66 protein-coding genes and 2 pseudogenes (2 of these 68 only partly in view) are annotated in these 55,299 nt (G+C 53.2%); 20 read left to right on the plus strand and 48 right to left on the minus strand.

The window, feature by feature from the left end; translation table 11 throughout:
- From carA to rpsJ, 34 genes and pseudogenes are all read right to left on the minus strand, one after another.
- Positions 1-209, minus strand: a pseudogene (gene carA / locus WJU22_RS26295) (glutamine-hydrolyzing carbamoyl-phosphate synthase small subunit); its annotated part reaches 838 nt to the left of the window's first position; the annotation flags it as partial.
- Positions 210-304: 95 nt separating this feature from the next.
- The gene (locus WJU22_RS26300) at positions 305-1,114 is read right to left on the minus strand and encodes a hypothetical protein (RefSeq protein ID WP_341841122.1); all 810 of its coding nucleotides are present in this window, start codon (positions 1,112-1,114) and stop codon (positions 305-307) included.
- 84 nt (positions 1,115-1,198) lie between these two features.
- On the minus strand, positions 1,199-1,492 hold the full coding sequence (locus WJU22_RS26305; protein WP_341841123.1) for a DUF6881 domain-containing protein: 294 nt from the start codon (positions 1,490-1,492) through the stop codon (positions 1,199-1,201).
- A gap of 115 nt (positions 1,493-1,607) precedes the next feature.
- A complete protein-coding gene (locus tag WJU22_RS26310; RefSeq protein ID WP_341841124.1) occupies positions 1,608-1,817 on the minus strand; it encodes a hypothetical protein in 210 nt (69 codons plus the stop codon).
- A gap of 148 nt (positions 1,818-1,965) precedes the next feature.
- Entirely contained in the window at positions 1,966-2,451 is a 486-nt protein-coding gene (gene rplQ / locus WJU22_RS26315) for a 50S ribosomal protein L17 (RefSeq protein ID WP_126246792.1), read from the minus strand.
- Between the two features lie 109 nt (positions 2,452-2,560).
- Complete coding sequence (locus WJU22_RS26320; RefSeq protein WP_341841125.1) at positions 2,561-3,556, minus strand: DNA-directed RNA polymerase subunit alpha; 996 nt, start codon at positions 3,554-3,556, stop codon at positions 2,561-2,563.
- A 77-nt stretch (positions 3,557-3,633) separates the two neighbouring features.
- Positions 3,634-4,239: a 30S ribosomal protein S4 gene (gene rpsD, locus WJU22_RS26325; RefSeq protein WP_126246790.1), complete on the minus strand. Its 606-nt coding sequence runs from the start codon at positions 4,237-4,239 to the stop codon at positions 3,634-3,636.
- A 170-nt stretch (positions 4,240-4,409) separates the two neighbouring features.
- Positions 4,410-4,808 carry a 30S ribosomal protein S11 gene (rpsK, locus tag WJU22_RS26330; protein WP_341841126.1) on the minus strand — a complete coding sequence of 133 codons (399 nt, stop codon included), beginning with the start codon at positions 4,806-4,808 and terminating at the stop codon, positions 4,410-4,412.
- Positions 4,809-4,919: 111 nt separating this feature from the next.
- Complete coding sequence (rpsM, locus tag WJU22_RS26335; protein ID WP_126246788.1) at positions 4,920-5,300, minus strand: 30S ribosomal protein S13; 381 nt, start codon at positions 5,298-5,300, stop codon at positions 4,920-4,922.
- A 46-nt stretch (positions 5,301-5,346) separates the two neighbouring features.
- On the minus strand, positions 5,347-5,463 hold the full coding sequence (gene rpmJ / locus WJU22_RS26340) for a 50S ribosomal protein L36 (protein ID WP_072360626.1): 117 nt from the start codon (positions 5,461-5,463) through the stop codon (positions 5,347-5,349).
- A 34-nt stretch (positions 5,464-5,497) separates the two neighbouring features.
- Positions 5,498-5,716 (minus strand): translation initiation factor IF-1, encoded by a 219-nt coding sequence (infA, locus tag WJU22_RS26345; RefSeq protein WP_012789309.1) that lies wholly within the window; start codon positions 5,714-5,716, stop codon positions 5,498-5,500.
- Positions 5,717-5,896: 180 nt separating this feature from the next.
- Complete coding sequence (gene map, locus WJU22_RS26350; protein ID WP_423737569.1) at positions 5,897-6,703, minus strand: type I methionyl aminopeptidase; 807 nt, start codon at positions 6,701-6,703, stop codon at positions 5,897-5,899.
- Positions 6,704-6,807: 104 nt separating this feature from the next.
- On the minus strand, positions 6,808-8,151 hold the full coding sequence (gene secY, locus WJU22_RS26355; RefSeq protein ID WP_341841128.1) for a preprotein translocase subunit SecY: 1,344 nt from the start codon (positions 8,149-8,151) through the stop codon (positions 6,808-6,810).
- A gap of 79 nt (positions 8,152-8,230) precedes the next feature.
- Positions 8,231-8,677 (minus strand): 50S ribosomal protein L15, encoded by a 447-nt coding sequence (gene rplO / locus WJU22_RS26360; protein ID WP_126246785.1) that lies wholly within the window; start codon positions 8,675-8,677, stop codon positions 8,231-8,233.
- A gap of 97 nt (positions 8,678-8,774) precedes the next feature.
- Complete coding sequence (gene rpmD / locus WJU22_RS26365) at positions 8,775-8,960, minus strand: 50S ribosomal protein L30 (protein WP_341841129.1); 186 nt, start codon at positions 8,958-8,960, stop codon at positions 8,775-8,777.
- A gap of 79 nt (positions 8,961-9,039) precedes the next feature.
- A complete protein-coding gene (rpsE, locus tag WJU22_RS26370) occupies positions 9,040-9,558 on the minus strand; it encodes a 30S ribosomal protein S5 (RefSeq protein ID WP_126246783.1) in 519 nt (172 codons plus the stop codon).
- Between the two features lie 33 nt (positions 9,559-9,591).
- A complete protein-coding gene (rplR, locus tag WJU22_RS26375; RefSeq protein WP_341841130.1) occupies positions 9,592-9,945 on the minus strand; it encodes a 50S ribosomal protein L18 in 354 nt (117 codons plus the stop codon).
- 149 nt (positions 9,946-10,094) lie between these two features.
- The gene (gene rplF, locus WJU22_RS26380) at positions 10,095-10,649 is read right to left on the minus strand and encodes a 50S ribosomal protein L6 (protein WP_341841131.1); all 555 of its coding nucleotides are present in this window, start codon (positions 10,647-10,649) and stop codon (positions 10,095-10,097) included.
- Positions 10,650-10,763: 114 nt separating this feature from the next.
- Complete coding sequence (gene rpsH, locus WJU22_RS26385) at positions 10,764-11,162, minus strand: 30S ribosomal protein S8 (protein WP_126246780.1); 399 nt, start codon at positions 11,160-11,162, stop codon at positions 10,764-10,766.
- A gap of 87 nt (positions 11,163-11,249) precedes the next feature.
- On the minus strand, positions 11,250-11,519 hold the full coding sequence (rpsN, locus tag WJU22_RS26390; RefSeq protein ID WP_126246779.1) for a 30S ribosomal protein S14: 270 nt from the start codon (positions 11,517-11,519) through the stop codon (positions 11,250-11,252).
- Between the two features lie 6 nt (positions 11,520-11,525).
- Positions 11,526-12,100, minus strand: a pseudogene (gene rplE, locus WJU22_RS26395) (50S ribosomal protein L5).
- Positions 12,100-12,444 carry a 50S ribosomal protein L24 gene (gene rplX, locus WJU22_RS26400; protein WP_126246777.1) on the minus strand — a complete coding sequence of 115 codons (345 nt, stop codon included), beginning with the start codon at positions 12,442-12,444 and terminating at the stop codon, positions 12,100-12,102. Before rplX ends, rplE begins: the two are co-directional and overlap by 1 nt.
- A gap of 196 nt (positions 12,445-12,640) precedes the next feature.
- Complete coding sequence (gene rplN, locus WJU22_RS26405; protein ID WP_109698268.1) at positions 12,641-13,009, minus strand: 50S ribosomal protein L14; 369 nt, start codon at positions 13,007-13,009, stop codon at positions 12,641-12,643.
- 76 nt (positions 13,010-13,085) lie between these two features.
- Positions 13,086-13,346 (minus strand): 30S ribosomal protein S17, encoded by a 261-nt coding sequence (gene rpsQ / locus WJU22_RS26410; RefSeq protein WP_109698267.1) that lies wholly within the window; start codon positions 13,344-13,346, stop codon positions 13,086-13,088.
- Between the two features lie 58 nt (positions 13,347-13,404).
- A complete protein-coding gene (gene rpmC, locus WJU22_RS26415) occupies positions 13,405-13,605 on the minus strand; it encodes a 50S ribosomal protein L29 (RefSeq protein WP_126246776.1) in 201 nt (66 codons plus the stop codon).
- A 59-nt stretch (positions 13,606-13,664) separates the two neighbouring features.
- Positions 13,665-14,084, minus strand: a complete 420-nt coding sequence (gene rplP / locus WJU22_RS26420) for a 50S ribosomal protein L16 (protein ID WP_126246775.1) — start codon at positions 14,082-14,084, stop codon at positions 13,665-13,667.
- 49 nt (positions 14,085-14,133) lie between these two features.
- Complete coding sequence (gene rpsC, locus WJU22_RS26425) at positions 14,134-14,919, minus strand: 30S ribosomal protein S3 (protein WP_341841132.1); 786 nt, start codon at positions 14,917-14,919, stop codon at positions 14,134-14,136.
- 51 nt (positions 14,920-14,970) lie between these two features.
- Entirely contained in the window at positions 14,971-15,327 is a 357-nt protein-coding gene (rplV, locus tag WJU22_RS26430) for a 50S ribosomal protein L22 (RefSeq protein ID WP_126246773.1), read from the minus strand.
- A 122-nt stretch (positions 15,328-15,449) separates the two neighbouring features.
- Positions 15,450-15,716, minus strand: a complete 267-nt coding sequence (gene rpsS, locus WJU22_RS26435; protein WP_126246772.1) for a 30S ribosomal protein S19 — start codon at positions 15,714-15,716, stop codon at positions 15,450-15,452.
- A gap of 63 nt (positions 15,717-15,779) precedes the next feature.
- Positions 15,780-16,613, minus strand: a complete 834-nt coding sequence (gene rplB / locus WJU22_RS26440) for a 50S ribosomal protein L2 (RefSeq protein WP_126246771.1) — start codon at positions 16,611-16,613, stop codon at positions 15,780-15,782.
- Between the two features lie 93 nt (positions 16,614-16,706).
- Positions 16,707-17,006, minus strand: a complete 300-nt coding sequence (rplW, locus tag WJU22_RS26445) for a 50S ribosomal protein L23 (RefSeq protein WP_126246770.1) — start codon at positions 17,004-17,006, stop codon at positions 16,707-16,709.
- 55 nt (positions 17,007-17,061) lie between these two features.
- Complete coding sequence (rplD, locus tag WJU22_RS26450) at positions 17,062-17,706, minus strand: 50S ribosomal protein L4 (protein WP_341841133.1); 645 nt, start codon at positions 17,704-17,706, stop codon at positions 17,062-17,064.
- Position 17,707: 1 nt separating this feature from the next.
- The gene (rplC, locus tag WJU22_RS26455) at positions 17,708-18,331 is read right to left on the minus strand and encodes a 50S ribosomal protein L3 (protein ID WP_126246768.1); all 624 of its coding nucleotides are present in this window, start codon (positions 18,329-18,331) and stop codon (positions 17,708-17,710) included.
- A gap of 169 nt (positions 18,332-18,500) precedes the next feature.
- On the minus strand, positions 18,501-18,806 hold the full coding sequence (rpsJ, locus tag WJU22_RS26460) for a 30S ribosomal protein S10 (protein ID WP_012789286.1): 306 nt from the start codon (positions 18,804-18,806) through the stop codon (positions 18,501-18,503).
- A 369-nt stretch (positions 18,807-19,175) separates the two neighbouring features.
- On the opposite strand from rpsJ, the gene WJU22_RS26465 reads away from it, so the two are divergent.
- Positions 19,176-19,778 carry a TonB family protein gene (locus WJU22_RS26465; protein WP_341841134.1) on the plus strand — a complete coding sequence of 201 codons (603 nt, stop codon included), beginning with the start codon at positions 19,176-19,178 and terminating at the stop codon, positions 19,776-19,778.
- 96 nt (positions 19,779-19,874) lie between these two features.
- Here the strand turns inward: WJU22_RS26465 and WJU22_RS26470 are convergent, their stop codons facing one another.
- A complete protein-coding gene (locus WJU22_RS26470; protein WP_341841135.1) occupies positions 19,875-20,477 on the minus strand; it encodes an outer membrane beta-barrel protein in 603 nt (200 codons plus the stop codon).
- A gap of 195 nt (positions 20,478-20,672) precedes the next feature.
- On the opposite strand from WJU22_RS26470, the gene WJU22_RS26475 reads away from it, so the two are divergent.
- A complete protein-coding gene (locus WJU22_RS26475) occupies positions 20,673-21,785 on the plus strand; it encodes a PQQ-dependent sugar dehydrogenase (RefSeq protein WP_341841136.1) in 1,113 nt (370 codons plus the stop codon).
- On the opposite strand, the gene WJU22_RS26480 is transcribed toward WJU22_RS26475, so the two are convergent.
- Together WJU22_RS26480 and fusA are read right to left on the minus strand one after the other, a co-directional pair.
- Complete coding sequence (locus WJU22_RS26480; protein ID WP_341841137.1) at positions 21,782-22,378, minus strand: hypothetical protein; 597 nt, start codon at positions 22,376-22,378, stop codon at positions 21,782-21,784. The genes WJU22_RS26475 and WJU22_RS26480 overlap by 4 nt on opposite strands.
- Before the next feature lie 224 nt (positions 22,379-22,602).
- Positions 22,603-24,747: an elongation factor G gene (fusA, locus tag WJU22_RS26485; protein WP_341841138.1), complete on the minus strand. Its 2,145-nt coding sequence runs from the start codon at positions 24,745-24,747 to the stop codon at positions 22,603-22,605.
- A 414-nt stretch (positions 24,748-25,161) separates the two neighbouring features.
- Between fusA and WJU22_RS26490 the strand changes: the two genes are divergently transcribed.
- From WJU22_RS26490 to WJU22_RS26555, 14 genes are all read left to right on the plus strand, one after another.
- A complete protein-coding gene (locus tag WJU22_RS26490; RefSeq protein ID WP_341841139.1) occupies positions 25,162-25,668 on the plus strand; it encodes a T9SS type A sorting domain-containing protein in 507 nt (168 codons plus the stop codon).
- A 16-nt stretch (positions 25,669-25,684) separates the two neighbouring features.
- Positions 25,685-26,845 carry a type IX secretion system outer membrane channel protein PorV gene (gene porV, locus WJU22_RS26495; RefSeq protein WP_341841140.1) on the plus strand — a complete coding sequence of 387 codons (1,161 nt, stop codon included), beginning with the start codon at positions 25,685-25,687 and terminating at the stop codon, positions 26,843-26,845.
- 48 nt (positions 26,846-26,893) lie between these two features.
- Positions 26,894-27,355, plus strand: a complete 462-nt coding sequence (locus tag WJU22_RS26500; protein WP_341841141.1) for a hypothetical protein — start codon at positions 26,894-26,896, stop codon at positions 27,353-27,355.
- Positions 27,356-27,360: 5 nt separating this feature from the next.
- A complete protein-coding gene (locus WJU22_RS26505; RefSeq protein WP_341841142.1) occupies positions 27,361-29,919 on the plus strand; it encodes a hypothetical protein in 2,559 nt (852 codons plus the stop codon).
- The gene (locus tag WJU22_RS26510; RefSeq protein WP_341841143.1) at positions 29,916-30,752 is read left to right on the plus strand and encodes a hypothetical protein; all 837 of its coding nucleotides are present in this window, start codon (positions 29,916-29,918) and stop codon (positions 30,750-30,752) included. The genes WJU22_RS26505 and WJU22_RS26510 overlap by 4 nt, the downstream gene beginning before the upstream one ends.
- Positions 30,753-31,261: 509 nt before the next feature.
- Entirely contained in the window at positions 31,262-31,768 is a 507-nt protein-coding gene (locus WJU22_RS26515) for a T9SS type A sorting domain-containing protein (RefSeq protein ID WP_341841144.1), read from the plus strand.
- 16 nt (positions 31,769-31,784) lie between these two features.
- Positions 31,785-32,945: a type IX secretion system outer membrane channel protein PorV gene (gene porV, locus WJU22_RS26520; protein ID WP_341841145.1), complete on the plus strand. Its 1,161-nt coding sequence runs from the start codon at positions 31,785-31,787 to the stop codon at positions 32,943-32,945.
- A 36-nt stretch (positions 32,946-32,981) separates the two neighbouring features.
- Positions 32,982-33,401 (plus strand): hypothetical protein, encoded by a 420-nt coding sequence (locus WJU22_RS26525; protein ID WP_341841146.1) that lies wholly within the window; start codon positions 32,982-32,984, stop codon positions 33,399-33,401.
- Positions 33,402-33,406: 5 nt separating this feature from the next.
- On the plus strand, positions 33,407-37,132 hold the full coding sequence (locus WJU22_RS26530) for a hypothetical protein (protein ID WP_341841147.1): 3,726 nt from the start codon (positions 33,407-33,409) through the stop codon (positions 37,130-37,132).
- Positions 37,133-37,461: 329 nt separating this feature from the next.
- Complete coding sequence (locus WJU22_RS26535) at positions 37,462-37,971, plus strand: T9SS type A sorting domain-containing protein (RefSeq protein ID WP_341841148.1); 510 nt, start codon at positions 37,462-37,464, stop codon at positions 37,969-37,971.
- Between the two features lie 15 nt (positions 37,972-37,986).
- Positions 37,987-39,144 carry a type IX secretion system outer membrane channel protein PorV gene (porV, locus tag WJU22_RS26540; protein WP_341841149.1) on the plus strand — a complete coding sequence of 386 codons (1,158 nt, stop codon included), beginning with the start codon at positions 37,987-37,989 and terminating at the stop codon, positions 39,142-39,144.
- Positions 39,145-39,182: 38 nt separating this feature from the next.
- On the plus strand, positions 39,183-39,539 hold the full coding sequence (locus WJU22_RS26545) for a hypothetical protein (RefSeq protein WP_341841150.1): 357 nt from the start codon (positions 39,183-39,185) through the stop codon (positions 39,537-39,539).
- A gap of 4 nt (positions 39,540-39,543) precedes the next feature.
- Entirely contained in the window at positions 39,544-41,070 is a 1,527-nt protein-coding gene (locus tag WJU22_RS26550) for a hypothetical protein (RefSeq protein ID WP_341841151.1), read from the plus strand.
- Entirely contained in the window at positions 41,067-43,067 is a 2,001-nt protein-coding gene (locus tag WJU22_RS26555) for a hypothetical protein (RefSeq protein ID WP_341841152.1), read from the plus strand. Before WJU22_RS26550 ends, WJU22_RS26555 begins: the two co-directional genes overlap by 4 nt.
- 434 nt (positions 43,068-43,501) lie before the next feature.
- On the opposite strand, the gene WJU22_RS26560 is transcribed toward WJU22_RS26555, so the two are convergent.
- The 6 genes from WJU22_RS26560 to WJU22_RS26585 all read right to left on the minus strand — a co-directional run bounded on the left by WJU22_RS26560 (position 43,502) and on the right by WJU22_RS26585 (position 47,270).
- Complete coding sequence (locus WJU22_RS26560; RefSeq protein ID WP_341841153.1) at positions 43,502-43,696, minus strand: hypothetical protein; 195 nt, start codon at positions 43,694-43,696, stop codon at positions 43,502-43,504.
- Between the two features lie 27 nt (positions 43,697-43,723).
- Positions 43,724-44,185 (minus strand): DUF6934 family protein, encoded by a 462-nt coding sequence (locus tag WJU22_RS26565; protein ID WP_341841154.1) that lies wholly within the window; start codon positions 44,183-44,185, stop codon positions 43,724-43,726.
- A gap of 523 nt (positions 44,186-44,708) precedes the next feature.
- Complete coding sequence (rpsG, locus tag WJU22_RS26570; RefSeq protein WP_126247361.1) at positions 44,709-45,176, minus strand: 30S ribosomal protein S7; 468 nt, start codon at positions 45,174-45,176, stop codon at positions 44,709-44,711.
- 32 nt (positions 45,177-45,208) lie between these two features.
- The gene (gene rpsL, locus WJU22_RS26575) at positions 45,209-45,589 is read right to left on the minus strand and encodes a 30S ribosomal protein S12 (protein ID WP_109698242.1); all 381 of its coding nucleotides are present in this window, start codon (positions 45,587-45,589) and stop codon (positions 45,209-45,211) included.
- Positions 45,590-45,724: 135 nt separating this feature from the next.
- Positions 45,725-46,024, minus strand: coding sequence for a hypothetical protein (locus tag WJU22_RS26580; protein WP_341841155.1), 300 nt, complete (start codon positions 46,022-46,024; stop codon positions 45,725-45,727).
- Positions 46,025-46,160: 136 nt separating this feature from the next.
- Positions 46,161-47,270 (minus strand): branched-chain amino acid aminotransferase, encoded by a 1,110-nt coding sequence (locus WJU22_RS26585; protein ID WP_341841156.1) that lies wholly within the window; start codon positions 47,268-47,270, stop codon positions 46,161-46,163.
- Positions 47,271-47,396: 126 nt separating this feature from the next.
- Between WJU22_RS26585 and WJU22_RS26590 the strand changes: the two genes are divergently transcribed.
- From WJU22_RS26590 to WJU22_RS26605, 4 genes are read left to right on the plus strand one after another with little or no spacing between them, the layout of a single operon-like run.
- Positions 47,397-47,894 carry a hypothetical protein gene (locus tag WJU22_RS26590; protein WP_341841157.1) on the plus strand — a complete coding sequence of 166 codons (498 nt, stop codon included), beginning with the start codon at positions 47,397-47,399 and terminating at the stop codon, positions 47,892-47,894.
- An 8-nt stretch (positions 47,895-47,902) separates the two neighbouring features.
- Positions 47,903-48,490 (plus strand): RdgB/HAM1 family non-canonical purine NTP pyrophosphatase, encoded by a 588-nt coding sequence (rdgB, locus tag WJU22_RS26595; protein ID WP_341841158.1) that lies wholly within the window; start codon positions 47,903-47,905, stop codon positions 48,488-48,490.
- Positions 48,477-48,917 carry a thioesterase family protein gene (locus WJU22_RS26600; protein ID WP_341841159.1) on the plus strand — a complete coding sequence of 147 codons (441 nt, stop codon included), beginning with the start codon at positions 48,477-48,479 and terminating at the stop codon, positions 48,915-48,917. The genes rdgB and WJU22_RS26600 overlap by 14 nt, the downstream gene beginning before the upstream one ends.
- Complete coding sequence (locus WJU22_RS26605) at positions 48,914-49,489, plus strand: nitroreductase (RefSeq protein WP_341841160.1); 576 nt, start codon at positions 48,914-48,916, stop codon at positions 49,487-49,489. Before WJU22_RS26600 ends, WJU22_RS26605 begins: the two co-directional genes overlap by 4 nt.
- A 10-nt stretch (positions 49,490-49,499) precedes the next feature.
- Here WJU22_RS26605 and WJU22_RS26610 read toward each other — a convergent pair whose 3' ends face one another.
- The 5 genes from WJU22_RS26610 to WJU22_RS26630 form a co-directional block, all read right to left on the minus strand.
- Positions 49,500-51,047 (minus strand): glycerol-3-phosphate dehydrogenase/oxidase, encoded by a 1,548-nt coding sequence (locus WJU22_RS26610; protein WP_341841161.1) that lies wholly within the window; start codon positions 51,045-51,047, stop codon positions 49,500-49,502.
- A 519-nt stretch (positions 51,048-51,566) separates the two neighbouring features.
- Positions 51,567-53,057 carry a glycerol kinase GlpK gene (gene glpK, locus WJU22_RS26615; RefSeq protein ID WP_341841162.1) on the minus strand — a complete coding sequence of 497 codons (1,491 nt, stop codon included), beginning with the start codon at positions 53,055-53,057 and terminating at the stop codon, positions 51,567-51,569.
- Between the two features lie 15 nt (positions 53,058-53,072).
- A complete protein-coding gene (locus WJU22_RS26620) occupies positions 53,073-53,345 on the minus strand; it encodes a PadR family transcriptional regulator (RefSeq protein WP_341841163.1) in 273 nt (90 codons plus the stop codon).
- Between the two features lie 124 nt (positions 53,346-53,469).
- Positions 53,470-54,888, minus strand: a complete 1,419-nt coding sequence (locus WJU22_RS26625; protein WP_341841164.1) for a glycoside hydrolase family 125 protein — start codon at positions 54,886-54,888, stop codon at positions 53,470-53,472.
- Between the two features lie 81 nt (positions 54,889-54,969).
- Positions 54,970-55,299: the 3' portion of a cupin domain-containing protein gene (locus WJU22_RS26630; RefSeq protein WP_341841165.1), read on the minus strand. It continues 165 nt past the right edge of the window; only the last 330 of its 495 coding nucleotides appear in the window; its start codon lies beyond the right edge, outside the window; the stop codon is at positions 54,970-54,972.

A 55,299-nucleotide genomic window follows, 5' to 3' on the forward strand; every position in this document is an offset into this window, starting at 1 on the left:
CCGTAGTTACCTACGTAGCAGTTGTTCATGATCAGCACCTGACCTTTGTAGGAAGGGTCTGTGAACACCTCCTGGTAGCCGGTCATCCCGGTATTGAAACAAAGTTCCCCGGACGCGGTACCTACTTTACCGAACGCTTTTCCGTGGAAAACGGTGCCATCTTCGAGCAACAGCATGGCAGGCTGTGTGGATCTGATAGTCTGCGGCATTTCTTCTTACCCTTACTTTTTTTATGTCCCGAAAAGGACGATTAAAACTGCGCAAAGTTAGGGCATGATTTTGAATTTCGTGCAGGTTTTTCCGATCAATTCATATGAATGGATGTCATGATTTTGTCAGCCGCCTGTTTACCGGCAGGATCGTCGGCCGAATGGGTCACCAACAGCTGTACCTGGCTGCCGCCTTTTACGAAAACGAGGCTCTGAAAAGCCACGGGCGAAGTTTCCTGTAACACATATGTCCCCTGCTGTAACAACGCCGGCTGGCCGTCCACTTGCAGTTCGCGGGAAGTATAGCTGAACCGGGATACGCCGGGTCTGGTCTCCATTTCGCGGGCCGTCAATTGCGCCGCCTCTTCCAGTACCACGCTGGCCTGGGCGAGGAATACCGATTCTTCCATCCTGATCACGATCCCTTCCGCCCTTCCTCCAGCCTGGAAGGCCTTTTTGCGCATATTGGGACGGTCGTCGGGGGATTCGGGCCGCAGGGACAAAGGTGTTTGGATCCGGATGAGGTGCCCTTTGAAAGTCCGCCATTGATCGGCATGTAGCAGCGTTGGCGACACCCTGGGTTCCCTGAAAAACGCCATCAGATAGGGCCCGTACAGGAAACTCAGTCCCAGGACCGCCACAAAACAGATGATCCCGAAAGCCAGCGTCGCCTTCTTCCGCGGTGTGAAATGGGCCTTCCGCTCTTTCCGGCGCTCCAGGGCAGCATATTCCTCCCCGGAAATGCCGTTCTCCAGCCCGAATGCGTCCAGGTTGCCATCCGGATGATGTGCCAGCCAATCTTTATAAATGACGGGAAATTTCTTGCCGCAATGGTCGCAGAACGTGAGGTATTCGGATTTCAATGCACTGTATTCGGTACAGTGCTGGCATTTCATGTAGTTCATAGGGAGGATATTAGGTGCCGGTGACGCTAAATTACGTTTTTTCTATATATATTCAAAATCTGGCGACCTTATCCCGCGAAGCGGTCAACGTTTCTTCGCCAAATAGTTGATGCATCCCGACCAAACGTCCTCAAATTCATCCCTGGTTATTTCTTTCGGCAAGAATTCGGCATCACCCGCTATCGCGTCAACGTCCGGGATCTGTTGGTCGGCCAACGCAGTGCCACCAAACTCGAATTCTTGCGAAGCCACCCCAAAACTCCTGTCTTTGTAAATTTCCACTTTCCGCAATTCATAAGCATCGTCACCAATTTCGCTATAAATGAATTGGGGCTCGTCATCGAAATTATGCATCCAAATTACCTTCAAGTATCTCATACAGCGTTGAATTTCCTACGATCGACAATCCATCATACATTGTCGATGCCCGTTATGTTATTAGTCTAAACCGACCCAGATTATCCCCTGAAAAAAGCACGAAACCCACACAGGTTTATGGGTTATTCTTACTCACTCTGCTCAAAACCGCATACGCACCACAGCCATTGCAGAAAATATATCCGTCCACTTTATCCAAACCTCTGATCAATTCGTCTTTAAATTCCAGCATTCCTACTTTGCATTCGGGGCAGCAGATCTCAGCCCCTGGCGTTTCATGTAAAACCTGGGCAACTTCCATCCAGCTTTTCCATTTTTCGTTCATGATAAAGTGGTGATTATGCGATAAAAAAACAGTGATTTTGCTGAAGCGCTCCGGGATCCTTTTTTTCAACCATCCGTTCCTCCCGTTCCTGCATAAAAAAAGGGATAAGGTACGAACCTTATCCCTTCTGTATAGCTTTCTTGAAAAACTACTCAGCAGCTTTTTCTTCAGCAGCAGGTGCTTCAGCGCCTTCAGCTTCAGCCTTTTTCTTACCGCCGGCACGACGGGTTTTCTTGGCAGGAGCTTTATCAGCAGCGGCAGTTTTACCGTAGATTTCGTTAAAGTCAACCAGTTCGATCAGCGCAGTTTCGGCGTTGTCACCGATACGTTTGCCAAGCTTGATGATACGGGTGTATCCACCGGGACGGCTGGCGATTTTCTCGCTGATGGGGCCGAACAGTTCCTGGATAGCTTCTTTGTCCTGCAGGTAGCTGAACACGATACGACGGTTGTGAGTGTCGTCGGTTTTACCACGGGTCAGCAGGGGTTCCACGTAAACGCGGAGTGCTTTGGCTTTAGCCAGGGTGGTGGTGATACGTTTGTGAGCAATGAGTTCGCAAGCCAGGTTGCTCATGAGGCTTTTGCGGTGAGCGGACGTGCGGCTCAGTTTGTTCAATTTCTTTCCGTGACGCATGACTTTTTGTTGTTTGGTTTCCCTCGCACCGTGTCAGGAATTGCAAGGTACTTGTTATAAAATGCAAATCACGCCCATCCTAACGGCGGCGTGATTTACGAAATGAATACTATTCTTCGTCGAGTTTCAGTTTGGACAGGTCCATACCGAAATGCAGGCCTCTTTCGCCCAGCACTTGTTCGATCTCGCTGAGGGATTTCTGACCGAAGTTGCGGAATTTCATCAGTTCTTCCTGTTCGTACTGTACCAGTTCGCTCAGGGAGTTGATTTTGGCCGCTTTCAGGCAGTTGAATGCGCGTACGCTCAGGTCCAGATCTTCCAGGGGAGTTTTCAGGATCTTGCGCAGCTGCAGGGTTTGTTCGTCTACCACATCTTCTTTCTCAGTGTCTTTGGTATCAAAGCTGATGTTTTCATCGGTGATGATCATCAGGTGCTGGATGAGGATACGGGAAGCTTGTTTTACCGCTTCTTCCGGATGGATGGTACCGTCTGTCACTACTTCCATGATCAGTTTCTCGTAGTCGGTCTTCTGTTCCACACGGGTGTTCTCGATGCTGTATTTCACGTTCTTGATGGGCGTGAACACGGAATCGATCGCGATATAACCAAACACTGCATCTTTGGGTCTGTTTTCCTCTGCCGGAACGTAACCGCGGCCTTTGCCGATGGTCAGCTCGATGTCCAGCTTGGCGGAAGGATCCAGGGTGCAGATCAGCAGTTCGGGGTTCATGATCTGGAAAGAGTTGGTCGCTTTCTCGATCATATCTGCCCGGAACTCGGTTTTGCCCTTGATAGAGATCTGGATTTTCTCGCTGCTTACTTCATTCTCAACGATTTTCTTGAAACGAACCTGTTTCAGGTTGAGGATGATTTCAGTAACGTCTTCCGTGATCCCTTTCAGGGTGCCAAACTCGTGATCAGCGCCTTCGATCTTGATACCCACAATGGCATAGCCCTCCAAAGACGACAACAGCACGCGGCGGAGCGCGTTACCAATTGTCACACCATAACCCGGTTCTAACGGACGGAATTCGAATTGAGCTTCAAAGTCGGTAGACTTCTGCAAAACGATCTTGTCAGGCTTTTGGAAATTAAGAATTGCCATTGATATGCTTGATTTATGTTTTTAAGGTATGTTTTACGGATATAGCCACCCCGGGTTACGGGATGGCTATAACGTTATTACTTGCTGTACAATTCCACGATCAGCTGCTCCTTAATGTTTTCGGGAACAGATTCTCTTTCGGGGTAAGCGATGAAAGTACCTCTCAGTTCTTTCTCGTTGAAGTCTACCCAGTTGTACTTGGGGTTCTTGCCGCGAACCTGGCTGGTCACCGCGGTGTTGCCTGCGGATTTAGCTTCGAGGCCTACGATGTCGCCGGGTTTCAGCTGGTAGGAAGGCACGTTCACCACCACGCCGTTAACGGTAACGTGTTTGTGGGAAACGAGCTGACGGGCAGCCGGGCGGGAAGGAGCGATGCCCATGCGGAACACGGTGTTGTCCAGACGTGCTTCCAGCAATTTGATCAATACTTCACCAGTAACGCCTTTACGACGGTTAGCTTCTTCGAAGAGGTTACGGAACTGTTTTTCCAGTACGCCGTAAGTGTACTTCGCTTTTTGTTTTTCTCTCAGCTGCAGCGCGTACTCGCCCAGTTGCTTACGCTTACGTTGTGCGCCGTGCTGACCGGGAGGGTTGCTATTCTTGCCTAAATACTTGCCATTGCCTAAGATAGGCTCTCCAAAAATCCTGGAGATCTTGGTCTTTGGTCCTGTGTACCTTGCCATGTTCTGTGTTGCAGATTTTTAGTTTCGATGCACGCTCATTTAAAAATCTTAAAATCCGATCGTGCACCCACTGGTGAATAATAAATGTAATAAAATATTAATTACGAATACGAATTAACCGGTACAAAAGTTCAATTGCACCGGATAATTCGTATCGGAATATCTCGAGACTATACCCTTCTCTTTTTCGGAGGACGGCAACCGTTGTGCGGCAGCGGAGTAACGTCTTTGATGAGGGTTACCTCGATACCGGAATTCGCGATGGCGCGGATTGCGCTTTCACGGCCGGCGCCGGGTCCTTTCACAAATACGTCAGCTCTTTTCAGGCCAGCGTCGATTGCAGTTTTGGCGGCATCGCTAGCAGCCAGCTGAGCAGCATAAGGAGTGTTCTTTTTAGAACCCTTGAAGCCCATCTTACCAGCAGAAGACCAGGAGATAACCTGACCAGCCTTGTTGGTGATGCTCACGATGATGTTGTTGAAACTTGCAGAGATATGTACATCTCCGAAGTTATCCACTTTTACTACCCTCTTTTTAGCGGCAGCTTTAGTATTTGATGCTTTTGCCATAATACGTTAAAATTCCTACTATGAAACTCCAAATCCGATTGTCTATAAAAACCCTTTATGCCGCCGCCTCCCGGATTTGGACGGAGGACCAGCAGACCAGGGAATTTATCACTATTTCTTCGGTGCCTTCTTTTTACCTGCAACCGTCTTACGCTTACCTTTACGGGTACGGCTGTTAGTACGGGTACGCTGGCCTCTAACCGGCAGACCTTTACGGTGACGCAGACCACGGTAGCAGGCGATATCCAGCAAACGCTTGATGTTCATCTGAACCTCGGAACGCAGTTGACCTTCAACTTTCAGCTCGGCGTTGATAATGTTACGAATCGCAGCTTGCTCATCGTCATTCCAATCCTTCACTTTCTTGTTCAGGTCAATTTCAGCTTTGTTCAGGATATATACTGAAGTAGAGTGACCGATTCCGAAGATGTAGGTCAGTCCAATTTCACCCCTTTTGTTCTTAGGAAGATCAATACCGGCTATACGTGCCATATTAATTGTTTAGTTTATTATTCTTTATAATGAGTAACAGATGCGATTATCCCTGACGTTGTTTAAAACGGGGATTCTTTTTGTTGATCACCAGCAATTTACCCTTGCGGCGAACGATCTTGCAGTCTGCACTTCTTTTCTTGATGGAAGCTCTTACTTTCATGAGTCAATAGTTATAAATCTACTAGTGTATTTTATTATTTATACCTGAAAATTATACGACCCCTGCTCAAATCATAAGGGCTCATCTCAACCCCAACCTTGTCGCCCGGCAGGATGCGAATATAGTGCATCCGCATTTTCCCAGAAATGGTCGCCAGAATCTCATGCCCGTTTTCCAGTTTCACCCGGAACATCGCATTTGATAAGGCTTCGAGAATAATACCATCCTGTTTAATCAGTGCCTGTTTCGCCATAAAAATTTTTAGGAATGCAAAGATACCATAAAAGTTTCTGAAAGAGAAAAATTTAGGGCAAATAATATTTTTAAATATCCGGATTGTGGATAAAGTCCCCCCACTTGTTGTGAATAATTCTGTAACTATCTACTAAACAAGATGATATGTATATAGGAATACTTATTGGCATGGAGCATTTTATTGCGCCACCGCCCCCGCCAACACCGGGTTTTGCTGCTCAGCCGCTTCAATTTCCACAAAAGTGGACAGCACGTCGGCCTTCCCTTTCTGCACCGAAACCGTATGTTCGTAGTGTACCGACACCTTCCGGTCTCTCGTCACAACCGTCCAACCATCTTCCAGGTATTCCACGTCCCGGGTACCCAGATTCACCATCGGCTCGATCGCGATCACCAATCCATCCTTCAGCACGGCACCGCTGCCCCTGCGGCCATAATTCGGCACCTGGGGGTCTTCATGGAGGTTACGTCCCAATCCGTGGCCTACCAGCTCACGTACCACGCCATATCCCCGCTCCTTCTCCAGGTAATCCTGGATGGCATAGGCAATATCGCCCACCCGGTTGCCCACAACGGCCTTTTCGATGCCCTTGTTGAGCGCCACCTTCGTAGCGGTCATCAGCTTCCGTACGTGCGCCGGAACCTCCCCTATCGCGAAGGTATAGGCACTGTCGCCATGGAATCCGTTCTTGAACACCCCCACGTCTACCGAAACGAGGTCGCCCTCCTTGATCACATATGCATTGGGAATGCCATGCACGACCGCTTCGTTCACGGAAATGCAGCAGGTATTGGGAAACCCTTTATAATTTTTGAAGGAGGGCACCGCACCATGGTCGCGGATGAATTGCTCCGCGATGGCGTCGACGTCCAGCGTGCTCATGCCAGGCTTCAGCCGGCGGGCCACCTCAGCGAGGGTGGCGCTTACCAGCTGGGCACTTTCACGCATCAGCTCAATTTCTTCTTTTGTCTTATAATGAATCATAACATGCAAAATTAACTAAAAATGCCGAGACGGCCTTGCCGTAAACAAAACAGCCATCCTGCTTATTAGTTCAGGATGGCTGCCAATATATTAGCCTGTTGCGGTTACGCGTTGGCGGGTGAAGTTCTGCCTTTGATGCGGCCGGAGCTCATGAGACCGTCATAGTGACGCATGAGCAGCTGGCTTTCGATCTGCTGCAGGGTATCGAGGATTACACCGACCATGATCAGCAGCGAGGTACCACCGAAGAAGGTAGCGAACTGGCTGTTCACGTTGAGTGCGGCAGCGATACCGGGCAGTACGCCTACGAGCGCCAGGAACACCGAGCCCGGGAGGGTGATGCGGTCCATAACTGCGCCGATGTAGTCGGCAGTAGCTTTACCGGGTTTCACACCGGGGATGAACCCGTTGTTGCGTTTCATTTCGTCCGCCATTTGGGTGGGGTTGAAAATGAGCGCGGTGTAGAAGAACGTGAAGACGATCACCAGTACGGCATAGATCACATTGTACCAGGGGTTGGTGTGATCGCTGAAGATACGGATGAAGCCGGACGCGCCTTCGCTCTGGGTGGCGAAACCGATCGCCGTGGCCGGAATGAACATGATGGCCTGGGCGAAGATGATGGGCATAACGCCTGCAGCATTCACTTTGAGGGGAATGAACTGGCGAACGCCACCGTATTGTTTATTACCTACGATTCGCTTGGCGTAATTCACCGGGATTTTGCGTGTTCCCTGAACCAGCAGGATGAGCCCGATGGTGATCACGATGAACATGGCAATTTCCACGAGGAAGATGAGGAGACCGCCGCCGGCGCCTGTTGTTTTCAGGGAGAATTCCTGCAGGAGGGATTCGGGGAGGCGGGCGAGAATGCCCATCATGATGATGATGGAGGTACCGTTACCAATGCCCTTATCCGTGATTTTTTCACCCAGCCACATAACGAACAGCGTTCCGGCGGTCAGCACCACGGTGGTGGAAAGCCAGAACATGAAGCCGCCGTATGCGGGGATGAGCGCCGCACCGGATTGCGTTCTGAGGTACGCAACGTAGGCACTGGCCTGGAAAGCCGTCACGATAACAGTGAGCAGGCGGGTGTATTGGTTGATCTTTTTCCGGCCGCTGTCACCTTCTTTCTGTAATTTCTGGAAATAGGGAACGGCGATCGTGAGGAGCTGAATGGCGATAGACGCCGAGATATAGGGCATGATGCCGAGGGCGAAAATGGATGCGCGGGAGAAAGACCCACCGGCAAACATGTTGAACAGCCCCAGGATACCTTGCTGGGAAGTCTCGGAGAATTTGGCCAGCTCGTTGGGATCGAGACCGGGAAGGGTGATATAGGAACCAACACGGTATACCAGTACCAGGAGCAGCGTTGTGAGGATGCGTTTACGCAGGTCCTCGATACTCCAGATGTTCTTTATGGTTTCGATAAATTTCTTCACAGGAAGATAAGAGTTTAATAACGCGTGTAAAATTCGAAAAGACGCACTACTCCGTAGGCGCCTTCTCTATCGTAATTTCTTAAACCAGTTCCACAGAACCACCAGCTGCTTCGATGGCTGCTTTGGCTTTCTCGCTGATCGCGTTCACTTTCAGCGTTACTTTGCTCTTCAGTTCACCGTGGCCCAGCACTTTCACCTGGTCGGTTTTGCTGATGAGGCCGTTCATGTAGAGGTTCTCGAGGCTGAATTCCTGGATACCGTATTTTTCAACGATAGTGTCCAGCTGACCAATGTTGAAGACTTTGTAGTCTACACGGCTGATCGGATGGAAACCACGTTTGGGCAGACGGCGCTGGATCGGCATCTGGCCACCTTCGTGACCACGTTTGCTGGAGTAGCCGGTGTTGGATTGGGCACCTTTGTTACCTTTCGTAGAGGTACCACCTTTACCGGAGGCCTCACCGCGACCCAGGCGTTTTTCTTTATGTACTGCGCCTTGTGCAGGACGGAGTTGATGTAAGCTCATTTGTGTAATTGTTTTACTTGCGCGGAAATCAACCGCTCGCTTTTACAATGATAATTCAAAAAAACAGAAAGCCAAATGTAAAAATGAAAATTTTACATTATGCATTCACTTGTTCCACTTTCACCAGGTGGTGAACGGTGCGAACCATGCCCAGGATCTGGGGAGTAGCTTCCACCTCAACGGTATTGTTCATCTTTTTCAGACCGAGCGCCTTCAGCGTCAGCTTCTGACGTTCAGGACGGTCGATTCCGCTCTTTACCTGGGTGATCTTGATCTTTGCCATTTTACTTTGATATATTTCCAATGAAAAATTCCGGTAACTGAAGCCTGGCCGCAGCACCGGGATTATATCGGCCCGGTGATTATCCGTTGAAGACTTTCTTCAGGGACACGTTGCGGGTTTTGGCTACCTGAATAGGTTCACGCAGCAGGCCCAGCGCCTTGAAAGTAGCTTTCACCACGTTGTGGGGGTTTGCGGAGCCGAGGGATTTGGCGAGTACGTCGGTGATACCAGCGCTTTCCAGAACGGCGCGCATGGAACCTCCGGCGATTACACCGGTACCGTGAGCAGCAGGTTTGATAAGCACTTTGGCAGCGCCTTCCTTAGCCAACTGGTCGTGAGGAATTGTACCGTGGTGAACGGGGATCTTGATCAGGTTCTTCTTCGCATCGTCGATACCTTTGGTGATCGCTTCCTGCACTTCCTTGGCTTTACCCAGACCGTGACCTACCACGCCGTTTTCGTTACCCACTACCACCAGCGCGGAGAAGGAGAAAGTACGACCGCCTTTGGTGGTCTTGGTAACCCTGTTGATAGCTACAACCTTCTCTTTCAGTTCCAGATCGCCGGCTTTTACTTTATTGAATGAATTCTTTGCCATTTTTATTTAATAAGAATTACGATATCAGTTTGATTAGAATTGCAGACCGCCTTCGCGCGCGCCATCGGCAGTTGCCTTTACGCGGCCATGGTAGAGATAACCGGAACGGTCGAACACGCAGGTAGTGATACCCAGTGCGGTCGCTTTAGCGGCCAGGGCAGCACCAACTTGCTTCGCCTTTTCGGATTTGTTGCCAGTCACACCTGCCAGCGCTTTATCGCGGGAAGATGCAGATGCCAGGGTAGTGCCGGTCGTATCGTCGATCAACTGGAGGTAAATCTCCGAGTTGCTGCGAAATACGGACAGTCTGGGCTTCTGTGCAGTTCCGCTGATCTTCTTACGGATACGAAAGCGGATATTCTGTCTTCTGTTTGCTTTTGTAATCATTACTTTAAGTATTTGATCTCCCGATGCTGCCGGGATTTTATTGGTAAAGTAAACATCGGGCACTGCTGTCCAATGTTTACTTTAATGTTTTAAAATGGTCCTGTCCCCTATCCTTACAGCCTTACGCCGCGCAGCGAAGGGACCGGAGATTATTTACCGGCGGATTTACCAGCTTTCTTACGTACCACTTCGTCGCTGTAACGCACACCTTTACCTTTGTACGGCTCGGGTTTGCGGAGGCTGCGGATTTTAGCGGCAACCTGGCCCAGGAGCTGGTTGTCGATACCTTCCAGCTGGATCAGCGGGTTTTTACCTTTTTCGGTAACGGTGTTCACCTTCAGTTCCTTCGGAATTTCGAAGATGATGTTGTGGGAGTAACCCAGGGACAGGTCGAGCAGCTGACCGTTGTGGGCAGCTTTGTAACCTACACCTACCAGTTCCAGTTGTTTCTTGAAACCTTCGGTTACGCCGGTCACCATGTTGGCGAGGAGGGCGCGGTACAGACCATGCAGGGCGCGGTGACGGATCTGATCGGTCGGACGGGTAACTACCAGTTCGCCGTCTTTCGTTTCCACTTTGATATCGCGATCGATCGCTTGTTTCAGTTCGCCTTTGGGACCTTTTACGGTCACCTCGTTAGTAGCGTTAACGGTAACCGATACGCCGCTGGCCAATTTAATCGGGCTTCTGCCTATACGTGACATGATGTGTCAGTTTATTTGTTGTGAACCGGCATTCCGGGTTCAGCCCGTATAGAAGGCTTAATAATCGAAAATGCCGTTAATCCCGCCCTGGTAAAGGACGGGATCAAAATATGATTAATATACGTAGCAAACTACTTCGCCACCTACGTTTTGCGCTTTGGCTTCCTTGTCGGTCATAACACCTTTGGAAGTGGAGATGATCGCTACACCCAGACCGTTCTTGATCCTTTTGAAATCTTCGGGTTTGGAGTATTGACGCAGACCGGGACGGGAAATCCTCTGCAGGTCGGTGATAGCCGGAACCTTGGTCTGGGGATCGTATTTCAGAGCGATCTTGATGATGCCCTGTTTGTTGTCTTCCTCGAACTTGTACTTCAGGATATAACCTTTGTCGTACAGGATCTCGGTAATGCGTTTCTTCAGTTTGGAAGCTGGAATTTCCACGATCCGGTGGTTTGCCATCTGGGCATTGCGGACGCGTGTCAGAAAATCTGCTATTGGATCAGTAACCATTGTTAGTTAAAGTTGTAAATGTGTACAATGCGATATCCAATCGATATAGATAGGAATCAAAAAACTTGTCGGAGCTACCGGTAAAAATTACCAGGAAGCTTTTCTTACGCCAGGGATTTTGCCTGCCAGTGCCATGTCGCGGAACATGTTACGGCAAATGCCGAACTGACGCATGTAACCTTTCGGACGACCGGTCAGCTGGCAACGGTTGTGCAGGCGAACGGGAGAAGCGTTTTTAGGCAGTTTGTCGAGCGCTGCGTAATCACCTTCAGCTTTCAGCTGGGCGCGTTTTTCAGCGAACTTAGCCACCATGGCTTCTCTCTTTCTTTGTCTGGCTTTTACGGATTCTTTTGCCATGTGTTATTATTGTTGATCTTTTTTGATGTTCTTGAACGGCATACCCATTTCTTTCAGGAGCTCGTAAGCTTCTTCGTTGGTTTGGGCGGTAGTAACGAACGTGATGTCCATACCGGTGATTTTGGTCACCTTGTCGATGTCGATTTCCGGGAAGATGATCTGCTCGGTAATACCCATGGTATAGTTACCGCGGCCGTCGAACGCTTTCTCGTTCACACCCTTGAAGTCGCGTACGCGGGGAGGGAAACGGCGATCAGGCGATCGAGGAATTCGTACATGTTCACACCACGCAGGGTTACACGCGCACCGATGGGCATGTGCTTACGCAGTTTGAAGTTGGAGATGTCTTTCTTGGACAGGGTAGCGATGGCTTTCTGACCTGCGATGCGGGTCATTTCATCTACCGCAACATCTACCAGTTTCTTGTCACCCACAGCACCGTTGATACCTTGGTTCAGGCAGATCTTGGTCAGGCGGGGAACCTGCATCACGCTTTTATAGTTGAATTTCTTTTGCAGGTTGGCTACCACTTCGTTGCGGTATTTGGTCTGCAGTCTGGGTTGATATGATGTGTTTGCCATTATTTGATTACCTCCCCTGATTTTTTAGCGATACGAACTACTTTACCATTTTCTCTCTGGCGGTTTACGCGCGTAGCTTTACCAGCCTTAGCATCCCACAACATTACGTTGGAAAGGGAGATGGGAGCCTCCTGCTTAACGATACCACCTTTGGTGTTCTGCGCAGTCGGTTTCGTGTGCTTGGTGATGATGTTCACGCCTTCTACCAGCACTTTAGGATTGGTGGCATCTACGATGACTTCCAACACCTTGCGCGCTTTGGTACGGTCCTTGTCCTCACCGGAAATTACCACAACCAGGTCGCCTTTCTTAATGTTGAACTTAGGCTTAAATCTAGTTTTCATCTGTTTGTTTGTTTATACGCCAAGCAAAACTTGGGTCTCGCTTGATTAAAATATATGTCGTTTTATGAAACGGGCTGCAAAGATATGCAAAGATTTCGGATACTGAATCCAGTTATTCACATAAAGCGCGTCACTATATATAACCCACTTATGCCCAACAACTTTGATCCTGTATCCGAAATCCTATGTCGACTCCTTAAAGCACTTCAGGTGCCAGGGAGATGATCTTCATGTATCCTTTATCGCGAAGCTCACGGGCAACCGGACCGAATATACGGGTACCGCGCGGCTCGTCAGAGTTGTTCAGCAATACTACGGCGTTGTCGTCGAAGCGGATGTAAGAACCGTCGCGGCGACGGAGTTTCTTCTTCGTTCTTACAATAACAGCTTTGGTTACGGTACCTTTTTTCATACCGCCACCGGGGATGGCGTCTTTCACGGTCACCACAATCTTGTCGCCCACACCTGCGTAGTCCTGGCCGGAGTTGCCGAGTACGCGGATGCAGAGCACTTCTTTGGCGCCACTGTTATCTGCTACGTTCAGCCTTGATTCTTGTTGTATCATCGTAATGCGTTTGTAATTGTTTTAGCAGCGGCTGCAGGGCCATGATCGGTTTCCGGCAGCTTGAAACAAATAATAATTATTTTACTTTTTCGATCACTTCCACCATGCGCCAGCATTTGTTTTTGGACATCGGGCGGGTTTCCATGATACGAACAGTGTCACCAATGCTGCACTCGTTTTTATCGTCGTGCGCCATGAATTTGGTGGTTTTCTTTACGAACTTACCGTAGATCGGGTGTTTTACCTTACGTTCAACGTTCACGGTAATGGTTTTATCCATTTTGTTGCTGGATACAACCCCGATCCTGGTTTTTCTTAATTTTCTTTCGGTCGTCATTGTTGAAAGTTTATTTACTTCCTTACCGCCTTCCGGCGGAAATGGTGAATGCTAATGTTTAGAATCCCAGTTGTCTTCTACGCAGTTCAGTTTGAATGCGGGCGAGCTCTCTTCTCATGAAGCGGATCTGCATGGGATTTTCGATCGGCGTTACCGCGTGGCTGAACGTGATCTTTTTCAGGCGCAGGGCTTCTTCAGACAGTTTGTCTTTCAAATCCTGATCGCTCAGGCCTTTAAGATCCAGTTTTGCTTTAGGCATCGTTATTTATTTTGTTTCTGGTTATCAGGTTTAATTATACTCGGTGGAGTCCTCTCCTATTACGCAACGTAGTCGCGACGGATAACGAATTTCACCTTGATCGGAAGCTTCTGTGCTGCCAGTTCCATCGCTTCTTTGGCTACCTGTAAGGGTACACCGTCAGCTTCGAACAGGATGCGACCGGGCTTCACAACGGCCGCCCAATGGTCGGGCGCACCTTTACCTTTACCCATCCTCACTTCCAGCGGTTTTGCCGTGATCGGCTTGTCGGGGAAAATACGGATCCACACGTTACCTTCACGTTTCATGTGACGGGTCAAAGCCACACGGGCAGCTTCGATCTGACGGTCAGTGATCCATTTAGGTTCCAATGCTTTAAGGCCGAATGAACCGAAAGAAAGCAGCGCACCGCGTTTCGCATTCCCTTTGATGCGGCCTTTTTGCATCTTCCTGTGTTTCGTTCTCTTGGGCTGTAACATCGTTTATGTTGTTAAAAAGTTGTTGTTAATGAAATATCCAAAGTTCAGCTTACTTGCGAGGGCCACGGTCACCACCTCTTCTTTCGCCGCCACGACCACCACGGTCGCCACGGTCACCGCCACGGCCGCCGCGATCACCACGGTCACCGCCCGGACGTCCGCCTTCTGCCTTATCGGAGATAGCGTTCGGGTTGAGGTCGCGCTTACCCAGCACTTCACCTTTACAAATCCAAACTTTGATACCGATCTTACCGTAAACGGTCAGCGCGAAGAGGGAAGCGTAGTCGATGTCCATGCGGTAAGTGTGCAGGGGAACGCGGCCTTGCTTCATTTCTTCGGAACGTGCGATTTCAGCACCACCGAGGCGGCCGCCTACTTTCACCTTGATACCTTCTGCACCCATGCGCAGCGCGGTAGCAATCGCCATTTTGATGGCACGTTTATAGTTGATACGGCTTTCGATCTGTTTGGCGATAGTTTCAGCTACGATAGTGGCGTCGATCTCGGGGCGACGGATCTCCAGGATGTTGATCTGTACGTCTTCCTTACCGGTCAGCTTTTTCAGCTCTTCCTTGATGCGATCCACTTCGTTACCGCCTTTACCTATGATGATACCAGGTTTGGAGGTATGAATGGTAATGATAAGCTTACCCAGGGTACGCTCGATCACTACGCGGGAGATACCACCCTTGTTGATACGTGCGTTGAGGTAAGTTCTGATCTTGTTATCTTCGATCAGTTTAACAGCATAATCTTTTTTGCTGCCATACCAATTAGAGTCCCATCCTCTGATGATACCTAACCTGTTACCAATAGGATTTGTTTTCTGACCCATGTTCTGGTTTTATTTGTCTATGAGTTTAAATATATTTTTCCTACAGTTTGCTTAACCTTGTTGAACCGGACGGCTATCAACAGCCAGTGTTACGTGGTTGCTGCGTTTGCGGATACGGTACCCTCTTCCCTGGGGAGCGGGGCGCATTCTTTTCAGCATACGGCCGCCATCAACGAAGATCGTTTTAACGTACAGGTTAGCATCTTCTACCCGTGCTCCTTCATTCTTCACTTTCCAGTTAGCCACAGCGGAGAGCAACAGTTTCTCCAGCGGAGTGCTCGGGTGTTTGGGATGGAATTTCAAAATATTCAAAGCTTTCTCTACATCCAGGCCGCGGATCAGGTCTGCAAGCAAACGCATTTTGCGGGTGGAGGTAGGATTATTGTTCAGCTTAGCTACTGCTTCCATTGTTATTTGTTTCTGAGTGATGTTAAGTTTCTTGTTTCAGCGTCCGGTCCTGTCTGTTTCCTTCGTCCTTTCGAGAATCTCCTTTAGCCGGAACCGAAAACGGGAAACCTTAAAACCGATGACTACATTTTCTTGTTAGCGTGCCCTTTGAAGTTGCGGGTAGGGGCGAATTCGCCCAGTTTATGACCTACCATGAACTCAGTTACGTAAACCGGGATGAACTTGTTACCGTTGTGAACGGCAAAAGTGTGGCCCACGAAGTCAGGCGTAATCGTAGAACGGCGGCTCCAGGTTTTGATCACCGTGCGTTTGGTGCCTTCGTTCTGCTTGAGAACCTTGTTTTCTAATTTAATGTCTACGTAAGGACCTTTTTTAATGGAACGACCCATGTTGTTAGTTTATTTACCATCCCCGTTCCGCTGTTACGCGGAACGGGAACGCGTTAGACGTTATTAAAGTTTTTTACCGTTTTTGCGGCTGATGATCAGCTTGTCTGAGCTCTTATGCGGCTTCCTCGTTTTCAGACCTTTGGCGTATTTACCAGTTCTGGAACGGGGGTGACCACCGGAGGACTTACCTTCACCACCACCCATCGGGTGATCTACGGGGTTCATCGCTACACCACGGTTGCGGGGCTTGATACCTCTCCAACGGTTGGCACCAGCCTTACCGATGGATTGCAGACCGTGATCGGAGTTCGAAACGGTACCCACGGTAGCCATGCAGGTGTTCAGTACCTTGCGCAGCTCGCCGGAGGGCATTTTCAATACGGCATATTTTTCTTCCTTGTTGCTCAGCTGGGCGTATGCACCTGCGGAACGCGCGATGGCTCCACCTTTACCGGGCTGCAGTTCGATGTTGTGAACTACGGTACCCAGGGGCATATTCTTCAGCGGCAGTGCGTTCCCTACTTCAGGAGCGGATTCAGCGCCGCTTACTACGGTAGCGCCAACCTGCAGGCCCTGGGGAGCGATGATGTAACGTTTCTCGCCGTCTGCATAGCTCAGCAGCGCGATGAACGCCGTACGGTTCGGATCGTACTCGATAGTTTTTACAGTTGCGGGAATACCGGTCTTGTCGCGTTTGAAGTCAACAACACGGTATTGTTTCTTGTGCCCGCCGCCGATGTAACGCATGGATCTACGGCCTTGTGCGTTTCTACCGCCGGTTCTTTTTGCCGGAGCCAGGAGGCTCTTTTCAGGCGTGTCGGAGGTCAGCTCTGCGTAAGCATTACCAATTTTCCAACGGGTACCGGCTGTAATCGGTTTGTATTTTTTCAGTGCCATTTCTACTTAATTCTAAGATTTAATAGACTATTGTTTAATTGATCTGTATATACATCCAGGTTAACGGCTTACGCCGCTAACGGCACTGGTATATTATATGTTAGCATACAGATCGATGGATTCTCCTTCTGCCAGCGTGATTACCGCTTTCTTGTAGGAAGGCTTGCGGCCGGAGATAAAACCGGCTTTGGTAAAACGGGTTTTGTTTTTGCCCGGCATTACCATGGTGTTCACTTCTGCTACCGTCACACCGTAAAAATCTTCCACAGCTTTCTTGATCTCCAGTTTGTTGGCTTTCTTGTCAACAATGAAGTAGAAGCGGTTGAACTTTTCGGTTGCTTTGTTCACCTTCTCAGTGATCACCGGTTTAATTAAAACATCAGACAGTTTCATCTGTTAGTTATTTTATAGTTCGCCGGACTGAAACCGGCCTTGTTGATTGAATTGATTAAGCTTCTACTACAGTCTCGTCTTCAGCGAAGATTTTGGCTGCGCTCTCCGTCAACACCAGGAAGTTGGAGTTCATGATTTCGTAAGTGTTCACGTCGCTCAGCACGGTGGAATCCACGGTGGGGATGTTGCGCAGTGACAGGTATACGTTATCGTTGTACTCGGGCAGTACCACGAGGGTTTTCTTGCCGTCAACGTTGATGTTCAGGTTGGAGAGAATGCTCTTGAACTGTTTGGTTTTAGGAGCGTCCAGCTGCAGGTCTTCCACGATAATGATGGAGCCGGCTTTCGCTTTAACGGACAGGGCGGAGATTTTCGCCAGGTCCTTCACCTTACGGTTCAGCTTGATGTCGTAGCCATGGGGCTTGGGACCGAAGATGGTACCACCGCCTTTATACAACGGGTTACGGATGTTACCTTTACGGGAACCGCCGGTACCTTTTTGCTTGTGCAGCTTGCGGGAAGCACCTTTCACCTCGGCACGGGTTTTTACCTTGTGGGTACCCTGACGCTGAGCGGCGAGGTATTGTTTAACCGCGAGGTAAATCACGTGATTGTTCGGCTCCACGCCAAAGATCTCCTCAGGGAGTTCGATGGTACGGCCGGTTTTCTTACCTTCTATATTTAAAATATCGAGTTGCATGTTACTTCTGGATTAAAACGATTGAACCATTGTGGCCGGGAACGGAACCACTTACCAGGATATAATTTTTCTCAGGGAAAATCTTAACGATTTTCAGACCTTTCACTTTCACGCGTTCAGCACCCATCTGACCTGCCATGCGCATGCCTTTGAATACACGGGAAGGATAGGAAGAACCACCTACGGAACCCGGAGCACGCTGACGGTCGTGCTGACCGTGGGTCTTTTCACCCACACCGGAGAACCCGTGACGTTTAACAACGCCCTGGAAACCTTTACCTTTGGAAGTACCTACAACGTCAATTTTCTCACCTTCAGCGAAAATATCGCAGGTGAGCGTCTCTCCGAGGGCTTTTGCCACGGCAGCATCCGGATTGCGGAACTCGGTAACGTAACGTTTAGGGGAGGTTTGTGCTTTCGCGAAGTGATTTTGTTCAGCTTTGGGAGTGTTTTTGGCTTTCTTTTCGCCAAATGCAACCTGAACAGCGTTGTACCCATCAGTTTCCTGGGATTTCACCTGGGTAACCACGCAGGGACCGGCTTCGATGATGGTAACGGCGGTCTGTTTGCCGTTGGCCTCGAAGATGCTGGTCATGCCAATCTTTTTACCAATAATACCTTTCATTTGTTATATAATTTAGCCCAGCGCCTGAGGGATCTCTAGCTATCCTCAGGATGAGCGGTTTAAATGCTATTGGGCGGCTACCCGGAAGGCGTAGCCTGTATTTAATGATGTCGTCATAAAATACCTCAGGCGGGCGTAAAGCCCACCCTTGCTGAGGTCCCTTCTATTCCTACGCTTTGATCTCCACTTCAACACCAGACGGCAGATCGAGCTTGCTCAGCGCATCTACGGTTCTGGAAGAAGATGTGTAAATATCCAACAGGCGCTTGTGGGTGCACAGTTGGAATTGCTCACGCGCCTTTTTGTTCACGTGCGGAGAACGCAGCACCGTAAAGATTTTCTTCTCGGTCGGTAAAGGAATTGGACCTGTTACCACGGCGCCCGTATTGCGAACGGTTTTAACGATCTTCTCGGCAGATTTATCTACCAGGTTGTGATCGTAGGACTTCAGCTTGATTCTAATTCTCTGAGACATATGCAATGAACTTCTTCTATTATTACCCCTCAATTTGGGAGGGCAAAGGTAATTAAGTTTTTTATCCCCACAAATAATTTTTGAGGATATTTTCCCCCAATCATTGACTTTTTCGACGCCATTCCCTAGTTTTAGTCGGCCGGCACCTTTTGCCCAGCCTCCCGTCATCCAAATAATACGCTTATACCCAATCCATTACACCCGTCAATTCTACTTTCATATGCACCTCCGCCTCCTCATACCTTTTTTCTCCTCTCCCTCCCGATTTTTGCACAATCCAACCTCCCCGACACCTCTTACGACCGCGAAAAAGAACTCGACGCCCTCCAGGCCGACGAACTCCCCCAGTTCCCCGGAGGCCCCGAAAAAATGGGACTGTGGATCAACTATCACCTGAAAATCCCTTACATCCCCCTCCGGAACGACACCACCGTTACCGTAAACGTTCATTTTACCGTACAACCCGACGGCAAACTCACCGATATCACCATCCAGCAACCCGGGTTCCGGAACCTCGACAAAGCCGTCATAGACGCCTTCACCGCCATGCCCACCTGGAAGCCCGGCTACCTCGGCGAACGCGCCGTTCCCGTCCGGTTCTCCCTCCCCCTCGCCCTCCATCTCGGCAACACCCTCCGCAAACCCTACGACGTGCCCACACCGGAAGTAACCACCATGCCCCAGTTCAACGGCGGCGGCAAAGCCCTCGCCTACTTCATCCGGAAAAATCTCAAATACCCCGCAGAAGCCCGCGCCGCAGGGATAGCAGGGGCAATCACCGTAGAATTTACCGTATTGTATAATGGCGTAGTAGCCAATGCATTCACAACAGGGAACGCAGTCGGGTACGGACTGGAAGAAGAAGCCATCCGCATCGTGGAAAAAATGCCCCGCTGGAAGCCCGCCGTTCTCGACGGCAAGCCCATCACCGCAAAACACAAAATCCTCATCCGCTTCGAGCTCCCGAAATAAGGTCGATACAAACGACAAAAGGGCCAGCTGCAGGACTTCTGCCGCCGGCCCCTTGCAATGGGGTTGGATTATATCGACTTTCAGGGGTGTATCCTGTTACTTCGCCATTTTCGTCTCCCGGATCGTTTGGCGCGCCTTCGCGCTGGGCAGATAAATCTGGAATCCCAGGTTCAGCCCTACGTTATGCGCCGTCACCGAACTGCCGAAACCTACCGTCAGGTTATATTTCAGCAAGGCTTCCAGCGCAATGTTCGGCGTAATGAAATAAGCCAGACCAGGCCCGAAACCAAGGCCAAGGCCATTGGTGTTCGTGCTCGCCACATTGCTCGCTTTGGTATTTACACCATTAAAGCCTGCGTTGGCTTCCAGGAACCAGCGGGTTTTATTCAATAACTCAATCCGTTTGTCTTTAATGTAATAACGCCCGAACGCCCCGATCCCGTAGTTGAAACGGGTAGATCCATTGCCGGTCAACAAACCGAGGTTCACTTCAGGGCCGATCGCGATATCGTCTTTAATGAACCATCCTGCCTTGGGTGTCAGATTCAGGCTGAACGTGCTCCCTCCGTCCTGGAATGTGCCGCCGATATTGGCGAGGTTGGCGCCCACAAGGATGTTTCCTTTTTGTGTTTGCGCATTTGCATTGATACTCAGGAACATGCCGGCGAGGGCAACTGCCAGGTAGCCAATTTTCTTCATATGGGATGTGTTTTGATGAAATGCTTGCTTGCCAATAATGATTTCGCGGTGGGGATAAACAGGATATGGTTGATTATGAATACAATAAACATAAACTTAACATCCCGATTAAGAAAAGGTTGAAATGTGTCGGGATTTTTTTGACTGGCAGACAATTTGCAGCCGTTTCTCCAGTTCTTCTAAAAAACCAGGTCTATGAAAACTTCCTTCCCGGCCCTGCTACTGCTGCTTTTACTCACAGCTTCGGGCGGATGCGGCAAAAAGAGCACCCCCAACCCGGTAGACCCGCCCGAAGATCCGGACTGGCCGGCCGACAAAGTCCGCGTAGTCGTCTCCTCCGGCATCGGGCGCCCCTGGGAAATTCTCTGGGGACCGGATAATTTTATCTGGATGACCGAGCGCGGTGGACGCATTTGCCGCATAAACCCCAAAACGGGACAGGTGCTCCCGCTCCTCACCCTGCCCGATATCGTGGCCAATGGCGAAGGAGGGCTCCTGGGCATGGCGCTCCATCCCGACTTCAGCAACTCGCCCTTCGTTTACCTGTCTTATAATTATGGATCGCCCTATCGTGAAAAAGTAGTGCGTTACGAATTCCGCAACAATACCCTTTCATCGCCCCTCATCCTGCTCGATAATATCCCTGCAGCCGGCATCCACAACGGCTCCCGGGTACGGTTCGGGCCAGACGGCATGCTGTATGTGACCACCGGCGATGCCGCCAACGGTAGCGCCGCACAAAACACGGCTTCCCTCAGCGGCAAGGTGCTCCGCCTCCGGCCCGACGGATCGATACCCGCAGATAACCCGGTGCCGAACAGCCCGTTGTGGAGCCTGGGGCACCGTAATCCGCAAGGCCTGGTGTTCGTCGGCACAACCCTGTACACCTCCGAACATGGCGCCAATACGGAAGATGAGGTCAATATCATCGAAAAAAACCGGAATTACGGATGGCCCGATGTGCAGGGCCCCTGCAACGGCGGCGAGCTGGACTTCTGCAACGCCAACAACGTCAAACCGCCGATCTGGTCTACCGGCAACAGCACTTACGCCGTCAGCGGTATGGATTTCTACAACCACGACCGCATTCCCGCCTGGAAAAATTCCCTGCTGCTCGTCAGCCTCAAAAACGCGACGCTTTACCAGCTGAAACTCTCGTCCAACGGGCAAAGCGTCGCATCAACAACAAACTGGTTCGCCAACCGGTACGGCCGGCTCCGCGACATCTGCGTGTCGCCGAACGGGCGGGTCTACATCTGTACCGATGCCGATCCGGGGCGCATCATCGAGATCAGCGATCCCAATTAGGAAGCGGGCATGGTACCGGCAGGAAGGTCGCCCTCGCTGATCCGGCGCCAGGCGCAACCGTGGAGGATGAGCGCGAGGTGGGTACGGTCCATCGAAACACAAATCCAGCCCATGTAGGGAACATTATCGCGGGTGAACTGGAAGCCGATGTATTTCCGGCTGGCGCTGAGCCAATCGCCCGTCCAAACTGTATCGTAGGGTCTGGCGGCGGGGATGTGGGCTTCCACGAGGTAAGATTCCATCCCTTTCCAGTCGCGCGGGTGCGGCGCGATGGATTTGATGACTTCGTTCTGTTGCAGGCAAATCGTGGAATCGACTTTCACCAACAACTTTGTGCTATTGATCCCTGCGGCGAAGAATTTGCCGGTTGTGCCGGTGGCATCTCCCGTGACGCCGAGGGCGAGATAGACGTTGTGGGTGCCGTCGAGGTCGATGTCGAGGTGATAGGATTGGAGGTTTTTCACCTGAACGTCGCCGAGGGAGCGGTACTTGATGGAATTGGACGGTGTGGGGTCGCAGTTTTTCTTTTTCGAGCAGGCAAAAAGCATGGTCAGGGCCACAACAGCTGTGGCCAGCAGGGGTTTTGAATGCATAATCGGTGGTTTGAAGGGGTTTAATTAGACATTATGTTGAGCGAACAACAGTCTGGATATATGACGGGGGATGGGCGTGTTATGTTACAGCTGCGGCTGATCCGGCGTTTTAGCCGGCTGAAGCGGGTAAAAAGACGGATGAAATGGACGAGGCAGTGCATGAAAAAAGCCCCCGGAATACCGGAGGGCTTTTTTCTTATTTCTATCTATCAACTTGTGGCTGATTAGGCATTCACTTTACCTTTCACCTTCGCGATCACTTCTTCGGCGATGTTGTTCGGTGCGGGGTTGTAGTGAGAGAACTCCATGATGGAAGTTGCGCGGCCGGAAGACAGGGAGCGGAGTTGGGTTACGTAACCGAACATTTCGCTCAGGGGCACTTTCGCCTTGATAACCTGTGCACCATTGCGGGATTCCATACCTTCCAGCATACCACGACGGCGGTTGAGGTCACCGGTTACGTCGCCCATGTACTGGTCGGGGGTGGTAACTTCCACTTTCATGATGGGTTCGAGCAGAACCGGTTTCGCTTTACGGCCGGCTTCACGGAAGGCGGATTTGGCGCAAAGCTCGAAGGACATTGCGTCGGAGTCCACTGCGTGGAAAGAACCGTCGAACAGGCGAACTTTCAGGGAAGTCAGGGGGAAGTTAGCGAGAACGCCATTGTTCATGGATTGCTCGAAACCTTTCTGAATTGCCGGAATGAATTCTTTCGGAACGGAACCACCGAAGATATCGTTGATGAACTGGAAGGACTTACCGTCGTTTTCTTTCAGCCATTCTGCGTCTGCGGGTCCGATTTCCACCTGGATGTCGGCGAATTTACCACGACCACCGGTTTGTTTCTTGTACACTTCGCGGTGTTCAACCTTGTTGGTGAACGCTTCTTTGTAAGCTACCTGGGGAGCGCCCTGGTTAACTTCCACTTTGAATTCGCGGCGCATACGGTCTACGATGATCTCCAGGTGGAGCTCACCCATCCCGCTCAATACGGTTTGGCCGGTTTCTTCGTCGGTTTTAGCTTTCAGCGTGGGATCTTCTTCCACGAGCTTAGCGATAGCCATACCCATTTTATCAACGTCTGCCTGAGTTTTAGGCTCGATGGCGATGTGGATTACGGGCTCGGGGAAAGACATCGATTCGAGAACGATCGGATGGTTTTCCGCGCAGAGGGTATCACCGGTTTTGATATCTTTAAAACCTACAGCAGCGCCGATATCGCCGGCTTCGATGAAGTCGATCGGGTTCTGCTTGTTGGCGTGCATCTGCATGATACGGCTGATACGCTCGTTTTTGCCGGTGCGGGTGTTCAGCACATAAGAACCTGCGTCCAGATGGCCGGAATAAACCCGGAAGAATGCCAGGCGGCCTACGAACGGATCGGTAGCGATCTTGAACGCGAGGGCAGCGAAGGGTTCTTTAGCGGAGGGTGCGCGCTTGATTTCCTCACCATTGTCGGGATCGGTACCGGTTACGGCTTCAACGTCCATGGGAGAAGGAAGGTAGCGGCAAACGCCGTCGAGCATTTTCTGAACGCCTTTGTTTTTGAAGGAAGAACCGCACATCATGGGGATGATAGCCATGTCGATAGTGGCTTTGCGGATCGCTTCGTGGATTTCGGCTTCGGAGATGGAGTTAGGATCTTCGAAGAATTTTTCCATGAGGGTGTCATCGTATTCAGCAACAGCTTCTACGAGTTTAGCTCTCCATTCTTCGGCTTCTTCCTTCATATCTGCCGGGATTTCGATTTCCTGGTAGGTAGCGCCTTTACCGGCTTCGTCCCAGATGATGCCTTTCATGGTGATCAGGTCAACCACGCCTTTGAAGTGATCTTCAGCGCCGATGGGCAGGGTCAGGGGAACGGGGTTTGCGCCGAGCATTTCCTTCACCTGTTTAACAACGTTCAGGAAGTCTGCACCGGAGCGGTCCATTTTGTTAACGAAACCGATACGGGGTACGCGGTATTTGTTTGCCTGGCGCCAAACCGTTTCGGATTGGGGCTCAACACCGGATACGGCGCAGAACAGGGCAACCAGACCGTCGAGTACGCGCAGGGAGCGTTCTACTTCCACAGTGAAGTCCACGTGGCCCGGGGTATCGATGATATTAAATTTATACTGTTTGGTATCCGGCAGGTTCTGGCCCTGGTTGGTAGGGAAGTTCCAGAAACAAGTGGTAGCAGCAGATGTAATGGTAATACCTCTCTCCTGCTCCTGGGCCATCCAGTCCATGGTAGCGGCTCCTTCGTGAACCTCACCGATTTTGTGAGTCTTACCTGTGTAATACAGGATACGCTCTGTGGTAGTGGTCTTACCGGCATCGATGTGCGCCGCAATACCAAAGTTTCTTTGAAATCTTAAGTCTGCCATAAAAGTAAAATGACTATAAGTAATGCAATTTGGGGGGCAAAGGTAATCTTTTTCTATCAATAAATAAAGCGGTCTGATTTTGTCAAATTGTTAAAAACGCCCTTCCCGTTCAATCCTGCCGCTTATCCGGCCAAAACCGCCAAAAATGAAACGGATTCCGCTAGTCCGTTCACCGGGACAATTTTTATCTAGTTTTACGTTGTCGAAAGCTGAAGAGACCCCATTGTCCTCTAAAAATGAACCGTTTATACAGTAACCGTTTCCCCGGGCCCCAAAGCCGGGGGGATTGCAGCATGGCATCACAGACCGCAAAATGAAGGGCCCTCGTCAACCAGATCGCTCAATGCTTCGTTACCGGTATTTCCAGTAACCATTTTACCCCGTTTTCCAGAACCATCATATAACCATTGTTTTATGAAGCATATTTCTACCAAGCACCTATTGCTTGCCATGTTCCTGGCCATATCGTGGTTGCCAGCCCGTTCGCAGCTGGTACTGGTCAGGCAGGTGGCCGCCTCCTCAGGAGGGTCCGGCATCATCGGCGGCATCCAGTTCGATTACACCATCGGTGAAGCCGCCATTACACCACTGGCCGCGGGGCCCATCCTGCTCACGCAGGGGTTCCAGCAGCCGGAGATCGTGCCGCCCCTGGCCCCGGGGAGCAATCCCATCCTGGATTTCTCACTGTACCCCAACCCGGCACTCACCACCTTCAAGGTCCAGTTCAGCCTCCTGAACAATGCTACCGTTACTTTCCTGCTCATGAACACAGCTGGACAGGTCATGTACCAGGACGTACGTAATTACGCGCCCGGAAAGGTCGTCATCCCGACTTCCGTCGACAAACTGGCATCCGGTATTTATACCGTCATCCTGAAGGTCAACCAGTTCGTTTTCACCGAAAAACTAATTGTTCAATAGCCTAAAACGGTTTAACATGAACCACCTCAAAACCATCCTCCTTCTGGCGGGAATGCTGGCGGTACGCCCGTTGATGGCACAGAAAACCGCCCAGCAGCCCCTCAACGTTGGCGGCTCATTCCTGCTCATCAACCCCGACGCCAGGAGCAACGCAACCGGCGGCGCCGTCACCGGCCTGGAGCCCGACGCCAACGCCATCTACGCCAACGCAGCCAAGCTCCCATTCGCCGGTGACTGGGGCGCCAGCGTTTCCTACTCCCCCTGGATGTGGGACCTCCTCGACAAAAAAACCCACATGGCCTTCGTTTCCGGGTTCAAAACATTCGGGGAACAGCAAAGCCTCGGGGCTTCCGTCAAATATTTCAACTACGGCGATGTCACTTTCCGGGACGAGAACGGTATGGTCCTCCAGCAGTACAAGCCCCGAGAATATGCCGTCGACCTTTCCTACGGCAGGAAGCTCGGCAGCCAGTTTGCCCTCGCCGTCACCGGGCGGTACATCCGCTCCGAGCTCGGCAACGGTACCTACAACGGGCAGCTGCAGAAACCCGCATCCGCCGTGGCAGGCGATATCAGCCTCTATTCCCAGGGATATGCCAACCATATCGAAGGCAATAACCGCTGGGCATGGGGCGTCAGCTTCACCAACATCGGCACCAAGCTGTCTTACACCGACGACGTAGGATCCAAGACCTTCCTGCCCATGAACCTCCGCATCGGCGGCGGATACACTTTCGTGCGGACGGAAGACCACAAGTTCACGCTCGCCGTTGACGTCAACAAGCTCCTCGTTCCCACCCCTCCCATCTACAAACTCGACCCCGACGGTAACCCCACCGGCGAGATCGAGAAAGGCAAAGACCCCGACAGGAGCGTGGTGGAATCCATCTTCACCTCCTTCAGCGATGCGCCGGGAGGGTTCCGGGAAGAAGTCAGCGAGTTTTCCTTTGCCGGAGGCATCGAATACGCCTACCAGAACAACTTCTTCGTGCGGACGGGCTACTTCTACGAAGACCCCGCCAAAGGCAACCGACAGCAGTTCTCGGCGGGCTTCGGCGTAAGGGTGCAGGGCTTCCAGCTCGACTTCGCCTATCTCGTGCCCACCGGCGGAAGTCTCCGCCAGCGCAAGAGCATGAACTTCACCATTATGTACACTCCTTTCAGGGATAACAGATAACCTCTCAGATAACCTCTCAGATAACCTCTCATTGATAAAGCACTCGTCATGAATAAAATTCTCATATGCATCATTCTCCTGCTGGGCACCGCGGTTACGACTGCAAGGGCGCAGCAGCCGGCAAGAAAGGCCGATGATGGATCCAGTATTCGTCAACGTATGTTCAGCGATTACGATCAGGCCGCGGCGAAAAGCCGGTCGGGACTGACAAATGCCTCCAAACCGAAGGAAGCCACCATCTCGTCGTCGCAGGCGCTTAAACAACACATTTTCCCCGGGGCGAACGGCGGAGGCGGCATCCCGCGAAATATCCCGGCCGGTGCGCGCAAGGCAAATGCGGCAGCAGCAAAATCTTCCGCACAAATGCCCAGCAACCTGTCGGCCGCCGAAGCCGCCCAGAAAGCCCAGGATCCCAAAGCAGCCAAGGTAGCCCCGGCCGACCTGGGAGCGCAAGGCAAAGAGCCCCCGCTGCATTTCGAAAAACCCAAAGCGCCCACCTCTAAAAACTGAGCACCATGAAAAAAACACTATACCTCCTCTTATTTATGATATCGGCCACCATCGGAAGTTACGCGCAGAGCGGGCTTTCGGGGATCAACTACCAGGCGGTGGCCCGAAATAGCAATGGTACCGTATTGGCCAACCAGGCGGTGAGCGTCCGGTTTTCCGTACGCGGTGGCGGTCCGAACGGCGCCGTGCAATACCAGGAAACGCATAATACCGCCACCAATGCCATCGGCCTGTTTACGTTGCAGGTGGGGCGCGGTACGCCCGTGACCGGTACTTTCGCCGGTGTGCCCTGGGGCAACGCCAACCAGTTCCTTCAAGTGGAAGTGAATACGGGCGGTGGTTTCCAGACATTGGGCACCAACCAGCTCATGAGCGTTCCCTTCGCACAATTCGCTGCGAACGGTAATCCTGGCCCTGCCGGTCCGCAAGGGCCTGCCGGGCCTGCGGGACCTGTGGGCGCTATTGGCCCTGTAGGGCCTGTTGGGCCGATCGGGCCTGCGGGCGCACAAGGGCCTGTTGGAGCCGCCGGACCGGTTGGGCCCATTGGGCCGATCGGACCTGCGGGTGCTGTAGGGCCTGCCGGGCCTGTGGGCGCGGCCGGACCCGTTGGGCCAGTTGGGCCGATAGGGCCTGCAGGCGCTGTTGGCCCCGCCGGGCCTGTGGGCGCGGCCGGACCGGTTGGGCCCATTGGGCCGATCGGACCTGCAGGCGCTGTTGGCCCCGCCGGGCCTGTGGGCGCGGCCGGACCGGTTGGGCCCATTGGACCGATCGGACCTGCGGGTGCTGTAGGGCCTGCCGGGCCTGTGGGCGCGGCCGGACCGGTTGGGCCCATTGGGCCGATCGGACCTGCTGGCGCTGTTGGCCCCGCCGGGCCTGTTGGGCCTGCTGGCCCTGCCGGTGCAGTTGGGGCGATGGGCCCTGCCGGACCGATCGGGCCGATTGGACCCGCCGGGCCTGTTGGCCCTGCCGGACCTGCGGGCGACATCAACGGTGTAGCTGCAGGCGGATCGCTCAGCGGAACCTATCCCAATCCAACTATCGCCAACAATGCAGTAGGCACCACGCAAGTGGCGGATGGCTCCATCACCCTTCCCAAACTCGCCCCGGGAGTGATTCCGACGAGCCTGCCTCCGAATGGGGCCGCAGGTGGCGACCTGGGTGGAAACTATCCTAACCCCAACGTAGCCAAAATCCAGACCGTACCCGTATCCAATGCGGTGCCGGCAGCAGGACAGGTTTTAAAATTCGATGGCGTGAGCTGGACGCCGGCGGCAGATAATGCCGGTGGCGGCGGGCTTACGCTCCCCTATGCTGCGGTCGAAAACAATGCGGCTACGCTGTTTTCCATCACGAATAACGGTGACGGCTCTTCGCTGGAAGGCGTGAACAACACGGCCACCAGCAATATCGCAGCGATACGCGGAATTGTTTCATCGGCTGCGCCGGGCGGATTTTCCTCAGCGGTCAGAGGTATTAATAATGGTACCGGTGGCCTCGGGGTTGGCGTGTATGGATCGCAGAACGGTTCCGGCTGGGGCGTTTACGGTACTACCCCGAATGGTTTGGGCGTATACGGCAACGCGTCGGCAAACGGTTACGGTGTATATGCCAACAGCAATACCGGCACCGGTTTACAGGCAACGAGCAACAACGGCATTCCCGCCAGTCTGTCTATCTTCAATAACTCAAACAACAACAACGTACTGGCGGCAAATACCGTCGGCAACGGCACTGTTATCAATGTAACGACAACGGGAAATGGCGCTGGCGTAAGAGCTTCTACCGGTGCGGGTTTCGCCATACATGGCATCACCAGTTCAGTATCCAGTGCGGGTGTGATAGGTGATAACAACGGCGGCGGTGAAGCCGTAGTTGGCCGTACCACCAGCGACATCGCCGGTGCGGTAGTGGGCAGGAACGATGGCGGTGGATATGGTGTGCGCGGGTTCATATCTACCAGTACTGCAGGAACGGCTGTAGGTGTGTTGGGACAGGTGGGCCTGAACAACAGTACCGGCCGCGCGGGACGATTCGAAAACTTCAACAATACCAATACCACCGGCAATACGCTGGAAGTGGAAACCAACGGTAATGGCAATATCCCGGACAATACGCAGGGCAATGCCGCGTCTTTCCTGGTCGACAATACGAACAGTGTAGCCGCCGCCGTGAGAGGCGAAGTGAAAACGATCTTCGGCAACTTCGGCGCCGCGGGTATCTTCGGGATATCTTCCGGAACGGGAGGTTTTGCGGGATTGTTCCATTCGTCTAACCCTTCCGGCAATGGTGCGGCACTGGTTTCTATCCAGGACGGCAACGGCAACGCGATCACCGCCAATGCCAGCAAAGATGGCAATGCGGTGGAAGCAAATATCGACGGAGGCGGCAACGCCCTCTATGCATGGGTCCCTTCTTTTGCGACCGGCCGCGCGGGACGGTTCGAAATTTTCAATGAAGACAATACCAGCAATGTGATCTCGGCAAAAACCGTAGGTAACGGTATCGCCGGGAACTTTATGGTGGACAGGGTGACCGGGACTTCCGCGGCGGTAAGGGGGAAGTGAATTCCCAGTTCGCCAACTTCGGCACTGCGGGCATTTACGGGATTTCTTCCGGGACCGGTGGTTTTGCGGGCCTGTTCCATGCGAGCAATCCCGCGGGGAATGGCCCGGCGCTCATTGCGATCGCGGATGGTAACGGTAACGGTATCACAGCGAACGCGTCCAATACCGGCGACGGGGTGGAAACCACGGCAGACGGGACAGGTAGCGCCATTTACGCGTGGGTGCCCAACTTCGGGAATGGCCGCGCGGGCAGGCTGGTGAACTACAACACGGGAAATACCAATCCTGTATTGACGGTTGAACAACATAGCAATGGCTCCATCGCACTATTCAAATCCGGCAATCCCGGAACAGTGAACGTGGCGCGCATCAACTCTGCCGGCCGCGGTTTCTTCAATGGCGGAACGCAGAACAGCGGCGCCGACCTTGCCGAGGCATTTGACGTGGAAGGCGCCATGAGCGCATATGAGCCAGGCGATGTGATGGTCATTTCCACCAGCAGCGACCGCAAAATGGAAAAATCATCCGAAGCCTATTCTACCCTGGTAGCCGGCGTTTACGCCACCAAGCCGGGCGTTTTGCTGACAGAACAGGAAGGTGTGGAAGATGTGACCGATCAAGTACCCGTGGGCGTTGTGGGCGTTATCCCCACCAAAGTCTGCGACGAAGGCGGCCCTATCCGCCGCGGCGACCTGCTCGTTACTTCCAGCAAAGCCGGATATGCCATGAAGGCCGACCCGAAGAAACTGCAACATGGCCAGATCCTCGGAAAAGCCCTCCAGGAACTGACTTCCGGTACCGGAAAGATCAAGGTGCTCGTGAATGTGAAATAGTTTTTTTCATCCCGATATAAACCGTACGAAAACATTTTTGACGAGAGCAAGGGTATATGTATGGTTTTGTGTATGGCTGCCTCTTCTGGGGCAGCCTCTTTTTCGCTTTCTTTTTTTATGATTCGTCCAATGTCATTCATTGTTAATTTTTTATCTTACGTTTCGATTGGAGCTATCTATACTTACGGAATACGATACCCCCAGATCTTCCCCCATACTTAACCATCTTTGTTGAAAGGACGCGATGCAGCCCTGGCTGCGCCTATTTACCTTCCCGCCTATACGAAATCATTGATTTGAATGTGAGAGCGCATGCCCGGATGGGGCCTGTCCATTTTATCCGATTACCACTGAAAGCTGCCGTTAGCACCGGAACCATTTCAACCGTCTTCGCAATTACTTTTTGAACCCTGTGATTTGATGTCTGTCCCAGCCTCGAAATGGCGAAGCCATGCCATCCTTTCAGATCGCACAACCCAGTATTCATAACCCTTTGATATCCGATCTTTATGAAGTCAAATTCTACGAAACACCTCTTATTGGCTATGTTCCTGGCCATATCGTGGCTGCCGGCCCGTTCGCAGCTGGTACTGGTCAGGCAGGTGGCCGCCTCCTCAGGAGGGTCCGGCATCATCGGCGGCATCCAGTTCGATTACACCATCGGTGAAGCCGCCATTACACCACTGGCCGCGGGGCCCATCCTGCTCACGCAGGGGTTCCAGCAGCCGGAGATCGTGCCGCCCCTGGCCCCGGGGAGCAATCCCATCCTGGATTTCTCACTGTACCCCAACCCGGCACTCACCACCTTCAAGGTCCAGTTCAGCCTCCTGAACAATGCCACCGTCACCTTCCTGCTCATGAACACAGCTGGACAGGTCATGTACCAGGACGTACGTAATTACGCACCGGGCAAGGTCGTCATCCCGACTTCCGTCGACAAACTGGCATCCGGTATTTATACCGTCATCCTGAAGGTCAACCAGTTCGTTTTCACCGAAAAACTAATTGTTCAATAGCCTAAAACGGTTTAACATGAACCACCTCAAAACCATCCTCCTTCTGGCGGGAATGCTGGCGGTACGCCCGTTGATGGCACAGAAAACCGCCCAGCAGCCTCTTAACGTTGGCGGCTCATTCCTGCTCATCAACCCCGATGCCAGGAGCAACGCAACCGGCGGCGCCGTCACCGGCCTGGAGCCCGACGCCAACGCCATCTACGCCAACGCAGCCAAGCTCCCGTTCGCGGGTGACTGGGGCGCCAGCGTTTCCTACTCCCCCTGGATGTGGGACCTCCTCGACAAAAAAACCCACATGGCCTTCGTTTCCGGGTTCAAAACATTCGGGGAACAGCAGAGCCTCGGGGCCGCCGTCAAATATTTCAACTACGGCGATGTCACTTTCCGGGACGAGAACGGCATGGTCCTCCAGCAGTACAAGCCCCGAGAATATGCCGTCGACCTTTCCTACGGCAGGAAGCTCGGCAGCCAGTTCGCCCTCGCCGTCACCGGGCGGTACATCCGCTCCGAGCTCGGCAACGGTACCTACAACGGGCAGCTGCAGAAACCCGCATCCGCAGTGGCAGGGGATATCAGTCTCTATTCCCAGGGATATGCCAACCATATCGAAGGCAATAACCGCTGGGCATGGGGCGTCAGCTTCACCAACATCGGCACCAAGCTGTCTTACACCGACGACGTAGGATCCAAGACCTTCCTGCCCATGAACCTCCGCATCGGCGGCGGATACACTTTCGTGCGGACGGAAGACCACAAGTTCACGCTCGCCGTTGACGTCAACAAGCTCCTCGTCCCCACCCCTCCCATCTACAAACTCGACCCCGACGGTAACCCCACCGGCGAGATCGAAAAAGGCAAAGACCCCGACAGGAGCGTGGTGGAATCCATCTTCACCTCCTTCAGCGATGCGCCGGGAGGGTTCCGGGAAGAAGTCAGCGAGTTCTCCTTTGCGGGAGGCATCGAATACGCCTACCAGAACAACTTCTTCGTGCGGACGGGCTACTTCTACGAAGACCCCGCCAAAGGCAACCGGCAGCAGTTCTCGGCGGGCTTCGGCGTGAGGGTGCAGGGCTTCCAGCTCGACTTCGCCTACCTCGTGCCCACCGGTGGAAGCCTCCGCCAGCGCAAGAGCATGAACTTCACCATTATGTACACTCCTTTCAGGGATAACAGATAACCGAAACCTTTCTTTTCAATGATAAATCACCTATCCATGTACAGATTATTCATACTCACTTCCCTCCTGCTGCTCACCGGGTTTGCCGGAGCATACGCCCAAAAAGCGCCGGACGACGGCCGAAGCCTTAAGGAACGGCTTTTCAAGGAAGGCATCCCCAAAACGATCAAAACCCAAACAACCAAATCTCCGGAAGCTGCCATCACCAGCAAACAGGCTTTGCGGCAACACATTTTCCCCGGCAGTCCATCGGCCCCGGCGACTACGTTCAAAAAGAGCCAGTCCCAAAGCAAGAATGCAGGTGGAACACAGCTTCCGTCCAGCGCATCAGGCGCGGACGCTGCGAAAAAAGAAAGCGTTAAAGCAGCAGCGGTGAAGCCCGTTGACCTCAATGCGCAAGGCAAGGAACCTTCGCTTCACTATGAGAAAGCCAAAGTAAATACCCCTAAAAACTGAGCACGATGAAGAAAACGTTATTCACCATATTCATTTGCATGACGATCGCGCTGGGCAGTTACGCCCAGTCGGGCCTGTCGGGCATCAATTACCAGGCAGTTGCGCGCAACAGTAACGGCACTGTGCTGGCGAACCAGGCGGTAAGCGTCCGGTTTTCCGTACGCGGTGGCGGCCCTAACGGCGCCGTGCAATACCAGGAAACGCATAATACGGCCACCAATGCCATCGGCCTGTTTACGTTGCAGGTGGGGCGTGGTACGCCCGTGACCGGTACTTTCGCCGGTGTGCCCTGGGGCAACGCCAACCAGTTCCTTCAGGTGGAAGTGAATACGGGCGGTGGGTTCCAGACATTAGGCACCAACCAGCTCATGAGCGTTCCCTTCGCACAATTCGCTGCGAACGGTAATCCGGGCCCTGCCGGTCCGCAAGGGCCTGCCGGGCCTGTTGGACCGGTAGGCGCTATTGGGCCTGTGGGGCCTGCCGGCGCTACCGGGCCCGCCGGAGCACAAGGGCCAGCGGGACCGGTTGGGCCGATCGGGCCAACCGGCGCTGACGGAGCGGTTGGGCCAGTAGGGCCTGCCGGGCCGGTGGGTGCAGCCGGGCCCGTTGGACCTGTGGGGCCGATCGGGCCTGCGGGTGCTGTAGGGCCTGTTGGCCCCGTGGGTGCGGCCGGGCCAGTTGGGCCCGTTGGGCCGGCGGGTGCTGATGGAGCCGTTGGGCCACAAGGGCCCGTTGGACCTGCAGGGCCTGTGGGTGCCGCTGGTGCTGACGGAGCCGTTGGACCACAAGGGCCTGTTGGGCCTGCTGGTGCAGTAGGTGCCGCTGGCCCTCAAGGCCCTGTTGGGCCTGCTGGCGCTGCCGGTGCTGATGGAGCTGTTGGGCCGCAAGGGCCTGCCGGCCCTGCCGGAGCGGTTGGCGCCGCCGGGCCACAAGGCCCCGTTGGGCCTGCTGGCGCTGCCGGTGCAGACGGAGCTGTTGGGCCACAAGGCCCCGTTGGGCCTGCTGGCGCTGCCGGTGCAGACGGAGCTGTTGGGCCTCAAGGACCTGCGGGACCAGTGGGGGCCGCCGGGCCGCAAGGCCCCGTTGGGCCTGCTGGCGCAGCCGGTGCAGACGGAGCCGTAGGGCCTCAAGGGCCTGCGGGACCTGTGGGAGCCGCCGGGCCACAAGGCCCCGTTGGGCCTGCTGGCGCTACCGGTGCTGACGGAGCCGTTGGGCCTCAAGGGCCTGCGGGACCAATTGGCCCCATCGGCCCCTCCGGACCTGCCGGGCCGCAAGGCCCTGCCGGAGACATTAACGGCGTTGCTGCAGGCGGATCGCTCAGCGGAACTTATCCCAATCCCACCATCGCAAACGACGCAGTAGGTACTACGCAAGTGGCGGATGGTTCCATCACCCTTCCCAAACTCGCGGCAGGAGTGATCCCTACGAGCTTGCCTCCGAATGGCGCAGCAGGCGGCGATCTCGGTGGAACTTATCCCAATCCCATCGTCGCAAAGATCCAGGCCACACCGGTTTCCAATACGGCACCGGTAGCCGGTCAGGTATTGAAATACGATGGCGTAAACTGGATACCTTCGGCGGATAATGCCGGTGGTGGCGGGCTTACGCTCCCTTACTCGGCGGTCGAAAACAATGCGGCCACGCTGTTTTCCATCACGAACAATGGAGATGGCACCTCGCTGGAAGGTGTTAACAATACAACTACATCCAATATTGCTACGGTGCGTGGGGTTGTTTCTCCGGAGTCGCCGGGTGGTTTCTCGTCCGGTGTTCGCGGTATCAATAATGGTACGGGTGGCCTGGGGATTGGTGTCTGGGGATCGCAGAATGGTTCCGGATGGGGTGTTTACGGCTCTACCCCTAATGGGTTGGGCGTTTATGGAAACGCTTCCGCAAACGGATATGGCGTATATGCCAATAGCAATACCGGGACAGGGCTCAATGCTACCAGCAACAATGGCATTCCCGCCAACTTCTCCATCTTTAATAATTCGAACAACAATAATGTAGTTGTCGCCAATACGGTGGGCAACGGTACGGTAGTCAACGTAACCACTTCCGGGAACGGCGCCGGGGTGCGTTCCTCCACCATCGCAGGATTCGGTGTGCATGGCATCACCAGTTCGCAGACCAGCGCAGGTGTGGTAGGTGATAACAACGGCGGCGGCGAAGCCGTAGTGGGCCGCACCACCAGCGATATCGCAGGTGCGGTAGTTGGCAGGAACGATGGCGGTGGATATGGCGTGCGTGGATTCATCGCTACAAATACATCCAATACAGGTGTAGGGGTGCTTGGACAAGTAGGCTTGAACAACAGTACCGGCCGTGCGGGACGATTCGAAAATTTCAATACCGCCAATACGGATGCCAATATCCTGGAAGTGGTGTCTAACAGCCTGGGCAACATTCCCGACAATACCCTCGGCAACGCCTCCTCCTTCCTGCTGGATAATAACAACAGTGTAGGCGCCGCCGTTAGAGCGGAAGTAAACACCATCTTCGGGAACTTCGGTGCTGCCGGCGTATTCGGGATTTCTTCCGGGACCGGTGGCCGGGCAGGCCTGTTTTATGCCTCCAACCCTGCCGGTAACGGTGCATCCCTGATCGCCCTCACAGACGGCAACGGCAACGCCATCACCGCCAATGCAGGCAAAGACGGTAATGCGGTAGAAGCTAATATCGACGGTGCCGGTACTGCCGTTTATGGCTGGGTGCCGACATTTTCGACAGGCCGCGCCGGAAGGTTTGAAATCTTCAATGAAAACAATGATAACGAAGTAATTAAAGTACAAACCGTAGGTAATGGTATCGCAGGTAGTTTTATGGTAGACAGAACAACCGGTACCAAACCCGCAGTAAAAGGCGAAGTAAATTCGCAATTCGCCAACTTCGGAACAGCCGGCATTTTCGGTGAATCTTCGGGAACGGGCGGCTATGCCGGCCTATTCTATTCATCCAACCCAGCAGGCAACGGGCCGGCCTTGTTAGCCCTCACGGAAGGCACCGGCAACGGCATCACCGCCAATGCCGGAGGAAACGGCGACGGCGTGGAAGCTTCCTGCGACGGGGGCGGTAATGCCATTTCCGGCTTCATTCCCAACTTCGGTACGGGCAAGGCCGCACGGTTCGCCAACTTCAATAATGCCAATAGTCAGCCTGTGGTCCACGTCACCACAACAGGAACAGGCAACACCATGTTGATCAACCACCAGGGCGCTAGCGGCAGCATTGCCGTTTTCCAAAGTGCAAGCAGCAACGTGGCACGCATCAACAAAGCTGGCCGCGGGTTCTTCAACGGTGGTACCCAAAACAGCGGGGCAGACATCGCCGAAGCATTCGATGTTCATGGCGACCTCAACGCCTATGAAACCGGAGACGTGCTCGTGATCTCCAAAAGCAAAGACCGGATGGTCGAAAAATCGGCGCAGCCCTACTCCACCCTCGTTGCCGGCGTTTACGCCACCAAACCCGGCGTGTTGCTGACCGAACAGGAAGGCACCGACGAAGTGGAAGGACAGGTACCCATGGGTGTGGTAGGCGTTATTCCCACCAAAGTCTGCGACGAAGGCGGCCCCATCTCCCGCGGCGATCTCCTCGTAACTTCCAGCAGGCCCGGCTACGCCATGAAAGCCGATCCCGACAAAGTGAAAACCGGCCAGGTGCTCGGCAAAGCCCTCCAGGAACTCGCTTCCGGGACCGGAAAAATAAAAGTGCTGGTGAATGTGAAATAACACAAACTTCGTTTAGCCACGCTACGATGGCCGCTTCCAGTGGAAGCGGCCATTTTTATTTCATAACATTTCGTTTCGCAGGTCGCGATTCGCTTCGATTATTGTTTACATTTATATAACTTGCGCCAGACAGCAACCATGCTTCGTACCATTTCCCGATTTTAACCATCGTTTTGAAGACTAGCGGCAGCTACGCCGGATTATTTTGCCATACTTTACTTGAATGTATTGTTTATCCGCTGATGTGTCTTAACTGATATATCGGTACACCTTTTTTATGTTCCGGCGAAACGAAATTCGTTGCGCCGACCTCAAAGCATATCCTACTGATGATGAAGACGTATCCTTATAAATTCCTGATCATTCCTTTACTGATCGCGGCTTTCAGCTTGCCGGCCCGCGCGCAGCTGGTGTTGGTAAGGCAGGTGTTCGCCGCTTCCGGCGGCTCCGGAATCGCCGGCGGCATTCTTTTCGACTACACGATCGGTGAACCTTCCATTACGCCATTCACAACCGGAAAACTTCTGCTGACACAGGGTTTCCAGCAGCCGGACGTATTGCCCTCGCTGGCTCCCGGCAAAAATCCGGTGGTCGATTTTTCGCTTTTCCCCAATCCGGCGCTCACCACTTTTAAAATCCAGTTCAACCTGCTGACCGATGCTACGGTTTCGTTTATGTTGATGAATACCGCCGGGCAAGTGGTTTTCCAGGACGTACGGAATTTCGCGCCGGGGAAAGTGGTGATACCCACGTCCGTCGACAAACTGGCCGCCGGTATTTACACGGTGGTCGTGAAAGTGAATGCTTTCGTACTGACGGAAAAACTGATCGTTCAATAGTCTAACCCGGAAACCATGAAGTTTTATCAATTCATACCCGCTTTGGCGGGATTGCTGGCCGCATGTCCGCTGATGGCACAGAAAACCGCGCAACGGCCCGTCAATGTGGGCGGCACTTTCCTCCTCGTGAACCCGGATGCCCGCAGCAGCGCGCTCGGCGGAACCATTACCGGGCTTGAGCCCGATGCCAACGCGATATTCGGCAACGCCGCCAAACTCCCCTTCGCCGGCGAATACGGCGCCAGCGTTTCCTACTCTCCCTGGATGTGGGACCTCTCCGACAAAAAGACCCACATGACTTACCTTTCCGGCTTCAAAACCTGGAACGGCCAGGAAACCCTCGGCGCCTCGGTCAAATATTTCAATTATGGAGACGCTACTTTCCGTGACGAAAACGGCAATCTCCTCCAGCAGTACAAACCCCGCGAATACGCCATAGACCTCGCTTACGCCCGGAAGCTCGGCAGCAGCCTGGCACTGGCGGTCACGGCAAGGTACATCCGCAGCGAACTGGGGAACGGCACTTACAACGGGCAATTGCAAAAACCGGCTTCCGGCGTGGCGGGAGATGTGAGCCTGTACTCGCAAGGGTATGCCGATCATGTCGAAGGCAACAACCGCTATGCCTGGGGCGTCAGCCTTACCAATATCGGCACCAAATTATCGTATACCGACGCGAGCGATTCCCGGGCCTTTTTGCCCATGAACATTCGTATCGGTGGCGGATATACGTTCGTTCGGACGGAAGATCATAAGTTCACCCTGGCCGCGGATATCAACAAACTCCTCGTTCCCACATCCCCCACTTACAAATCCGACGCAAACGGCATCCCGACCGGTGAGATCGATAAAGGGAAAGATCCGGACAGAAGCGTGGTGGAATCCATCTTCACGTCATTCTCCGACGCTCCGGGCGGTTTCCGCGAAGAAATGCGCGAATGCTCGTTTTCAGGCGGCATCGAATACGCTTACCAGGATATTTTCTTTGCCAGGACCGGCTATTTCTACGAACATCCCGACAAAGGCAGTCGCCAGCAATTCTCGACCGGGTTTGGCGTTCGCGTGAGCGGCTTCCAGCTCGATTTCGCCTATCTCGTGCCCACCGGGCCGAGTATCCGGCAGCGCAAAAGCATGCATTTCACATTGCTGTACACACCTTTCCGCGATAAATAATCCCGCATCCATATCCTCAATTTTAAAAAATTATGTCAATGAATAAGATCCCAACACTAACTGTATCGATCCTGGTGATGGCTTGCTGTCACGCCCGGGCGCAGCAATCGAGCCCTCAGCAGGCGCGGCCTGTGGAAGCCAGCATCAATTCCCCTTCGGCGATGCTACAATTCCTGTTCCCCTCCTACAAACCGGGCCAGGCGATGCCCATGGCTGCAAGGAAAATGCAGGCGCCGCAAAATTCCGGCGATGCAAAACTGGTTTCTGCCCAGTCTGCCACGGAAGCGGCGCAGAAAAACAATCCCAACCTGGCCGTGAAACCTTTGCCTACCACAGTTCCCAGCCAGGGTCAGCAACCTTCCACGACTTATATCCCCAGTGCTCCTAAAAAATGATCTGATGAAGAAATCGATACTAATCTTTTTACTCCTTATAACGGCCGCGCTGAGCGGATTTGCCCAACACGGATTATCGGGCATCAATTACCAGGCGGTGGCGCGGAACAGTAACGGTACCGTATTCGCCAATATGCCGCTGGGCGTACGTTTTTCGATCCGCGGCGGCGGGCCGAACGGCAATATTCAATACCAGGAAACGCATCGTACGACCACCAACGCCGTGGGGCTTTTCACATTGCTCGTTGGCCGGGGAACGCCGGTGACGGGTACTTTCGCCGCCATTCCCTGGAAGGAAGCGAATCAGTTTCTGCAGGTGGAAGTCAATCTCGGCAGCGGATTCCTGACGCTGGGCACGCAACAATTGATGAGTGTACCGTTTGCGCTGTATGCTGCGGACGGCAATCCTGGTCCGGCCGGGCCGCAGGGGCCGGCGGGTTTGCAGGGCTTGAAGGGTGATACCGGCGCCGATGGGCCTGCGGGAGCGCAGGGGCTGCAAGGTCCGAAAGGCGACGCGGGGCCGAAAGGAGAACCTGGAATTCAGGGTGTTCCCGGGCAGAAGGGTGATATTGGGGCGCAGGGTTTACAAGGCCCGAAAGGTGATCCGGGAATTCAGGGCGCAAAAGGTGCGGATGGGGCCGCTGGCCCGAAGGGTGAACCTGGGGCGCAGGGATTACAAGGCCCGAAGGGTGATCCGGGAATTCAGGGATTACAGGGCTTGAAGGGAGATCCTGGGGCGCAGGGTTTACAAGGTCTGAAGGGTGATCCCGGAATTCAAGGCGCAAAAGGTGCCGATGGGGCCGCTGGTCCGAAGGGTGATCCCGGGGCGCAGGGTTTACAAGGCCCGAAAGGTGATCCTGGAATTCAGGGTGCAAAAGGTGCCGATGGAGCTGCTGGCCCGAAGGGTGATCCTGGGGCGCAGGGTTTACAAGGCCCGAAAGGTGATCCTGGAATTCAGGGATTACAGGGCTTGAAAGGAGATCCCGGGGCGCAGGGTTTACAAGGCCTGCAAGGCCCGAAAGGTGATCCCGGTGCGGCTGGTGCGAAAGGCGATCCAGGTACGCAGGGTTTACAAGGCCTGCAAGGCCCGAAAGGTGATCCCGGTGCGGCTGGTGCGAAAGGCGATCCAGGCATGCAGGGTTTACAAGGCCTGCAAGGCCTGAAAGGTGATCCCGGTGCGGCTGGTGCGAAAGGCGATCCAGGTACGCAGGGTTTACAAGGCCTGCAAGGCCCGAAAGGTGATCCCGGTGCGGCTGGTGCGAAAGGCGATCCAGGTACGCAGGGTTTACAAGGCCTGCAAGGCCCGAAAGGTGATCCCGGTGCGGCTGGCGCGAAGGGCGATCCGGGCGCGCAAGGCTTACAAGGTTTGCAAGGCCCGAAGGGTGATCCCGGAATTCAGGGCCCGCAAGGGTTGCAAGGGCTCCAAGGCATTCAAGGGCCTGCTGGCGCCGACGGCGTTGACGGTATTGCCGGCCCCCCGGGCCACAAGGGCCTACCGGCCCGGTTGGTCTGCAAGGTATACAAGGCGTGAAAGGTGATCCTGGAGATATCAATGGCATCGCAGCTGGCGGCGATCTTTCAGGAACCTACCCGAATCCCGTTGTTGCTGCGATCCAAGGGAAACCTGTCAGCAACACTACACCCATAGCCGGACAGGTATTGAAATTCGATGGCATCAACTGGAGCCCCGGGGCCCTAGGTGGCGGAGGCCTCACTCTTCCGTACATAACCAACGAAAACAATGCTTCCACACTTTTTTCGATTGCAAATAATGGCGACGGCACCACTATTGAAGGTATAAATAACACCACAACGTCCAGCATCAGCGCGATCCGCGGTGTCGTATCCTCCGCTTCCCCCGGCGGTTTCTCGTCTGCGGTCCGCGGAATTAACAATGGCACCGGCGGACTGGGGATCGGCGTCTGGGGCTCTCACAACGGCTCCGGATGGGGCGTATACGGCACTACTCCCAATGGGCTTGGCGTTTACGGAAACGCTTCCGCAAACGGTTACGGCGTATATGCCAATAGTACTTCCGGGACAGGGCTCAATGCTACGAGCACAAACGGTGTTCCTGCTAATTTCTCCATCGTCAACAATAGCAACCACAATGTTGTGATCTCCGCGAATACTGTCGGTAATGGCAGCGTGATCTCTGCAACAGCTACCGGTAACGGCCACGGTATCAACGTGAGTTCAAAAAGCGGCATTGCGGTAAGGGCTTTTACTTCCGAGTCTACCAGTGCTGGTATTTATGGAAATAATACCGGTGGCGGTGAAGCCGTAGTCGGTATTACGTCCAGCAATATTGCCGGTGCAGTAGTGGGCAGAAACGATGGCGCAGGTTATGGCGTTCGCGGATTCGTGGCTACCGATCAATCCGGTAATGCGATCGGCGTATTCGGACAGGTGGGTTTAAGCAACGGAACGGGCCGCGCGGGAAGATTCGAAAATAAGAACGCAGTTAATACTTCGAATGCCTTTGAAGTTTTCACCAATTCAACCGGTATCGCAGGCAACACTAACCTGGGCAACGCCGCTTCCTTCGAGCTGGATAACACCCTCGGGAACGGAGCTGCAGTGCGGGCGCGGATCAATTCCACGATTACCAATATCGGTGTTGCGGCCGTATACGGCGAATCGGCCGGTACGGGTGGTTACGGCGGATTGTTCCATGCATCGAACGCAACTGCTTACAGCAATGCGTTGATCGCATTGGCAGAAGGAAACGGGAATGCGATCGTGGCCACTGCCATGAAGAATGGTCACGCAGTATATGCTGCCGCAGGCGGAACGGGAACTGCCGTGTATGGATGGGTACCGACCTATGCATCCGGACAGGCTGCCAGTTTCTACAACATGAACCTATCCAATACCAATCCCGCGATGTCAGCCATTACGGAAGGATTAGCGCCGGCGGGCTCGTTCGTCAATCAAAACGCGGCGAACACGCAGGCAACCGTCCATATTGCGAATGCCGGGGCAGGCAGCGGCCTCCAGGTCAATAATACGGGCACCGGCAACCTGGCTGTGTTCCAGCGCAACGGCGGCAACGTGGCACGTATATCCTCCACTGGCAGAGGTTTCTTCAACGACGGCACCGTGAATTCGGGCGCCGATCTCGCGGAAGCGTTTGAAGTGGAAGGCAACCGCGATGCCTACGAGCCAGGGGATGTAATGGTTATTTCGAAGCGGACAGACCGTATGATGGAAAAATCCACCCTACCGTATTCCACACTGGTAGCCGGCGTTTACGCGACCAAGCCAGGCGTGTTGCTGACGGAAGAGGAAAATCCGGAAGAAATTTCCGGTCAGGTGCCCGTTGGCGTTGTAGGCGTCATTCCCACGAAAGTCTGCGACGAAGGCGGCCCGATTTCCCGCGGCGATCTGCTCGTTACTTCCAGCAAAACCGGCTACGCCATGAAAGCCGATCCTGACAAGGTGAAAACCGGGCAGGTGCTTGGAAAAGCGCTGCAGGAACTGCATTCCGGAACAGGAAAAATCAAGGTACTCGTCAATGTAAAATAATTCTTCTATCCCTTCCCTATTTTCAAACAAGAAAGGCAGTCTTCCCCCGAGGCTGCCTTTATTTTTTTGCCCCGGTTCCAAACAAGCAAGTCCGTCACAGCATTTCTATACACCTGGCGATACTTCTGTAAACCATTCTTTCGGCGGTAGGCCAACTCTTGTCAGGAATTCTTCCGCAACCTTTTTTTCTTTACGAAAAAAGGATCTTTACTCAAGTCAACTGGCGGTATCCATTCACCCGCTGTATTTAAGTGCCTTTCTGCATCCAACTTGTCTTTTGGTAACATTACTTTGCTCATTTATTCCTGTTTTATTTAAAACGATGATTTGACTGTTCGAAACAAAAAAGCTTCGTAATTACGCCCGATAACAAAACTTTCCCAGCTATCACCTTGGTAGCCCTGTTCCAAAAAAGCCAGTTCATCCCAGCATTTCTATACACTTGGCGATACATTTGTAAACCATTCTTTCGGCGGTAGGCCAACTCTTGCTAACGTTTCCTCCGCATCTTTCTTTTTCTTGACAAAAAAGGGATCTTTACTCAGATCAACGGGTGGCTCCCATTCCCCTACTACAACGAGTCGGGTATCTTTATCCCATGTGTCATTTGATAATTTTACAACCTTCATTTTATTCCGAATTAATTCAAACAAATGTTACTTACGTACAAATAAAAAAGCTTCGTAGTTACTTCCTTCAATGAATCTTTGCCAACAATCATTAAGTAGTCCAAAAGCCTGGAAGAGCTTTTCCCAAATAGCACGGTTTTTATTCAGCGCGATTTGATATAACCTTGTCCTGGCAGGAGTTGAGCCGGTTATGTAAATCATTCTGGAATCATTTTGTTCCAGATATTGCAATGTTGTCATTGCTACCGTTGCCAAAATCTTTTGCGTATCCCTATTATCAGAAATACTTTGATCATTCACATTGGCATTTTCTTCATTCCAATCGCCAAATGAAAGGTTAACAACTGTTTCTCCATTTATCGATTGGTCGAATGGTTGAAATTGAATTACCTTCTTGATCTCACCATTCGGCCCGCAGCTTTCAAAGCTGAACGAAAGATCGTGAGAGGGTAAAACAATGGGTTTGCATTGATATGTGTCTAAAGCCATGCATCGGTTTTTCTACAATACAAGATGAAAGGAGAAATTGAAAGGGGGAACAAATTTTTGATTTAATGACGAAAGGAATTCACATTCAATTGTGCTTGAATCGACGGCTGTGTAAACGGGGGAATTGGAGTTGGGATGTAAATGCAGCTGCATCATAAAATCCCGAACAGCGAAACAAGTGCGAGGGGCTCAAAAGCATAAGGCAAACCCAGAAATCCATGCTTTCTCAAACAGTGGTGACAAACGCGAGAAGCTCACAAACTAAGTCTAACTTGAAAACCCATGAAATTTCAAACAGAGGAGATATGCGGGAGGAACTCAAAAGACATAAGGCTGACCCGGAATCCATAATATCTTAAACAGCGGTAACAAACAGGAAAAGCTCAAAAATTAAGTCCAATCCGGAAACCATGATATCCCGAATGGAAGAGATAAACGAGCGCGGCCCAAAAACATAAGGCTGACCCGGAAAACCGGATCAGCCTGTAATATGTTTACAAACCGTCTTAAAAAAACGGAATGGTTATACCTTGAAGTGGGAGAATGCCTTGTTGGCTTCAGCCATACGGTGAGTATCTTCTTTCTTTTTGAAAGCGGCACCTTCACCTTTGCTGGCGGCTACGATTTCGTTCGCCAGTTTCTCAGCCATGCTCTTACCGTTTCTGTCACCTGCGTAACGAACCAGCCATTTGATGCTCAGAGACACCTTACGGTCGGGACGAACTTCAGCGGGAATCTGGAAAGTAGCACCACCGATACGACGGCTACGTACTTCAACCGCAGGAGTTACATTGCTAAGCGCTTTTTTCCAAATTTCATAACCGTTTTCGTTGGTCATTTGGCTTACACGGTCAACCGCATCATAAAAAATACGGTAGGCAATGCTCTTTTTTCCTTGCTCCATGATGTTATTCACGAAACGGGTTACCAGTTTGTCCTGGAACCTGGGATCGGGAGCCAGGGGTAATTTTTTCGCAGCTTGCTTTCTCATTTATTTGAAAAATTTCGACTATTTATTACAAATTATTTTTTAGCCTTTTCCTTTTTAGTACCATACTTGGAACGGCTTTGCTTCCTGTCTTTCACACCGGCAGTATCGAGGCTACCGCGAACGATGTGGTAACGAACACCCGGAAGGTCTTTCACCCTGCCACCACGGATCAGTACGATAGAGTGCTCCTGCAGGTTATGGCCTTCACCCGGAATGTAAGCGATCACTTCCACCTTGTTGGTAAGCTTCACTTTCGCAACCTTACGCAGTGCGGAGTTCGGTTTCTTCGGAGTGGTAGTGTACACACGGGTACATACGCCACGACGCTGCGGGCAAGCATCCAACGCTCTGGACTTGGATTTGGCCCGGATAATTTCTCTTCCTTTTCTTACTAATTGTTGTATAGTAGGCATTCTTACCTATTTTATATTTTACTACGTTTTACAATGAAACCCGATGTTCCCGATAAAGGGAATTTGGGAGGGCAAAGGTATCACTTCCCTATTACATTACAAAATTACAAGGAAGTTTTTTCCGAAAAAGGCCAATTAACGGGTATTTTCCATCAATAAAGCCCCCGAAAGATGATCCCACTCCTCCTCCAATGTACCCCGGAACACAGGCTTCCCCGCCCGGGCATACCAATACGCCGCATTGCCCGCGTCTCCCTCCTTCCGGTGAAGGTACGCATGCACCCACGACCCCGCGCCCGAATGGTCCTCCTGCGCGATATCGTGGCTCCGGTCCCAATTCCCCCTGCCATCCCACCACATCGCCAGCAAAGCGGGCGTTAACCCCGCCGGCGGCACGTCGTGCTGCAAAGTCGTTTTGAATACCGAAAGCGTCATAAGGCCGCAAAGATACGACGATTCCCTGTGCCCTGCAAGCACCCCGCCCACTCCTTTATATACATGATATCCCCAAAATAAAAAAACCGGGTTGCGCTTCCACAACCCGGCTTCCTATATGAACATCTACTGATTATCAGTCAATTATAAAATTCCAACCGCGCGTATCCGCCACTTTGCCCGTCCGGATCGCGTCCAAACGCTCAATAACTTCCGGCCCCACTTCATATTTAGTGGTATCCAGGCTGATCTTGTGGTCCTTATAATCCAGCTGCTCTACATACGCCACACTGGCCGCCGTGCCCGTACCGAACACTTCGCGCAGGGTACCGTTCTGGTGGGCCGCCACCACTTCCTCGATGGAAACAGGGCGCTCCTCCACTTCCAGCCCCATATCGGTCAGCACGTCCATCACACTGGTACGGGTCACCCCCGCCAGGATCGTCCCGTTCGTGAGATCGGGCGTAATGGCACGGTTGCCGATGATCACGAACACGTTCATGGTACCGCATTCCTGCAGCCACTTATGCTCCGCGCCATCTACCCACAAAATCTGGTCGTAACCGTCCTTCCGCGCCTGCATGGTCGGGTACATCGCACCGCCGTAGTTGCCCGCCGCCTTCGCGTAGCCCACGCCTCCGGGGAATGCGCGGATGTATTTGTCCTGCACCAGCAGGTGAATGGGCTTGTTGAAGTAAGGGCCCGAGGGACTGTTAATCACCGCAAACCGGTATGTATCCGAAGGACGAACGCCGATGAACTCGTCCATCGCGATCATAAACGGCCGCAGGTACAGGGAACAGCCTTCGTTGGAAGGCACCCAGCCACGGTCAAGGTCGATTAGCATGGCCATGCCGCCGATAAACAGCCATTCCGGCACATCGGGCATGCCCATCCTTTCGGCGCTTTTGTTGAAACGTGCGTAGTTGTCGTACGGACGGAAGATCATGGGATTGCCCTGTTGATCGTTATACGCCTTGATCCCTTCAAAAATCGCCTGCCCGTAATGCCAGGCGGCGTTGGAAGGGCTTACGGAGAAGGGCTGGAAGGGGACGATTTCCGCGTTTTTCCATTCTTTTCCGTCGAAATCCGCCACCAGCATATGGTCTGCATATTTCTTCCCAAATACCAGGTGATCGAAATCTACCTCGGGGAGCCTGCTCTGCGAGGTTTTTGTCACCTTAATCCTCTGCTTCGCTTCTTCCATCACGGTAGATTTAGCGGTGGGATATTCTACTGCCATCATGGTTAATCAATTTTATCTCAATATTTTTACACGCTCATTTGCATGATCCCGTTCCACCGAACGATCCGCAAATAAACGTTTTTTCCCACACATGGGATTATCACATTAAGTATTAATTCAATATTTATGAGCCTTGAGCGATTACAGCTGGACCCTTTTCTGTTGGCGCAAATGTACCACCAGCCTATCATTCCGGAGGAAATCATTGTTGTTCCCGCCGAGGCGAAAGTGTTGCCTGAAATCAAATATTTAGGCGAAAATCAAAAAAACATCCTGCTGCTGATACAAAACGAAAGCGAAGCGTATTTAAGCGAAGAAACGTTTAATCTCCTCGCCAATATATTAAATGCATGCAAACTGGGCATGCAGGATGTTGCATTGGTCAATGCAGCAAATTACTCCGGCCTCCGGTTGCAGGATTACCTCCAGCAGATCCCCGCGCGCCAGGTCATCTATTTCGCCATCGACCCCGCCAAACTGGGCCTTCCACCCGCACAACCCTACCAGACCGGCTCCTTCACCGGCATCCCCGTCCTGTATTCGGACGATCTGCAACTCATTGCAACCGACAAGGCACTGAAAGGCCGCCTCTGGATGGGACTTAAACAATTATTCGGTATATAAACAATCTTATGGAACTGGTTTTTGCGACGAACAACGACAATAAGGTAAAAGAGATCCGCTCCATGCTGGGCGATCAGTTCTCCATCGTTACCCTCCGCGAAGCGGGGATCGACATCGATATCCCCGAGCCGCACCCGACGCTGGAAGAGAACGCCCGCGAGAAATCGCTCACCATTTATAATATGACCGGCAAGGATTCCTTTTCGGAAGACACCGGCCTCGAAATAGACGCCCTTAACGGCGAGCCCGGCGTACTTTCCGCCCGGTATGCCGGCGAAGCCAAGAGCGCAGACGATAATATCGAAAAAGTACTCCGTCTCCTGGAAGGCAGCAACAGCCGTACCGCCCGGTTCCGCACCGTCATCAGCGTGTTCCTCGATGGCGTGGAGCACCAGTTCGAAGGCGTGGCCGAAGGCGAAATCCTCACCGAAAGGTCGGGCGGGAAAGGGTTCGGGTACGATCCCATCTTCAAGCCGGCCGGCGGCGACCGCTCTTTCGCCGAAATGGATATGAGCGAGAAAAACCAGTACAGTCACCGCGCGAAGGCCTTCAAAAAGCTGATCGCTTTTTTACAGGAACGCCATGGCAAGAGTTAAAATAGACATGCCGGAAAGCTACCGGTTCATCACCCAGCTGCCAGTCCGCATCACAGACATCAACTATGGCGGGCATCTCGGCAATGACGCCATCGTGTCTATCCTCCAGGAAGCGCGCGTCCGCTACCTCGCTTCTTTCGGGGCAACGGAACTGAAAGCGCTCGGCACCGCGCTCATCATGGCCGACCTGGCCGTCGTATATAAAGGTGAGGGATTTTACGGCGATCAACTGACAGTAGAAGTGACGGCCGAAGCGTTCAGCTCCGTGGGCTTCGAACTGTATTACCGCATCAGCACCTTCCGCAGCGGACAACTCACCATTCTCGCCGAAGCCAAAACCGGGATGGTCTGCTTCGACTATACCGCCCGGAAAGTGGCGCGCCTTCCCGAAGAATTGAAAGCACAACTCAGTAAAACCAACGCATGACGAATAATATACAGGACATCATCCTTTACCGCCGCACGGTGAAACCGACGGCCATGAACGGAAAGAAGATCGACGACGAAACCATCCGCGAACTGCTGCAACTGGCCGACTGGGCGCCCACCCATGGCCTCACCGAGCCCTGGTACTTTATGGTATACGGCGGTGAAAAGGTACAGCAGTTCTGTACCGACCACGCGGAGCTGTACAAACAGTTCACGCCTTCCGCACAATTCATCCTGGGGAATTACGAGAAACTGAAGGCCCAGGGCGACCTGGCCTCGCATGTGATTGCCGTGGTGATGCGCCGCGGCGCCAACCCCAAGATCCCCGAGATCGAGGAAGTGGCGGCAACGGCCTGCGCGGTCGAAAACCTCTGGCTCGCGGCCACTGCTAAGAACATTGCGGTGTACTGGGGCTCGGGCGGTATGACCTACTCCCCTGCCATGCAGGATTATCTCGGGCTGCGCGACGAAGACAAGGTGATGGGGTTCCTCTACCTCGGTTATACCGAAGAGGCTCCACGCACCGGGCGGCGCGTGAAGCCTCTTGAAGAAAAAGTTAAATGGATGTAATCCTTTTACATTAACTCAGCCGGTACGTTTTTGCCAGTTCCTGGAATTCGCGTACCTGCTGGGTTTCCCATTCCCCATTTTTGCCGGTTTCCGCAGCCATGATCCTGGCCACTTCCGGCGCGATGCGCACCGCTTCTTCAGCGTCGAGGAACAGGGCGCGGGTGCGGCGGGCGAGGATGTCTTCCACCGTCTGCGCCATTTCGGAACGGATGCCCCAAATTACCTGGTTACTGTTGATCCCCAGCGATTCGCTGAGCAATTTTCCGCCACCATTGAGGCTTTTCACGGTTTGCGCGTCTGCACCGTAGAAATATAAAGGATCGCTTTCGTCGAGTTTGATGGAAGCGCCGTGGACGGCGAGGCTCCGGGTTACGGATTCCGTGGCGGCCCATCCCTTCACCTTTTCCAGCCGGTCTACCACGTCTTCCCCCATTTTCCGGTAGGTCGTCCATTTACCGCCCAGGATCGTTACGAGCCCGGAAGGCGTTACCATGATTTTATGATTGCGGGAGATTTCCTTCGTTTTCTCGCTCTTTTCGGGTTTGGCCAGCGGCCGGAGGCCCGCCCATACGCTTTTTACGTCTGACCGTTGCGGCGTTTTATCGAGGTACTGACCCGCAGTTTCCAGGATGAACTGGATTTCCTTTTCCATGGCCACGGGGTCGAGGCTGATTTCGTTGACGGGGTTGTCGGTAGTGCCGACTACAATTTTATTATGCCAGGGAACGGCGAAAAGCACGCGTCCGTCGGAGGTTTTGGGGATCATGAGCGCATTGTCTCCCGGCAGGAACGAGCGGTCGAGCACGAGGTGAACACCCTGGCTGGCTACGATCTTGCGTTTGACGGTGGGGTCGTCCATTTCGAGGATATCGTCGACGAACACGCCGGTGCAATTAATGATACCTTTTGTGCGGAAAGTGAACTGACGGCCGGATTCGGTGTCGGTGGCCCTGACGGCGTTCAACTGGCCGGCGGCATCTTTATCCAACCCTATGACTTTCACATAGTTAAGTGCTACACCGCCTTTATCGTAGATCGTCTGCATGAGGTTTACGGCCAGGCGGGCATCGTCGAATTGACCGTCGTGATACAGGATACCGGCGGTGAGGTGGTCTTCCTTGAGGCCGGGCAATAAGTTGAGTGTTTTTTTCCGGGAGATGTGTTTGGAGCTGCCGAGGCTGAGGCGCCCGGCCATCCAATCGTACATTTTCAGGCCGATGGTGTAAAAAATGCCTTCCCACCAGCTGTAGGCGGGGATGACGAACGACAGGTTCCGGGACAGGTGCTGGGCGTTTTTCAGGAGGAGCCCTCTTTCGATGCTGGCTTCGCGGACGAGGGCAACATCGCCCTGTGCGAGATAGCGGACGCCGCCGTGAAGGAGTTTCGTTGCTTTGCTGGACGTGGATTTTGCAAAATCGGATTGTTCCAGGAGGAGGGTTTTGTAGCCGCGGGTCACGGATTCCACTGCGGCGCCCAGGCCGGTGGCGCCCCCGCCGATCACGATTACATCCCATTCGCTGGTTTCCCCGAGTTGCTGCAGTTGTTCTAAACGGTTCATTTTCGCTGTTGGATTCAAGGCATTATTATACAATATACATCGTATTCCGATACTGGCAAAATTAATCGTTTTTGCCTGCTATTTCCGGGAAATCTGGAATACTGCCGGTAAATTTTGTCTTGTCATTGCATGTCAGGGGTTTATAATATTAACGCGGACAGGGGGGATTTGTTCCCTTTATTATGTTACCCCTGCATTGCTTTCCGGGCAATTGGGGTAAGAAATGACATTCCCCGGGAAATATGCCTGAGGTCTCCCCCGCATTATCTTCCGGGCAGTTGGGGTAAGAAATGACATTCCCCGGGAAATATGCCCGCGGTCTCCCCCGCATTGTCTTCCGGATAGCTGAGGCAACAAAAGGCATTCCGGGGATTGTGTGCCCAGGGTTCCCCCGCATTGTCTTTCGAACAGTTGGGGCTACAAAAAGGCATTCCCGGGGAAGTTTACCCGGGAATGCCTCCTTTTCGAATGTCGTGAAATGAATATTAAGATGGGTGCCGGGCACCGGTTACCTGAAATCTAGAAGTCCCAGTTTTTGACGCGGGCCACGGCTTTCTGCCAGCGTTCGCGCAGGGCGGGGCCAGGCTGTTCTTCAGGCCCGAAAACGCGCTGGATCGTATATCGCTCGCGGATTTCCTGCAAGGTCCAGAAGCCGGTGGCCAGACCTGCGAGATACGCGGCGCCGGTGGCGCTGGCCGGCATAACGGCCGGGCGCATAACGGGGCATTGCAGGATATCGGTCTGCATTTGCATGAAGAAATCGTAAGTGGCAGATGTACCGTCTACCCGCAGTTCGCGAATAGCGCGACCGCTGTCTTTCTCCATCGCGTCGAGCGCATCGGCGATGCCGAGGGCTACGCCTTCGAGTGCGGCGCGGGCGATGTGGCCGGAGGACGTGCCGCGCGTGATGCCGATGATCATGCCGCGGGCGTAAGGGTCCCAGTGCGGGGTACCCAATCCCGACAGGGCGGGAACGAACATCACCCCGCCATTGTCCGGCTCCGTTTGCGCCAGCGCCTCGATCTCCGCGGTGGATTCGATCAGCCCCAGTCCATCCCTGATCCAGCGGAAAACTGAGCTGCCGCCGAACACGCTGCCTTCGAGGGCGTAAGTCGTTTCGTCCCCGATTTTCCAGGCGATAGTGGTGAGCAGGTGGTTATCGGAGGTAACTGGTTTCGAGCCGGTGTTCATCAGTGCGAAACACCCGCTCCCGTAAGTATTTTTTACCATGCCGGGCTCCAGGCACATTTGCCCGAAAAGGGCGGCCTGCTGATCGCCCGCCACGCCAGCGATGGGGATCGCGGCGTCGAGGAGGCCGGGTTGGGTATAGCCGATGATCTCGCTGTTGGAGCAGATCGCAGGTAATAATTGATGGGGGATATTGAACAGGCGCAACAGCTCTTCGTCCCATTCCAGTGTATGAATGTTGAAGAGCATCGTGCGCGACGCGTTCGTCAAATCCGTGACGTGCGCCTTTCCGCCGGTCAGTTTCCAGATCAGCCAGGCGTCGATCGTCCCGAAGGCGAGTTTCCCCTGTTCGGCCCGGAGCCGCGCGTCGGGGATGTGATCGATGATCCAGGAGATTTTACTGGCGGAGAAATAAGCATCGAGGATCAGTCCTGTTTTGCGCTGCACCAGCCCGGAAAAACCCTGGTAACGGAATTCGTCTACCAGTTTGGACGTGCGCCGGTCTTGCCAGGCGATGGCGTTATACACAGGCTCCCCTTTCTCCCTATCCCAGATCACGGTGGTTTCCCGCTGGTTGGCGATGCCGATCCCGGCGATCTCGTCTGCACGGATGCCCGCCGAAGCGATCAGTTCTTCCATTACCGACAGCATCGTATACCAGATCTCGTTCGGGTCCACTTCGATCCAGCCCGGTTGCGGATAATATTTTTCGTATTCTTTCTGCAATTGCCTCACCACCTGTCCCTCGCGGGAAAAAAGCACGGCGCCCGCAGCACTGGAGCCGAGATCGAGAGAGAGGATATATTTCTTGTCGCCGTTCATCTGCCGGGAATTAATTTAAACATGCTTCAGGTCGGTAATGGCCTGCATCAGTTCGCCGAGATACTGATACATCGTTTCCAGGTATTCGTTGCCGAGGTCGGTCAGCTGGTAATATTTTCGCGGAACGCCTTCGTCCATTTCCACCCACCTCGATTCCACGAGTTTTTCTTTCTTGAGCCGGCTCAGCAGCGGATAGATGGTACCTTCGGCGATATCCATGTCTGCCAGCTTCTTGATTTCGCTGATCAGTTCATACCCGTACCGTTCCTTTTTCTGCAACAGCAGCATAATGATATATTCGAACAATCCCTTTTTGATCTGGGATTGCCATCGTGTAATAAAATATGCGTTTCCTTCTGGCTTTCGCTCCATAAACGGGGGTCGGGTGCGTGAATAATTAAATGTAAAGTAATTATTGCAGTAAATGCGGCCGTTCGTTGAATACTTTCCAGATGAACTCGCCGAAGATCGTGTTGGCCCAAGCGAACCAGGAACGGGTGAACTGTGCGGGATCGTCTTTATGGAAAGATTCGTGCATGAAACCTTTGCCGGCGTGGCAACTTTTGAGGATGCGCAGGCATTCGCGGATTTCCGTTTCGCTTTTGCTCGTGAGCCCCTGCATCACCAGGCTGATGGGCCAGATGCGGTCCATTCCCGTATGCGGGCTGCCGATCCCTTTCCCCGCCTTCCCTGAAAAATGGAAAGGGTTTTCGGAAGAAAGGATCATTTTACGCGTGTTCGCATAGATGGGATCGTTCGGGCTCACGGCGCCGAGGTACGGCAGCGACAGGAGGCTGGGCACGTTCGCATCGTCCATGAGGTTGAAGCTCCCGAAACCGTTCACCTCGAACGCATATACTTTTCCGAATTGCGGATGCGTGGTTACTGCGTATTTCTTCAGCGCGTTTTCCACTTCGGTGGCCAATGCGCGGCATTCCGCGGCCAGGGAAGCGTCGAGCTTTTGCGCCGTGAGGATTTCCGCCGCCTGGCGAAGGCTCACGACGGCGAAGAAGTTGGAAGGAATGAGGAACGGGAAGATGGTGGCATCATCGCTCGGACGGAACGTGCTGCAGATGAGGCCTACAGGCTTCACCGGGTAGCCGTATCCGGCGAGGGGAACGCCATCCGTGGCCCAGGAGGTAGTTCGCTGGAAAGTGTAAGGGCCGGGGCCGTTTTTCCGTTGTTGCTCGCGGAATGTTTTCAGGGTGAGGGCGATGGATTCCTTCCAGGCGGTATCGAACGGCGAGGTGTCGCCGGTTTTCTTCCAGTAGAGGTAAGCGAGGCGGATGGGATAACAGAGCGAATCGATCTCCCATTTGCGCTCGTGGATACCGGGCTTCATGTCGGTGATGTCTGACGCCCATTCGCCGCGTTTGTTCTCGTCTTTATAGAACGCGTTGGCGTAGGGGTCTTTATGGATGCATTTCACCTGGTGATTGATCACCCCGGCGATGAGATGCTGGAGGTCCTTGTCCTTCGCTACCAGCTGGAGGTACGGCGAAACCTGCGCTGTACTGTCTCTCAGCCACATGGCGTCGATATCTCCGGTGATCACGTAAGTATCGGGCCTTCCGTTTTCGGAGGTGTATTCGACGGTGGTGTCGAGCGTATTGGGGAAGCAGTTGTTGAACAGCCAGGCCATTTCAGGGTCTTTCACACCTTTCTGCACGGCGGCGATGGCATCTTCTACGGCTTTGCTGCGGAACTTACGCTGCGCTTCGGGCACGCGCACCACGGGAAACGGATCGGCCGAAGCCCAGGAGAGCGCCGGGCGGAGGAGCGCGGCGGAGGAAAGTATGGCGGTTTGACGGAGAAAATTTCTTCTGCTCATATCAATTGATTAAACCTGAAAAATAGAAAATCCGGACAAGAAAATTGCATTCCCGTCCATGAAAAAATCCCGGGTAAATATTTATGATCGGGTAAGTAAAGCGATGAGTTGTGCGTGTTGCGGGAATCTTGCGCCCAGCGTAGCGCGGGTGGCCAGTTCGAAGTCGGCGAAATCGAACCCCGGCGCCACGGTGCATCCGGCCAGGCAATATCCACCCGATTCCTCGACGCTGGAAGCGAACCAGCTGCCTGCGGGAATCAATACCTGCAACTGTTCTCCCTTGCGGATGTTACGGCCCAGCAGGTGAACTTTCAGCGTGCCGTCGGGCCGGATTTCGTAAATATGGAGCGGTGTGCCATCGTAAAAATGCCACATTTCGTCTGATGCGATGCGATGGAAAGCGGAGAAGTC

It is taken from the genome of Chitinophaga caseinilytica, assembly GCF_038396765.1.
Taxonomy (GTDB): Bacteria; Bacteroidota; Bacteroidia; order Chitinophagales; family Chitinophagaceae; genus Chitinophaga; species Chitinophaga caseinilytica.

Bases quoted from the DNA above. Each gene is read 5' to 3' on its own strand.
- WJU22_RS26300 (WP_341841122.1), bottom strand. From the start codon at position 1,114: ATGAACTACATGAAATGCCAGCACTGTACCGAATACAGTGCATTGAAA.
- WJU22_RS26305 (WP_341841123.1), bottom strand. From the start codon at position 1,492: ATGAGATACTTGAAGGTAATTTGGATGCATAATTTCGATGACGAGCCC.
- WJU22_RS26310 (WP_341841124.1), bottom strand. From the start codon at position 1,817: ATGAACGAAAAATGGAAAAGCTGGATGGAAGTTGCCCAGGTTTTACAT.
- rplQ (WP_126246792.1), bottom strand. From the start codon at position 2,451: ATGCGTCACGGAAAGAAATTGAACAAACTGAGCCGCACGTCCGCTCAC.
- WJU22_RS26320 (WP_341841125.1), bottom strand. From the start codon at position 3,556: ATGGCAATTCTTAATTTCCAAAAGCCTGACAAGATCGTTTTGCAGAAG.
- rpsD (WP_126246790.1), bottom strand. From the start codon at position 4,239: ATGGCAAGGTACACAGGACCAAAGACCAAGATCTCCAGGATTTTTGGA.
- rpsK (WP_341841126.1), bottom strand. From the start codon at position 4,808: ATGGCAAAAGCATCAAATACTAAAGCTGCCGCTAAAAAGAGGGTAGTA.
- rpsM (WP_126246788.1), bottom strand. From the start codon at position 5,300: ATGGCACGTATAGCCGGTATTGATCTTCCTAAGAACAAAAGGGGTGAA.
- rpmJ (WP_072360626.1), bottom strand. From the start codon at position 5,463: ATGAAAGTAAGAGCTTCCATCAAGAAAAGAAGTGCAGACTGCAAGATC.
- infA (WP_012789309.1), bottom strand. From the start codon at position 5,716: ATGGCGAAACAGGCACTGATTAAACAGGATGGTATTATTCTCGAAGCC.
- map (WP_423737569.1), bottom strand. From the start codon at position 6,703: ATGATTCATTATAAGACAAAAGAAGAAATTGAGCTGATGCGTGAAAGT.
- rplO (WP_126246785.1), bottom strand. From the start codon at position 8,677: ATGAGCTTACATCAACTCCGTCCTGCACAAGGCGCAGTACATAAAGAA.
- rpmD (WP_341841129.1), bottom strand. From the start codon at position 8,960: ATGGCAAAGATCAAGATCACCCAGGTAAAGAGCGGAATCGACCGTCCT.
- rpsE (WP_126246783.1), bottom strand. From the start codon at position 9,558: ATGGCAAAGAATTCATTCAATAAAGTAAAAGCCGGCGATCTGGAACTG.
- rplR (WP_341841130.1), bottom strand. From the start codon at position 9,945: ATGATTACAAAAGCAAACAGAAGACAGAATATCCGCTTTCGTATCCGT.
- rplF (WP_341841131.1), bottom strand. From the start codon at position 10,649: ATGTCACGTATAGGCAGAAGCCCGATTAAATTGGCCAGCGGCGTATCG.
- rpsH (WP_126246780.1), bottom strand. From the start codon at position 11,162: ATGGTTACTGATCCAATAGCAGATTTTCTGACACGCGTCCGCAATGCC.
- rpsN (WP_126246779.1), bottom strand. From the start codon at position 11,519: ATGGCAAAAGAATCCGTAAAAGCCAGACAAAGAAAGAGAGAAGCCATG.
- rplX (WP_126246777.1), bottom strand. From the start codon at position 12,444: ATGAAAACTAGATTTAAGCCTAAGTTCAACATTAAGAAAGGCGACCTG.
- rplN (WP_109698268.1), bottom strand. From the start codon at position 13,009: ATGATACAACAAGAATCAAGGCTGAACGTAGCAGATAACAGTGGCGCC.
- rpsQ (WP_109698267.1), bottom strand. From the start codon at position 13,346: ATGACGACCGAAAGAAAATTAAGAAAAACCAGGATCGGGGTTGTATCC.
- rpmC (WP_126246776.1), bottom strand. From the start codon at position 13,605: ATGCCTAAAGCAAAACTGGATCTTAAAGGCCTGAGCGATCAGGATTTG.
- rplP (WP_126246775.1), bottom strand. From the start codon at position 14,084: ATGTTACAGCCCAAGAGAACGAAACACAGGAAGATGCAAAAAGGCCGC.
- rpsC (WP_341841132.1), bottom strand. From the start codon at position 14,919: ATGGGTCAGAAAACAAATCCTATTGGTAACAGGTTAGGTATCATCAGA.
- rplV (WP_126246773.1), bottom strand. From the start codon at position 15,327: ATGGAAGCAGTAGCTAAGCTGAACAATAATCCTACCTCCACCCGCAAA.
- rpsS (WP_126246772.1), bottom strand. From the start codon at position 15,716: ATGGGTCGTTCCATTAAAAAAGGTCCTTACGTAGACATTAAATTAGAA.
- rplB (WP_126246771.1), bottom strand. From the start codon at position 16,613: ATGGCACTGAAAAAATACAAACCGATTACAGCCGGTACCCGTTGGAAA.
- rplW (WP_126246770.1), bottom strand. From the start codon at position 17,006: ATGAAACTGTCTGATGTTTTAATTAAACCGGTGATCACTGAGAAGGTG.
- rplD (WP_341841133.1), bottom strand. From the start codon at position 17,706: ATGCAACTCGATATTTTAAATATAGAAGGTAAGAAAACCGGCCGTACC.
- rplC (WP_126246768.1), bottom strand. From the start codon at position 18,331: ATGAAAGGTATTATTGGTAAAAAGATTGGCATGACCAGCATCTTCGAG.
- rpsJ (WP_012789286.1), bottom strand. From the start codon at position 18,806: ATGTCTCAGAGAATTAGAATCAAGCTGAAGTCCTACGATCACAACCTG.
- WJU22_RS26465 (WP_341841134.1), top strand. From the start codon at position 19,176: ATGGGACTGTGGATCAACTATCACCTGAAAATCCCTTACATCCCCCTC.
- WJU22_RS26470 (WP_341841135.1), bottom strand. From the start codon at position 20,477: ATGAAGAAAATTGGCTACCTGGCAGTTGCCCTCGCCGGCATGTTCCTG.
- WJU22_RS26475 (WP_341841136.1), top strand. From the start codon at position 20,673: ATGAAAACTTCCTTCCCGGCCCTGCTACTGCTGCTTTTACTCACAGCT.
- WJU22_RS26480 (WP_341841137.1), bottom strand. From the start codon at position 22,378: ATGCATTCAAAACCCCTGCTGGCCACAGCTGTTGTGGCCCTGACCATG.
- fusA (WP_341841138.1), bottom strand. From the start codon at position 24,747: ATGGCAGACTTAAGATTTCAAAGAAACTTTGGTATTGCGGCGCACATC.
- WJU22_RS26490 (WP_341841139.1), top strand. From the start codon at position 25,162: ATGAAGCATATTTCTACCAAGCACCTATTGCTTGCCATGTTCCTGGCC.
- porV (WP_341841140.1), top strand. From the start codon at position 25,685: ATGAACCACCTCAAAACCATCCTCCTTCTGGCGGGAATGCTGGCGGTA.
- WJU22_RS26500 (WP_341841141.1), top strand. From the start codon at position 26,894: ATGAATAAAATTCTCATATGCATCATTCTCCTGCTGGGCACCGCGGTT.
- WJU22_RS26505 (WP_341841142.1), top strand. From the start codon at position 27,361: ATGAAAAAAACACTATACCTCCTCTTATTTATGATATCGGCCACCATC.
- WJU22_RS26515 (WP_341841144.1), top strand. From the start codon at position 31,262: ATGAAGTCAAATTCTACGAAACACCTCTTATTGGCTATGTTCCTGGCC.
- porV (WP_341841145.1), top strand. From the start codon at position 31,785: ATGAACCACCTCAAAACCATCCTCCTTCTGGCGGGAATGCTGGCGGTA.
- WJU22_RS26525 (WP_341841146.1), top strand. From the start codon at position 32,982: ATGTACAGATTATTCATACTCACTTCCCTCCTGCTGCTCACCGGGTTT.
- WJU22_RS26530 (WP_341841147.1), top strand. From the start codon at position 33,407: ATGAAGAAAACGTTATTCACCATATTCATTTGCATGACGATCGCGCTG.
- WJU22_RS26535 (WP_341841148.1), top strand. From the start codon at position 37,462: ATGATGAAGACGTATCCTTATAAATTCCTGATCATTCCTTTACTGATC.
- porV (WP_341841149.1), top strand. From the start codon at position 37,987: ATGAAGTTTTATCAATTCATACCCGCTTTGGCGGGATTGCTGGCCGCA.
- WJU22_RS26545 (WP_341841150.1), top strand. From the start codon at position 39,183: ATGAATAAGATCCCAACACTAACTGTATCGATCCTGGTGATGGCTTGC.
- WJU22_RS26550 (WP_341841151.1), top strand. From the start codon at position 39,544: ATGAAGAAATCGATACTAATCTTTTTACTCCTTATAACGGCCGCGCTG.
- WJU22_RS26560 (WP_341841153.1), bottom strand. From the start codon at position 43,696: ATGAAGGTTGTAAAATTATCAAATGACACATGGGATAAAGATACCCGA.
- WJU22_RS26565 (WP_341841154.1), bottom strand. From the start codon at position 44,185: ATGGCTTTAGACACATATCAATGCAAACCCATTGTTTTACCCTCTCAC.
- rpsG (WP_126247361.1), bottom strand. From the start codon at position 45,176: ATGAGAAAGCAAGCTGCGAAAAAATTACCCCTGGCTCCCGATCCCAGG.
- rpsL (WP_109698242.1), bottom strand. From the start codon at position 45,589: ATGCCTACTATACAACAATTAGTAAGAAAAGGAAGAGAAATTATCCGG.
- WJU22_RS26580 (WP_341841155.1), bottom strand. From the start codon at position 46,024: ATGACGCTTTCGGTATTCAAAACGACTTTGCAGCACGACGTGCCGCCG.
- WJU22_RS26585 (WP_341841156.1), bottom strand. From the start codon at position 47,270: ATGATGGCAGTAGAATATCCCACCGCTAAATCTACCGTGATGGAAGAA.
- WJU22_RS26590 (WP_341841157.1), top strand. From the start codon at position 47,397: ATGAGCCTTGAGCGATTACAGCTGGACCCTTTTCTGTTGGCGCAAATG.
- rdgB (WP_341841158.1), top strand. From the start codon at position 47,903: ATGGAACTGGTTTTTGCGACGAACAACGACAATAAGGTAAAAGAGATC.
- WJU22_RS26600 (WP_341841159.1), top strand. From the start codon at position 48,477: ATGGCAAGAGTTAAAATAGACATGCCGGAAAGCTACCGGTTCATCACC.
- WJU22_RS26605 (WP_341841160.1), top strand. From the start codon at position 48,914: ATGACGAATAATATACAGGACATCATCCTTTACCGCCGCACGGTGAAA.
- WJU22_RS26610 (WP_341841161.1), bottom strand. From the start codon at position 51,047: ATGAACCGTTTAGAACAACTGCAGCAACTCGGGGAAACCAGCGAATGG.
- glpK (WP_341841162.1), bottom strand. From the start codon at position 53,057: ATGAACGGCGACAAGAAATATATCCTCTCTCTCGATCTCGGCTCCAGT.
- WJU22_RS26620 (WP_341841163.1), bottom strand. From the start codon at position 53,345: ATGCTGCTGTTGCAGAAAAAGGAACGGTACGGGTATGAACTGATCAGC.
- WJU22_RS26625 (WP_341841164.1), bottom strand. From the start codon at position 54,888: ATGAGCAGAAGAAATTTTCTCCGTCAAACCGCCATACTTTCCTCCGCC.